The organism is Streptococcus sanguinis (assembly GCF_050223295.1).
Classification (GTDB): Bacteria; Bacillota; Bacilli; order Lactobacillales; family Streptococcaceae; genus Streptococcus; species Streptococcus sanguinis_X.
Window position 1 is genome coordinate 1844518 of record NZ_CP071424.1, and the last position, 57671, is coordinate 1902188.

The window sequence follows — 57671 nt, forward strand, 5'->3', positions numbered from 1 at the left end:
CATTCTTTAGGACAGAGCCAAACTCCGCCCTATTTTTCTAATTTCTTTTCTTTGAACAATTGGTCAATAGCCTGATTAGGCTCCTGGCCAAATTGAGCAGCTAGGCGCTGACTCCAGGTTTCCTTAGCTCGCTCGCCAGCATATTCAGTCTGTACGTGGTCATAGGCTTGGATAGTTGAACGATCCTGTTCACGATATTCTTCCTCAAAGACCACTGCTTCATAAGGCAAACGTGGCTTAACAGCATGGTTCTGGTTGGGAGTCCCCAGAGCAATCCCAAAGACTGGATAAGTGTAGTCCGGCAGCTTGAAAAGCTCTGCTATTTGACTAGCAGCATAACGAACCAATCCAATGATTACTCCGCCATAACCCAAACTTTCAGCCGCTAAGAGAGTATTTTGCCCCGCCAGAGCGGCATCTACTGAGCTAATCAGGAGATTCTCCGTTCCCTCAGGATAAAAGTCTTCCGTATGCATGTGAACGCCCTTTTGAGCTCGATTGAGGTCGCCAACAAAAAGCAGGAAGGCCGAAGACTGCCGAATGGCTTCTTGGGGGACCAGGTCAAAGAGAGCTTCTTTTTTCTCTTTGCTTCGCACCACAATGATAGAATAGGACTGGAAATTCTTCCAGCTGGATGCAGCTCGACCAGCATCAATGATGGCACGTAATTCCTTATCCGAAATCTGCTCCTCCGTAAAGCGGCGAACAGACGTATGAGATGTCATTAAGTTAATCGTTTCATTCATCGGCGGTTCTCTCCTTCTAGGCGTACCTCCTGAGCCAGAAACTTAATCCGCTCCATAACCCGCTTGGCCTGCCAAGTCTCATCGCCATTCTTAGAGCTGGCAAAGTGACGCTCTAAATCCGCAAAACTAAAGTTAGAAGTAAAGAAAGTTGGCAGATTTTCCTGCATACGGTGCTGGAGAATGACCTGCAAAATCTCATCGCGCATCCAGGGGCTAGACTGCTCTGCACCGATATCGTCCAAAACCAGCACTTGAGCTGTCTTGACTTGGTCAATCTTCTCCTTAACCAAGCCGGAACTGATCGCATTCTTAACATCCAAAACAAAGCTTGGATAGTGAAGGAGTGTCGTTGAAACACTGCGTTTTTCTGACAAATCATGCGCCAGAGCAGCCATCATGTAGCTCTTCCCGACTCCAAAATCCCCGTAGAGATAAACAGCCTTCTGATAATTCGGAAACTCAGCAACGAAGTTGGTCAACAGTTCAAAAGCTTTGTAGCGGCCAACATCGTCCAGATCCACCTGAGCCAGACTAGCCTCCTTGAGACTGGCTGGTAGGCTGATAAGATTGAGACGGCTTCTAATAGCCTCCTGTCTCTCCTGCTCAATCAACTCGGGCGTCTCTTCATAGGCAACATCCGCATAGCCTTCATTTTTCACCAAGATTGGCTTATAGCCCTTGGCAATATAGGTCTCGTCCCTCAGCAAAAAACGGTTGCGCTCCGTAATATACTGGTTAAACTTGGAGACACTGCGCTGAATCTCAGCTTGGGTCAGCTTTTCCTGCTGGATAAAGGCTGCCACATCTGGATCCGCCATGATTTGCTTGACCAGCTCCTGATAGTCAAACTGCCGCACCCTATTCATATGAGGCATATTCTGTCCTATTTTCTCCATTTATTCGCCTCCTCCTTCAAGTTTGGCTAAGAGCCGACGTTTCTGCTCTTCTAGCTCGGCCTGCTTCTCTGCACTCGTTTCGTTTTTATAATCCGGCTGACTCCAGTCAGGTACGTTGCTTTTATGAGTTTTATTATTTCCTTTAAACTCCCCCTGCTTTTGAGATTTTATTTCCTTAGACAAAAATTCCACGGCATCTTCAGCTTGATTTAGTCCTCTATATGAATAATCATTCACCAATGCTTTAAAAAGATTAGCTTTTAGATTACTAGTATCCGTATATCTATTAAAATAATCAAATAGAGCTACATTTATTACTTCATCCAGCAAGCCAAGATTTTTAGCGTATTTTAATACTTCCTTTTCAGACCCAGTTATACCCGAATACTTACTCTCTTTAAATTCAGCCAGCACATCAATTGGAGTTTTAGATTTTGCTACTGAAATTAGAGATTTCTCCGAATCAGAAAATATCACTTTACTCGAATTTTGTATTTTATTCTTGAAAAAGTTTTTAATCCTTTTTATCGAAATAACATCATCAACAGCTGTTGCCTTGGCAACTTGATACACGTCAAACCAAGATTTTTTATATTTTTCAGAAATGTTATAGAGAGCAATTATACTGTCATCCTTATTCTCGAACCTCAGTAAATCTCTAGCCATCATTCGTTCAAAATGTTCTATTTCAAAATCATTTTTTGGTCGATTCGTAATAAAGTTTTCTCCTGAATCATCAAAAACATCTGAAAAGTTTTTTGATATTTTTTTCTCGTGAATCAAATTTACTTTTTCAAAGTCGGAGACACAGGCCTCACCTATTTTTTTTTCAAGTAAATTTCTATATACATTGTGCTTTAAAAAATCTTGAGTAGATAGCGTAGGGTATAATACAATCCCAAAAATTTGTTGATTTTGAGAGTCTTTTTGTTCATAAATTTCAATAAGATTCATGGCCGACAACAAATCAAAACTATCTTGTAAAGTATTAAAACCAAAATTTAAATGATTAAGTATTTCAGTAAATTGATGTGGCTTACTGCCGTTATCCCAGATAGTAACAAGAAATTGGTACACAGAAGAAGATCTCATACCTATGATAGGTAAGTAACACCTAATCAAATCACCAATATTCAAATTTACAAAATAATTTTTAATAAAGTAAAATTTATCATTTGGTTTCATTTATTTGTCCTTTTTCTTCTTGGACCCCTTGGTAATCTGCTTGAGCAGGCTTTCTAGCTCGCCCACATCCTTGAAACTCCGGTAAACACTGGCGAAGCGAACATAGGTGATTTCATCAAGCTCGGCCAGTTCATCCATGACTAAGGATCCAATATACTCACTATTGATTTCATTGTCGCTCTGACTGCGGACTTTTTGCTCGATTCGGTTGACAATCTCCTCTATTTCATCACTAGATACCGGCCGCTTTTGCGCCGAGCGAATAATACCGTTAAAAATCTTATCCCGAGAAAATTGCTCGCGTGTCCCGTCCTTTTTGACAACTACTAGGGTTCTCTCTTCGACGCGCTCGTAGGTCGTGAAGCGGTGCTGACATTCCTCACACTCACGGCGGCGGCGGATCGTATTTCCATCTTCTGCCTGTCTGCTATCAACTACACTTGATTTATTCCCACCACATTTCGGACAACGCATACCATTTCCTCCTAAAATCCTAATACTTCATTATAACACGTTTTCAAGAATAACAAAAGACAGCCGTTTGGGGTGTAACATTTCACCATTTTACATTAAACATGTGTTTATCAAAAATAAAAAGCGAGGCAAATCTGTTGCGTTCCCAGTCTTGCCTCATCTTTTTATTTCTATAAAGTCACTTGCACTTCTATACCAAAATGGTCACTGACAACAGGGGTTTCTTTCCCGTCAAAAACAACAGCGGAGCGCTCAACATCCATCCCTTGACTAGTGAAAACATAGTCTATCTTCAGAGCATGCTTATTATCATCCCAGCCTGCAATAGTCCCTTCTACTGTCGCCTCTCCGATAGCTTCTCTCGCAACGGCATGACTATCCTGCAGCTTCAGCGGACTGGCTAAGATAGTCTGGTAGCCTTGCTGGCCGACTGGATTGTTGAAATCGCCCATGAGGACCAGAGGAGTTTTAACCTTGAGAAGCTCTGCTTCAAGCTTAGCCCATTCCCCCTGGAAGCCTTTGTCCCACCAAGACAGATGGCAGGAGGCAATTGTTAGCAATTGACCTTCCACCTCAGTCTCGGCTAGCAAGACCTTGCGGGTATGGTAATCCCTAGGATCATTAGCCTCTGATACCAGAACTTCTCTAGGAGTCAGCGGCTTTCTGGACAGAATTGCCACTCCTTCGTTATAAATATCAAACCCAATATGATTATAGGCCCAGGACCAATGATAGTCCAGTCCTGCCTCAGCCAATTTTTCTACCAAACAAAGGGCAAAATGGTCTTGATGGATCTCAATTGCGCCCTCAACCGCCTGATAGAAAGGAGCCTGAACAACCTGTTCAGACTCCGTTAATTGATTGACTTCCTGCAGGCAAATGACGTCATATTTTTCTTGAAGAATGCGTTCTGCAAGCTGATTAAGCTTGGTTTCTTGCTCTTCTTCCATCCAACTATGAGTATTTAATGTCAGGAATTTTGCCATGATTTCTCTTTTCTATATTACAATTCAACCTTAGCAACAACTGTCTTAGCAGATGATTGACCAAGTTTTTCTACTGTTACAGACTTGATGGCTGCTGCATTAGTGAAGACTACGATAGTTGAAGTTTCGCGTCCTGCTTCCTTGATTGCTCCCAAGTCAGCCGTTACAAGAAGATCTCCAGCTGCAACTTTCTGACCTTCTGAAACATGAACTTCGAAAGGTTTACCTTCAAGGCTAACAGTTTCCAAACCAATATGTACCAAGACTTCTAAGCCGCTATCTGTTACAAGACCGATAGCGTGCTTGCTAGGGAAGACGCTAGTTACTGTACCAGCAACTGGTGAATAAATCTTACCGTTTTCAGGCTCAACTGCAAATCCGTCACCCATCATTTTTTGTGAGAATACTGGATCTTTAACATCTGCCAAGTCAATGACTTGACCGTCCGCAACAGTTTCAACTTCCTCAGTCACACCTTTATAAGTAACTTCGGCAGCTGCTGATTCTGCTTTTTGGCTCGGAAGTGTTTCAGGAATCACTTCACCAGAATCCAACAAGTCTTGAATATCAGACTTAAGAACGTCAGCTTTTGGTCCGTAGATAGCCTGAACGCCTTGGCCTTTCATAACCAAGCCCATAGCGCCTTCAGCTTTCCACTGTTCTTCTGTTCCAACTTTTTCAGCATCTTTGACAGTCACACGCAGACGAGTCATACATGCATCTACATCTACGATATTAGCGCGACCACCCAGAAGGTTGATAACATTTACTGCTTGAGATGCTTCAGCAACTTTACCGCCAGTTGACTCTGATGAAGAAGCTTCATCTGAACCGTCTGCTGTTTCATAGTTACCATTACGTCCTGGAGTTGCGTAGTTGAACTTCTTGATCATGAAGTTAGAAATGAGGTACATCACAACACCAAAGAGGATAGTTACCCAGATGAAGTTGATGATATCCATTCCTAAGCCAGCATTGATGGCCATAGGAGTACGGGTCAAGAATTCGATAGAACCGAATGAGTGCACACGAAGGTTAACGATGTCAGCCATTGCAAACGCAGCACCTTGTACAAATGCATAAATGATATACAGTGGTGTTGCAACAAACATGAACATGTACTCGATTGGTTCAGTAACCCCTGTCAAGAAGGTTGCCAAAGCAGTCGCAATCATCATACCTTTGTATTTGTGCTTCTTGTCAGCATCCACGTTGTGATAGATAGCTGCCGCTACCCCCATAAGGATACCGAATGAACCAATCATCTGACCAACTTTAAAGCGAGCTGGATGAACTGTATCAAGCAAGTGTTGGTAAGTAGAAGGATCAGCTGATTTCGTACCAACCAAGTCAGTTACCCAAGCCAACCACAGTGGATCTTGACCAGCTACAGTTGTTCCCGCACCAGAACCAGTAATAACGTGATAAACACCACCTAGTTCTGTGTAGTTCATTGGGATGGTCAACATGTGGTGCAAACCAAATGGAAGCAAGAGACGTTCCAAAGTACCATAGATGAATGGTGCCAAAACTGGTGCAGTATCTTGTGAGTTAGCAATCCAAATACCAAAACTGTTGATACCTGATTGAACAACTGGCCATACGAATGACAAAACAATTGCTACGATTACTGAGCGCAAGATAACAACGAAAGGTACAAAACGCTTACCATTGAAGAATGACAAGGCATCTGGCAATTTACGGAAATTATAGTATTTGTTATAAGCTGTCGCTCCAACAAAACCAGCAATAATTCCGACAAAGACACCCATGTTCAGAGCTGGCGACTCTAGAACGCTGATGAAATAATCAGAAACCTTAATAGATGCGCCAAACATTGTTTTAACTACAGCTGCCTTATCTGAGAGCATATCGCTGGTAACGCCAAACATAACACCAGTAATACGGTTAATCAGGATAAAAGACAGACCTGCTGCGAAGGCACCGCCTGCGCGTTCTTTTGCCCAGCTTCCACCAATAGCCAAAGCAAAGAGGATATGCAGGTTACCGATAACCCCCCAACCAATCTGCTCTAAGACACCGCCGGTAGTGACTAAAACACCTAGATTTGGATTAATCATCGGAATCGATTTACCGATACTAATCATCAGTCCTGCTGCCGGCATAACAGCAACGACCACCATCAAAGCTTTACCGAATTTTTGCCAAAATTCAAAGCTAAAAATGTTCTTGAATGAATCTTTCATCATTCAGACCTCCTTATATTTTTTGCAAACCACTCCTTTTTGTGAAATCGTTTGCATATCGATACATCTATTATAGCACGATTTTTTATTTTGTAAAGGCTTTTATAAAAAAATTTTCTCTTTTTTTGCACCTAAAATACTGAATTTTCTCTTCAAGAGTTATATTTTTTCTATATTCAAACGAAAACGATTGCATAAAATAGTTAGAAAAATCCCATTAGTTCTCCTATCTATACTATAACAAGAGCAAAAAAACTCCGTCTCCTAAGGAGAACAGAGTCTTTAATTTTTTATTCTTGCATGGCATAACCAACACCGCGAACGGTTTTGATATAGCTTGGCTGCCCCTCCACATCAATTTTACTGCGCAGATAACGAATATAAACATCTACAACGTTGGTCTCCGTTGCACTCTCGTACTTCCAGACACGCTCCAGCAGCTGCTCACGTCTCATGACCTTATTGCTGCCCATCAGGGTTACCAGCAGATCGTACTCCCGCCGCGTCAGCGCAATAACTTCCTCGCCACGGTAAACTGTGTGATTTTTAATATCCACTCGCAGATTCCTGTAAGAGGTCGGAATTTTTAAGAGGCTGCAGTGCTGGTCGATAAAGTCACGACCGCGGAAAATGATGGAGACACGCTCCACTAAATCACTGATAATGAAAGGCTTGACTACGTAGGAAACAGCAAAATGCTGGATTGCTTCCCGCTGATCTGCAATCTCTTCGCGACTAGCCAGAACGATAATGACGGACGCTGGCTTAATCAAGCTCAGCTGCTGAGCAAAATCGCTGGCAGTCATATCTTGAAGATTATAGTTGAGCAAGAGCAAGTCATAATCCACATCTTTAGCCAAAGCCAGTCCCTCTTGACCAGTCTCAGCCAAATCTACAAGAAAGCTTTCCTTTTGCAGTTCCAAACTCACAAATCGGGCAAGATTTTTTTCATTTTCTACTAGTAAAATTCGCTTTGCCATAGGCCTATCCTATTTTTCGTCGTACCAAGAATAGTGGTAGGTACCTTCTTTGTCTTTACGGTTGTATGTATGAGCACCAAAGTAATCACGCTGCGCCTGAATCAGATTAGCTGGCAGATTTTCCGCGCGGTAGCTATCAAAGTAAGCAATGGCACTGGAGAATGTTGGCACTGGTACTCCCGCTTGCACAGCCAAGCTGACAACATCACGTACTGCCTGCTGATACTTAGCCGTAATATCAATAAAGTATTCATCTAAGAGCAGGTTTGCAAGATCAGCATCACGGCCGTACGCGTCTGTAATTTTCTGAAGGAAGCGGGCACGGATGATACAGCCAGCACGCCAGATAGAAGCAATCTCACCGAATGGCAGGTTCCAGTTGTTTTCCTTAGAAGCTACACGCAGCTGCGCAAAACCTTGAGCATATGACATGATTTTTGAGAAGTAAAGAGCCTGGCGGATCTTTTCAATCAACTCCGCCTTGTCTCCCTCAAAGGTGAAAGCAGCTGGTTTTGGCAATACTTTGCTGGCAGCCACACGCTCATCTTTGTAGGTAGAAATGTAACGCGCAAAGACTGACTCTGTAATTAATGGCAGCGGCACACCTAAATCCAGAGAAGATTGACTGGTCCACTTACCAGTTCCTTTATTGCCAGCTGCATCCAGAATATAGTCAACGATTGGGCCAGCTTGCCCTTCATCGTCCTTGCGTGTCAAGATATCCGCTGTAATCTCAATCAGATAACTGTCCAACTCGCCTTTGTTCCACTCTGTGAAGATATCAGCCATTTCACTAGCTGAAAGCCCCAGCAAGTGCTGCATAAGGTCATAACTTTCAGCGATTAGCTGCATATCTCCATATTCGATTCCGTTATGGACCATTTTTACATAGTGACCAGCACCATCAGGACCGATATAGGTCACACATGGTGCACCGTCTTCAGGAGCTTTAGCAGAGATTTCTTCCAAGACATCTGCTACCAACTCATAAGCTTCTTTTTGACCACCCGGCATGATAGACGGTCCTTCCAATGCGCCCTTTTCACCCCCAGAAACGCCTGTACCGATGAAGTTGATGCCAGAGTTAGCCAACTCTTCATTGCGGCGAATGGTATCTTTGTAGAAAGTATTCCCACCGTCAATCAGAATATCGCCCTTATCCAAGTGAGGAAGCAAGGCCTGAATAGTCGCATCTGTACCAGGACCAGCTTGCACCATCAGCATAATCCGACGTGGTTTTTCGATAGAGTTCACAAAAGACTCCACATCATAGCTTGGCACAAAGTTTTTCTCAGGATGAGAGGCAATGACGTCCTCTGTCTTATTTGCTGAGCGATTATAGATGGCAACTGTATAGCCACGAGATTCGATATTTAGGGCAAGGTTACGGCCCATAACAGCCATACCAACAACACCAAAATTTGCTTTAGTCATTATGTTCTCCTATAGTTTGTTTGTCTTATTTTATCATTTTTAAGGCTTAAAAGAAAGTATTAAGTCGGAGACTTATGAAAGGGGGGAGGGATAGAAAAACAGTATCTTCAACAACTATCATTATTATTCTATTTACTTACCCAGCCGATGGCATCACTAGGTGGGGTTTCGGTATCAATCCAGATGAATTCAATACCGATTTCACCATTTTTAAACTTAGTTAAGCGAATACCGTTGATTTCAAGTTCATTGAGTCGTTGACCTGTCAAGACTTCTCGTTCTTTCAACTGGAAAACACCACGCAAAATCCATTTCCCAAGAATTTCTTGCTTATCAGTTGATTGAATCGCCTTACCAGCTTCTTGGTTTATGTAGGCATTGATGATATCACCAGAAGATAAGAATCGTAGTTTAAAAGTTCTTTCTTCTTTGGGCAGAGCTAGTTTTTTAGTGCCAGGTTCAAAAGTCCCAAATCCAGGACCAAAGAAATTTGGTCTTTCATCATGGAAGTTCTTGGAGTCAGGTAGCGGAATGTAAACTTCGCTAACTGGACGATAAACTAACTGTTCAATTTCTTTAATGAGTTTTTCGTTGCCAGTCTCGTGGACAAAGTTAATCAAGCGCTCACGAATAGCCTTCATCTGAGCTTTTTCTTTCTTGCTGGTCCATTTCTTCAAGAGAATTTCTTCTAAAGAGTAGGTCACAAAATCTAGTTCTTCTAGAGATAGACTGTCCTTAAATTTATCTTGAATTTTTAAAATCCGTGGCTCACGGTCGTCTCTGGCTAATTTTGAACCACCGTTAAAGGCATTAAAACCAGAGTTTTCTTCCACATTTCCATGTTTGTCTGTGATAACCCAAGACACCGTTTCTAGGATATCAGATTGTCCCTTTTCAGCTGTCAGTAAATGAAGATTCTCAAACAAAGAAATAGGATCTTCGATATAATGGACGTCCCAAGTATCTACCACAATGTCTTTGTTGTTAAATGTCATGTGGAGCTGGCTGTCAGCTGCTGTGTACTTGTAGTGGTGTTGCCCATCCGTAAAACGGAAATTGGTTGGAGTATTTTTCGTGGTTGAGCCTTTAATGACCAGATTATCAATATCAACTGGTAAATAAGTCGTCTCACCGACAAAAATCTTAGGATTCTCTCCCTTTGATGTCGGCATCAGGACATGATAAACTGATTCGACATTGACTGAATCTGAGTTAAACCCCTTGATCTGTGCCTTGGAGGATTCGATTCTCTGATTTCTCAGAGTAGCAATCTTTCGTGCCAACTCTTCATAGCGTTGGTAGTTTTCCTTGTCCGCTGTTTCTTTATCAGCTGAAATATCTGCATGAAACTTGATATCACCCAACAAGTCCGTCCAGGTTTGAGAGTCTTTCTTAAACTGAGCGATTTTTTGGTCCCCGGACTTAATTCCAAAAGATTTGATACCCACTAGGTACTTATGATTTTCATCTACAACGACAGAGACATCAAAGGAAGTATTGGCGATATCTTCCCCTATGGCATTAAAGGACTTCTGGAAAACAGTCTCCTGAAATTTGGAATTAACAATTGGAGCTACATAATTCTCTGTTTGTCCCTCGTCTTCGGATTCTGCCTTTTGAGAGAAAGCTTCACTCAAGCTAGCGAAGTTGGTAATTAAGGTTTTGTATTTTTCTTTTTGTTCAGACTTTAGATGTTCCCACATAAGCACCCTCTTTTCTATTTTCAGTATATCAAAAGAAGATTAGATTTTCACTAATCTTCTAGTATATTCGTTAATTGATACTGTAAAACTCAAGATTCCCTTGTTTTTTAACCAATCTCAAATACTCTTCATCTGACAGAAGGGCTAGACCATCATCATAAGACTTGATTTTTTCAAGAGCCTGGTCATAGTTATCTACAAAATCCTTGACATAGGATTGCCCTTCAAATTGACCATTCATCTTGGTATAGATAATGGCGAATTTCCCTGAGCGTTCAAGCTGAGATTGTCGTTGACTTTCGTTTAAAGCCTTGGCAACATTCTCCGCAATGCGCTTAATCACGGGCACAACTACACTGTTTCCAGCTTGTTTGTATAGCTGACCATTAGAAACTCCTTCTGGAATTTTAAAGGATTTAGGATAGCCTTGAACATTAAAGGTTTCTTTCGGTGTCAGTTTACGAATCTCACCACTATCCGTCAAAATCAATGGAACGTTGTGTCCACCTGTTCCCATGTTTGCTGTCAGGGTAGGAACAACTCCGTTTTTATTTTCACGGACATACTGACGGCGCCACTGGTAGACCGTATCCTGGCTGGTAACTTCAAACTTCAACTGGTCATAGAAATTTTGCTTGCCTTCACGGTAGTAGTAGACCTCGTCTAACTGGTCACCAAAGTTAATCACATCCTGAAGAGTCGTAGTCAGCTTGATTTCCTCTGGGAATTCAAACAAATCATAAGCTTCCTTGGTATCAAAACCAACAATATAAATCCGTTCACGGTTTTGTGGAATATTTCCATAGTCTTTCCCGTTGAGGACCTTCCACTTGATGAAGTAGTTGTTCTCGGTCAAGGCTTCACGAATAACCTTGAAGGTATTGCCATGGTCATGACCGACCATATTTTTGACGTTTTCGATGAAAATAGCACGTGGTTTACGCCACTCAATCATGCGAAGCAATTCGAAGAAAAGATCGCCACGATCATCATCAAAGCCCTTGCGATAACCCGCAATACTAAAGGCCTGACATGGGAAACCTCCCATAATCACATCCACGCGCTCAGCTGGAATATCCTCTGGCTGAACGTCGTGAATGTCACGACCATCCAAATAGGTATCTGGATGGTTTAACTGATAAGTCTGACGCGCATACTTATCAAATTCATTGGCATACACCACTCTGAACTCATTGGTCTGTTCAAATCCCAACTCAATTCCCCCAACACCTGAGAAGAAAGCTGCAATGTTGTACTTCTCAGAGTGGTCCGAACTTACAGAATTTGTCATGTAGTTACCTGCTTTCATTTTTTTATATGTAATTTATTCCATAAATCAATTAACTCCGTCTCTTTATCTTCAATAAACCGTTTAATCATCTGTATATCACTTGTAGGAAAATGTATATCTTTAAGTTCTTTTGTATCAAACCAATATGTACCCAAAGAACTACCACAATATTCTATTTGAATATTATTTTGATCATCTTGGATTGAGAAAACCAAGGAATATTCAGAGTTAATAGGTATTTTGTTAATCAATCTATCTGGATGTACTGTGTTCCAACAGTCAATTAACTGTTGAAAATTTCCTTTTATCCAACCATCAATTTTCTTTTTATCTTTTTTTGGAAAAGAAATATCTCTTTCTTCTAACCCGGGGAGTTGGTATGCCCCCCGCTTTTCCCCCTGATATAAAATATGAAAATGCGGAGGATGATTTTGCTCATTTTTATAAACCACAGCATGATACTGTTTCGTATGATCAATTGTAATTTTCTTTTCACTTTCTTTTTTTGAAAAAACTTCGTAAGATGGTAAATCTATGAAATTATGTACTATAATTTCTTCTTGATGACTTTTTACAACAGTCATAGATAACTTTTTAAAAACATCAAAACTATCTGAGTAAAAAGAAATAAGTAATTTATCCCGTTCAGAGGCTTCGTATAATGCCTTTACATCAAATGCTTTATTTTCTTTCCATTGGTAGGAGATGGTATTATTAATTTTTGAATCAAGATCCCAGTAATGCGAATGATGAATCAAAGATAGTAATTTTTGTCTAGACGTTAACCCTTTACCTACTTTCCCAGTTAAAAAATCATGAAAAGTGTCTTGACTAGTAATCTTAGAGGAATATAAATCAGACTTTGAAAATAAAACATTTTTCTCTCGAGTTAATGTAGTATAGAGAGGAATAAAGATATTATCTAGATATTGTTTAAATTCATAAACATTTCTATATTGTTGATTCAACGAAGAGTCATTTATAATCAGCTCCATAACTATAACCCCAGCATCCTCAATAAATCATTATCGAATTGATCAAATAATCCATCTTGCGGATTGATAACATCTCCTTTTCCTTTTACTTCAATTTCATGATTTAGTGTTTTAAATTCTTCGTCCAGTTCAACAAAATTAATGCCGAATAATTCTTGTGAATTTTTCTTGTCATCAGATTGATCTCTTGATATTGCTACTCTAATTGCATTAAAAACATGATCACTATGCGTTTCAATAAAAAGTTGGCGATTGTGTTCCGCTATATGTATTAAAAAATCTGTTAATGCAGATTGTGCCTTAGGATGTAAATGTAACTCTGGATTTTCAATCAATAAAACATCTCCTTCTTGACTACCTAAACACAATATTAATATTGAAATTATAAAACTAGTTCCAGTCCCTAAATTTTTAGGACGATTGGATATTATATTCCCTCTTACATCATATGTAACTTTCACAAGATCAGTTTGTTCTATTTCTTCTATTTTCAATTTAGTATCAAGAATTTTATTTAACCAATAATTCAATTCTACTAACAAAGTATTCGAACCATCTTGATTCATAACAAAATCTTCATTCAAAGATAATTTTTTATTTTTCTGAAGAAACGAAAATAAATATTGACCATTTGATTGAAAATACTGTTCTTCTGAAAAGGATTCTGGGTAAACATCTTTTGCACCAATTCTATCTGCTGATATATACTTTACTTTGTTAAAAAAATGTTCATTTACATCATAATAAACAATATCACGTGAAATACTTAATTTAAAAACATTATTGTCATCCCTAAGTGAAATTTGTATATCATCTGTCGCCTTCTTACTTTTTATTTCATTGTAATTACCAAGCCTAATAAAATCACCATTCAGAACAGTATTTGTAGTCATTTCATCATTCTTATAATTCAATTTATCTGCCTGAGAAAGTACTAGAATAGATTGGAGAACGGAGGATTTTCCAGATGAATTCGTTCCTAAAAAAAGATTCAATTTTTTTAGTTTTATTTCAACATCTGTAACACTTTTAAACGATTTTACTTTTAGCTGTTTAAACATTAATTTCCCTCAATAATTTTTCCATAATTTCAAACCTAGTCTCTATCTTTGTTTTTCCATCACGAAAACTCCCTATGCTATCAATAAAGTTATCGTCTTGAAATAAAGAATCTAGTTTTACAAATACAACTTGTTTCAGTTCTTCTTTTTGAGGTATTCTAGACAAAAAATACATCTGAGTTTCAAAAATATTCATATTAATTGGTCTACTAGATTTATTATTTTTATTAATAAAAGCATCCTTACCTAAATAGAAAATTGCATTCTCAAGACCAACCTGAACTTTAGCACTATATAAATCAAAAGTTTTTTCATCTAATTGATTAAAATAGCTCATCGCATTCCCTAAAAGTGTATCTATATCCGAAAACTCATAACCATACTTTAAATACTCGAAATAAAACTCAAAAGCGAGATAGCGAAGTACAATATACCTATCTTTCATTCTAGTATCTTTAACGAAATAGTCTGATGTAGATTGTCTAAATATTGCTGATTTTACTATATCTTTAAGGAAGTTTGTAATCTGTCCATTATATAATGCGTTTCTTATTTCTTGTTTGTTCAATTGTGTTCCTGCACGATTAACTCGATCAAATATATGGAACTTAATTGAATCATCAGTTGGAGGAACTATAACATAAGACTGTATCTGATAATCCTCTATCCTCGATTGTAAGAGTGGGTCTAAATCTTTAAATAATTTATCATTATGCTGTGATAAAATAGATAGGCCAGTTAATGGAAAACGATTATCCATAAATTCAAAAAATGCAGTTAACCTCTGACGCCCATCTACAACAATCAACTCACCATTACTACCTTCGTTAAAATAGAAAATTGGAATTGGCAATCCCATCAATATACTTTCTATCAATTCTGATTTCTGACCAGGTCTCCAGACATCTAAACGCTGAAAATCACTATCTAGATTAATCAATCTTTTATTAAATTTTCTATTTAATTCAAAAACAGAATACGTATTTTTGTCAATACTTATACTTTTTGGAGTAAAAATTTGACTGCTGTCTTTTGAAAATCCATTTGTAATAGACAAATCTTCTTCAATTTGATCTTTGGGATTCCAATCTTTTAAGACAGGAACATCTAGTATATTAGAAAAATTCTCTTCCCCTAATATATCTTTTATATACTGCTCTTTTCCTATAAATGTATTATTGATTGCAGCAAATATTGAAAATAAAGCTTTTATTGATATTTTCCCAATAGCTTGATTAGGAGTTCCATTAATAGAAGGACCTATATTCTGAGCATTTTTTACATCTGGATAAATATAAAAATCATCAGGAGTCATTTCGACTGGTAGTTTCCATAATATTTCAACATCTAATTCATAATTTTTCGAAGATTTTTCCAAATAATCAATGGAATATACTTTTGCAAATGCAACTAAACCATTTTTCCAAGGTCTTCTATCCCCACCAAGGACTAGTAGGACTAAATCTCCAATTTTAATTTCATTTTTATACCAATTTAATTTCGTTATATGAACATTTTTAATTAAATCTCCATTTTGAAAAGATAAAATTTCTTCAGCAGTCTCTATTTGACTTGTCTTAATACTATATACAGAGATACTCTCCCCATTAATCATCAATTTATTCTTAATATCAGGCATATGTATCCTCACTTTCACTACCTAAAACTGATATGTTATCAATAACATGAATTAACATTCATCTTATTAAATGATAATATACCTATTTCACAAGTTTCCTCATCTCCTCAATACGCGGCACTGTCGCATCGTACTTGGCTTGGTAGTCGGCTTGTTTGTCGCGTTCTTTTTGGACGACTTCTGGTTTGGCGTTGGCTACGAAACGCTCGTTAGAGAGTTTCTTGCCGACCATATCCAGTTCTTTCTGCCACTTGGCTAGTTCTTTTTCGAGACGAGCCAGTTCTTCCTCGATATTGAGGAGGTCTGCCAGCGGCAGGTAGATTTCTGCGCCTGTGATGATGCTAGACATGACCAGCTCAGGCACAGCAAGATCTGCCGCAATTTCCAGATGCTCAGGATTGGTGAAACGCTTGATGTAGTTGACATTATCCTTGAAGAAGGTTTCCAGCGCGCTGTCAGTCGTCTTAATCAAGATGGTAATCGGCTTGCTTGGTGCCACATTAACCTCAGCTCTGCTATTGCGCACCGAACGGATCAAATCCTTGAGGGCTTCCACGCCAGCTGCTGCCTCGGCATTTTCAAACTCTGGACGAACCACTGGATAAGCTGCTGTCACAATGGTGCCTTCTGAGATTTGTCCAAAGATTTCCTCAGTCACAAAAGGCATGATTGGGTGAAGCAGGCGCAGGATTTGGTCCAGCGTGTAAAGGAGGACAGAGCGAGTGATGACTTTCTCGTCGTCATTGTCGCTGTAAAGCACTTCCTTGGTCAGCTCCACATACCAGTCAGCAAATTCATCCCAAATGAAGTTGTAGAGGATATGGCCAGCCACACCAAACTCAAACTTGTCGAAGTTCTCAGTCACCTTGCCAATGGTTTCGTTGAGATTGTGGAGAATCCATCGGTCTGTGACATTGCCTGTCTGACCAACCGCCACCTGAACGACATTTTCACGCGCCGCATCTAGCGTCAAGCCTTCATTGTTCATGAGGATATAGCGGGAAATGTTCCAGATTTTGTTAATGAAGTTCCAAGAAGCATCCATTTTCTCGTAAGAGAAGCGGACATCTTGTCCAGGGGCAGAGCCGTTTGACAGGAACCAACGCAGGCTATCTGTTCCGTACTTATCAATAACATCCATTGGATCAATCCCATTTCCCAGTGACTTGGACATCTTACGTCCTTCCTCATCCCGAATGAGACCATGAATCAAGGCATTTTTGAATGGCGACTTGCCAGTAAATTCCAAACCTTGGAAAATCATCCGAGATACCCAGAATGGGATAATATCATAACCAGTCACCAAGGTTGAGGTTGGGAAGTACCGTTTGAAGTCTTCTGAGTCAACATCAGGCCAGCCCATGGTTGAGAAGGGCCAAAGGGCAGAACTGAACCAAGTATCCAAGACATCTTCGTCCTGAGTCCAACCGTCACCTTGAGGAGCTTCCTCACCGACGTACATTTCACCCTCAGCATTGTACCAAGCAGGGATTTGGTGACCCCACCAGAGCTGACGGGAAATTACCCAGTCGTGGACATTTTCCATCCATTGGAGGAAGGTATCGTTGAAGCGTGGAGGATAAAATTCAACCTTGTCCTCTGTATCTTGGTTGGCAATGGCATTTTTAGCCAATTGGTCCATCTTGACGAACCACTGGGTAGACAAGCGTGGCTCAACCATAACGCCAGTCCGCTCTGAGTGACCAACGCTGTGGACACGTTTTTCGATTTTAACCAGGGCACCTATTTCTTCCAACTTGGCAACGACAGCCTTACGAGCTTCAAAACGGTCCATTCCTGCAAATTCAAAGGCAAGCTCATTCATAGTTCCATCATCGTTCATAACATTAACTTGTGGCAAGTTATGGCGTTGACCAACTAAGAAGTCATTTGGATCGTGTGCAGGCGTGATTTTCACGACACCCGTACCAAACTCAGGATCCGCATGTTCATCCGCCACGATTGGGATTAATTTATTAGCAATCGGTAGGATAACGTTTTGACCAATCAAGTCCTTGTAGCGTGGGTCTTCTGGATTGACCGCAACGGCAACATCCCCAAACATAGTCTCGGGACGAGTTGTCGCAACTTCAAGGACGCGGGAGCCGTCTTCCAGCATGTAGTTCATGTGGTAGAAAGCACCTTCCACATCCTTATGGATAACCTCGATATCAGACAGAGCTGTGCGAGCTGCTGGATCCCAGTTGATGATAAACTCACCTCGGTAGATCCAGCCTTTCTTGTAAAGCTCGACAAAAACCTTGCGTACGGCTTTGGACAAACCTTCGTCAAGGGTGAAACGCTCACGAGAGTAGTCTACAGAGAGCCCCATCTTGCCCCACTGTTCTTTGATGGTTGTCGCATATTCGTCTTTCCATTCCCAGACTTTATCTAGGAATTTTTCACGACCAAGGTCATAGCGGGAAATGCCTTGCTCCCGCAAGCGCTCCTCGACCTTAGCCTGAGTGGCAATCCCAGCGTGGTCCATCCCAGGCAGCCAAAGCGTGTCAAAACCTTGCATGCGCTTCTGACGGATGATAATATCCTGCAAAGTCGTATCCCAAGCGTGACCAAGATGAAGCTTACCAGTCACGTTTGGTGGTGGAATCACGATCGAATAAGGCTTAGCCTTTTGATCTCCTGAAGGCTTGAAAACATCGGCATCAAGCCATTTTTGGTAACGACCAGCCTCAACTTCGGCTGGATTGTATTTAGGTGAAAGTTGTTTAGACATGTGTGTTCTCCTTACATAATTCATTTTATTTCTTTTGTAAAATTAAATACATAGCAATTAATTTTTTCCATTTCGGGAGTTTTCTCATTTTAACAATCGTTGTTTTGTTCTTTCTTTTTCGATTTATAATAAATGAATTAACAGCAATTAAAATAGCTACCAAAAACGAAATAATCATTAATATTGGCATCCTAATATTTAATCTCTCAGAAGCGACCATGTTCTTTTTCTCGAAAAAACTTGATATAAGCAAAGAAGCATACAATAAAAAAGTCAAAAGATATCCACTCAGCTTATTGCGTTGCCATATATATTTCACTTTATCCGAAATGTATTTTGACTCTATATCTTTACCTTTTCTTAGAAAAATAACAAAATCTATTGAATTGATATAATGCCAGATAGCCAATCCGCCCGTTATAAGCGCCCACCATTTAATATCAAATACACTAATAGTATAAACACCGATTGTAATCATTAAGATTTGAAACAAAAATTTTAATAAACTACTACCAAATAAGATCATCATCAATGAAAAATAAAAACGTATGAAAACAATTGTAATAAATAAATCATGATAAACTTTATTGATCTTAAAATGATTAATCAAAATACCCACAAATAATAAAAGAGAAAATGACCATATTATTTCTCTAACTACAGTAATAATATTCTGGTATTCTTTATTATCAGAAAAATCTTTTATCCTTTTGGATCTAGGGTAATAGTTGATTAGATAGATAACCAGTAATATTAATATCAATATTTGATAAAGATTAAAACCTAGAATCAAAAAATCCCTTATTAGTCTTGTTTTATCTAAATTAATAATTAAAAAAAGAAAGGGTAACATAAATAGGTATTTAATACCAGTATAATCGAAAAATTTAAATGCCCTTTCTACAATATTACTTTGAGCTGTTATTTTAAACTTTTTTAACCTCTCAAAAATTTTTTTATTCATTCTTCCCCCCATCATATTCCTAATATGCTTACCAAAATCCGACACAATCTTCTGAGTTCTGTTAAACTTCTCATTTTCCTGTTCTACATTATTATAAATGTTCACTTATCGTTGACTCGGTAAAACCAAGTAGCTCAAAAATTCCTTTTATGTCAGCAAAAGTTTGTCATTTTGCAAAAGAATATCCAACTAAAAATCACCATTTAGAGTTGGATACAGGATGAAGTTAGAAATCTCATTCATCGTTTATCCTCCCACTCACTCCTCAGCAAGCCATATATCAGACCTTCGCAGCGATTGCCTTTGGCATCTTTGCGGTCTCGGATGCGAGCTTCGAGGGTGAAGCCAAGTTTCTCAGCGACTCGTTGACTTTGAAGATTATAGCCAAAGCAGGACAATTCAATCTTATGAAGATCCAATTCTTTAAAAGCTAGGTCAATCAAAGCACGTGCTGCTTCTGGGACATAACCTCGTCCCCAATAGTCTGGGTGCAAGGTGTAGCCAATCTCCAGTACATCGTCTTCGTGGCGACGGGGGAAATCAACAGAGCCGATGACTTTATCAGTCCCTTTGACGACAATCCCATAGCCAGCTGGGAGATTTTCCTTTTGATTGCGCTCAGGCAGAAGATGCTCCAGGTAGTAAATCTCATCTTCCAAGGCCTTGACGGGCGGAAAGCCTGCAGGGTAGGCAACCTCCGGCAAACTAGCGTAAGCATGGATATCCTCAGCATCAGCCACGGTGCGGATTCGTAAAACGAGACGCTCCGTTTCTAATCGATCTGGTAATCGTGCTTGCTCCATCTTCCTCCCTCACTTTCTACAAAAAAGCGCCCCTGCCATATCCATGACAGGGACGAATGTGTTTATCCGCGGTACCACCCAATTTCGGGCAGATGCCCGCAACTTTTCTCTTCTTCTTTCTCTTTTATGACATCGTTAGCTCGCTTTGGCATACGCTAGTATAGCCTGCAACTCCTTGCCTAGTCCTAAAAGGAAACAAAAAGACACTTTTATTTCAATTTATTATCTCATCAGCAACCAGTTTTGACACACTTGTGGACTTCTCAGCACCGCCACTTTCTGTAAAATGCTTGACTCAAAACACCTCTGATGAACCTATTCTATCACCTTTCCAGCGAAAAATCAATAATTTCTCTCACCCAAAAGTCCGTCTGGCAGGTCGTGAAATGCTTTGCCCGCCTGATAGTTGGCGAATTTCCCTAAAAGGAACTGGTAGGCATCTAGACGACTTTCATAGCGAATGGCCGCTTCCTTGGCCCGCTCATCCTGGTCCGCCTCGTAGACCGCCTGACTCTCCTTTAGGGCCATCTCGTTAATCATGACCTGGGTCTTGACCCAAGCTTCAAACTCCTGTAAAAATTCCTGTTCGTAACTCATTTTTCTCACTTTCTAACTGCAAATACCTAGTCCAAATCCCGGTAAAAATCACTGTCAATATCGCGGAAGGGCTGAATATCCTGAACGTACTCCAACACCCCTTGAAAATCACCAGCCTCATCCCGCACCGCTGCATAGGTCACATGAACAAACTTGCCACGTGATTCCGACTTGAACCACATCTCAAACTTGTCCCGCTCTCCCTCACGCAGAGCCTTGAAAATCCGCCGCACCTTGTCCAAAAACTTGGGCGGGTGACAGAGCTCGACATTGCGTCCTATCTGGGACGGCGTCCGCTTGAAAATCATCTCGTCCGCTGGCACGCTGTCATTATAATACTGGAAAATATCGTCCTTATTGACAAAGGTAATCTCCATGGGCAGATGGTCCAAAATCAGATTGGCCTCCGCCACAGACAAATAACCATGGCCAAAAGGCTGCTGGGACTCCCGATTAAAGGCTTGCTCCTTCTTTTCCTTGGGCTTAAAGGAAATAGTGACCTGACCATCCGGCGTATCAATGACCTGCTGAAATCTGCCATCACTAGACTGTTCTCTGCTGGCTGGCGCTTCGCTTCCTTCATCAGCAGCATCCCCAGCTTCCTCCTCCGAGAATGAGTGCCGCGCAGGAATCCATTTCTCTGTCGGCTTGATAATGGCATAGCCATAAGCATCACTCTCCTCAGCAATCTTGAGCCAGTCATCCTGATGGAAGGACTCGAGGAGAATCATCAGTAAAATAGACTCTTCCTTGAAAATCATAGCTTCAAACTCAGCCGCAAAAGTCTCAAACTTGTCCTTGACTTCCTCAATCGAAGTGTCTGGTAGCTGCTCTGCAGCAATCTTAGCCTCTTGGAAAAGGTCTCGAATCTGGTCGTCTACCCCCCACATGACCTTGGGCGGCGAATCGTGGCCGTAGCTCTCCATGATGGGAAACATGAGCTCTTCCTTGCGCTGATAGTGGATATCAAACTGCCCCACCAAACCCAGCTGGCGCTGGAGTCCCTTGCGGATTTCTGGAAGAAGGTCCTCATCTTCTGTGCTTTCATAGGTGGATAGGAGCCTGCGAACCCGCATAAGAGCAGCCCGCAAGGCTAGATTTTCCTGCTTAAAGACCTGAACAGGATGGCCTGGATGGTCGGTATCAGCCACCTCTACATCCTGAATGGCACCTTTAAAGAGGTTGGCATGGACATTGCAGAGGGACATGACATCTTCGAAGGTCACTCCCGTATCCGAGTTCATCAGCTCATGCTCCATCAAGCTGATCTCGATAGCAGACACACCTGCAAAATGCTCATTAAAAAGCTCCTGAACCGACTCAGCAGAAGCACCGTTATGTAGGTCCAGCAAGATAGACTTGAGGACCTCAATGCGTTCAGTAGCCATTCCTAAATCCCCACCACTTCATAGCCGTTTAATTCCAGAGTTTGCTTGATTTTATTCAGGTCAATGCCATTCATACCAGCACCTTTTTTGATAGAAACCACGCGCCCGACTGTATTGCGCATGACAGGATTGGTCAGAGGCGTAAAACCTAATTCTACCAGAACATCCAAAACCTCAGGCTGCTTCTCAATCACTTCTGCCACTGGGATAGACAAATCAATCACATTATCCATAGCTGCTCCCTCGTCGTCACTTTTCTACAATTATACCATAAAAAAGCGATCAGACTCAAAGCAAAAAAAGTGTAAGTGTCTGCTCCTCTTATACTTGTTCAAAAGAAATGGAATAGCGAATTAAGATAGACATAATGACAGATTGTTTCAATTTATTATTTCCTTAGACAACGATAAGAAAATATAAAGCACATTGCTTCGTCTTTTTTCCCTTTTGTGATAAGCTAAGATTAGTGAATTGAGAGGGTTTTCGTATGTATCTTGCAGACTTAATGGAAAAGAGTGAAGCGGGGCAGTTTATTGTCCTGTCTTATTTACAGCAGCATTCTACATCCAGTTTGAAGGACGTTATGTCTGAAACAGGCTTCTCGAAAGCAACCTTGACCAAGTACATTAGCCTGATTAACGACAAGGCAGCGGACCATCATGCAGCCCTATCCATCCAGCTTCAGGACGAAACACTCAGCCTGTCCATCGCATCTGATACCAAGGGACGGGATATTCGCAGGCTCTTTTTGGACAATGCAGTCAAATACCAGATTTTAAACTACTTGCTCTATCATCAGCAGTTTTTAGCCCATCAATTAGCCCAAGAGTTCATGATCAGTGAAGCAACCCTCGGCCGTCATATATCCGGTCTAAATCAGATTTTATCAGAGTTTGAGCTATCTATCCAAAATGGCCGCCTGAAAGGGCCTGAACACCAGATCCGCTATTTTTATTTCTGCCTCTTTCGCAAGGTCTGGTCTAGTCAAGATTGGGAAAAAGAACTTCAAAAATCAGAAAGAAGGCAGGAAGTTGCCGTCTTAGAAGAACTCTGCGGAGCCCAACTCTCTCAAGGTCAGCGATTGGACTTGGCCCTTTGGGCGCATATTACCCAACAGCGCCTAAGAGTCAATGCCTGTCAATTCCAAAACATTGAGCAGAAAATGCAGGGCTATTTTGAAAATATCTTCTACCAGCGCTTGCATCGCCGAACAAATGATTTCTTTGCTGGACAGCACATCACCCTGAGTCTCGAGGATGGCGAAATGATGATTTTCTTTTCATTTCTGCTTTCCCATCGGATTCTGCCTCTGCACACCATGGAGTATATTCTGGGCTTTGGCGGTGAAATTGCCAGTCTGATTACGCAACTGATTCAAGAGATGAAGGGTCAGAACTTGCTAGGGGATTATATTGAGGATCAGGTGACCTACGAACTCAGTCAGCTCTGCGCCAGTGTCTTTCTTTTCAAAGGCTATCTCTTGCAAGACAAATACAAGCACAACTTGGAATTGCGCCACCCATACTTGTGGAGCGAATACGATTATCGACAAGTTGCAGACACTATTTTTAGTAAACTCCCTATTTTTCAACAGGGAACATCTCTGGATAAAAAGGTTTTGTGGGAATGGCTCCAGCTGATGGAGTACATTGCTGAAAACGACGGTCAAGTCATCAAGATAGGCATGGACTTGACAGATAGCTTTATCGTTGTTTCCAGGATGACAGCCATTTTAAGACGGTATTTAGAGTACAATCGCTTTATTACGATTGAATCCTACGACCTTACCAGAAAATATGACCTCATCGTCACCAACAATCCCATCCATCAAACCCAGCAAGTTCCCATCTATTATTTAAAAAATGACTTAGATTTGGAAGATTTGGCACAAATCCGTCACATGATATTTCATTAAGAAACTTGGAGAAATCCAGGTTTCTTTGTGATTTTCGCACAATCTCCTCAATTTTTTTTAAAATTTTAAAAAAGTTGATAAAAAAGAAAGCGTTTTATTTTATATACTAGTTACTGTAGAGGAAACATCCTCAAGATTTTTACTAGGAGGACAGTTCATGTCACAAGAAAAATACATCATGGCCATCGACCAAGGAACTACTAGTTCCCGCGCCATCATCTTTAACAAAAAAGGAGAAAAAGTTAGCTCCAGTCAAAAAGAATTTACTCAGATTTTCCCTCAGGCTGGATGGGTTGAGCACAATGCCAATGAAATTTGGAACTCAGTGCAGTCCGTTATCGCCGGTGCCTTCATCGAAAGTGGAGTCAAACCTAACCAAATCGAAGCCATCGGAATCACCAACCAGCGTGAAACAACTGTCGTCTGGGATAAGAATACTGGTCTTCCTATCTATAATGCTATCGTTTGGCAGTCTCGTCAGACTGCTCCTCTGGCTGAACAGCTGAAAAGCCAAGGCTATGTGGAAAAATTCCATGAAAAGACTGGTTTAATCATTGATGCTTATTTCTCTGCTACCAAGGTTCGCTGGATTTTGGACCATGTAGAAGGTGCGCAAGAAAGAGCTGAAAAGGGCGAATTGCTCTTTGGTACTATTGATACCTGGCTGGTTTGGAAATTGACTGACGGTGCTTCTCACGTGACCGACTACTCAAATGCAGCCCGTACCATGCTCTATAATATCAAGGAACTCAAATGGGACGATGAGATTTTGGAAATCCTTAACATTCCAAAGGCTATGCTTCCAGAAGTTCGTTCTAACTCAGAAATCTATGGTAAGACTGCTCCATTCCATTTCTACGGCGGAGAAGTTCCAATCTCTGGTATGGCTGGGGACCAACAGGCGGCCCTCTTCGGTCAGTTGGCCTTTGAACCAGGTATGGTTAAAAATACTTACGGAACTGGTTCTTTCATCATCATGAACACTGGTGAAGAGATGCAGCTATCTGAAAACAACCTCTTGACAACCATTGGCTATGGAATTAATGGCAAAGTTTACTATGCCTTAGAAGGTTCTATCTTCATTGCCGGAAGTGCTATTCAATGGCTGCGCGACGGTCTTCGGATGGTTGAAAATTCACCAGAATCTGAAAAATATGCCCTAGATTCTCACAACAATGACGAAGTCTATGTCGTACCTGCCTTTACAGGTCTGGGCGCTCCGTATTGGGATCAAAATGCACGTGGATCTGTCTTTGGCTTGACCCGCGGAACCAGCAAGGAAGACTTTATTAAGGCTACTCTGCAATCCATCGCTTATCAAGTACGAGACATCATTGATACCATGCAGGTGGATGCCAAGACAGCTATTCAAGTCCTCAAAGTCGACGGCGGTGCTGCTATGAACAACTTCCTCATGCAGTTCCAGGCCGACATTTTGGGAATCGATATTGCCCGTGCTAAAAACTTAGAAACAACTGCTCTCGGTGCAGCCTTCTTGGCAGGACTGTCAGTAGGTTACTGGAAAGACTTAGACGAACTCCGCACTCTCAATGAAACTGGAGAACTCTTTGAACCATCTATGAATGAATCCCGCAAGGAACAACTCTACAAAGGATGGAAAAAAGCCGTTAAGGCAACCCAAGTCTTTGCAGAAATCGACGACTGATACTGATTCATATTTTTATAATCAAGTCAGTAGAAGCATGAAACGACTAAGTTAGAAAGTGTGTAATTATGGAATTTTCAAAGAAAACACGTGAATTATCGATAAAAAAAATGCAGGAACGCACCTTAGACCTCCTGATTATTGGTGGTGGGATTACCGGTGCTGGAGTAGCCTTGCAAGCAGCAGCTAGTGGCCTGGAGACTGGTCTGATTGAAATGCAGGACTTTGCAGAAGGGACTTCTAGCCGTTCTACTAAATTGGTCCATGGAGGCCTTCGTTACCTTAAGCAATTCGACGTAGAGGTGGTCTCAGATACAGTTTCTGAGCGTGCTGTGGTCCAGCAAATTGCCCCTCATATTCCAAAACCAGATCCTATGTTGCTTCCTGTTTATGAAGAAGAGGGCGCTACCTTCAGCCTCTTCCGTCTCAAAGTAGCTATGGACCTCTACGACCTCTTGGCTGGTGTCAACAACACTCCTGCTGCCAACAAAGTTTTAAGCAAGGAGGAAGTGCTAGAACGGGAACCTGAACTCAAGAAGGAAGGTCTGGTTGGTGGCGGTGTCTATCTTGACTTCCGCAACAACGACGCTCGACTCGTAATTGAAAATATCAAACGCGCCAACCAAGACGGTGCCCTGATTGCCAACCATGTCAAGGCAGAAGGCTTCCTCTTTGATGAAGCTGGAAAGATTACAGGCGTTGTTGCGCGTGACCTCTTGACGGATGAAGTCTTTGAAATCAAGGCTCGCCTAGTTATCAATACAACTGGACCTTGGAGCGACAAGGTACGCAATCTGTCAAATGACGGTGAGCAATACTCACAAATGCGTCCAACCAAGGGTGTTCACTTGGTAGTTGACTCTAGCAAGATCAAGGTTTCTCAGCCAGTCTACTTTGATACAGGCTTGGGAGACGGCCGGATGGTATTTGTTCTTCCACGTGAAAATAAAACCTACTTTGGTACGACTGACACTGACTACACTGGCGACCTAGAGCATCCAAAAGTAACACAAGAAGATGTGGATTACCTCTTGGGCATTGTCAATAATCGCTTCCCAGAAGCAAAGATCACGATTGACGACATCGAAAGCAGTTGGGCAGGTCTGCGTCCTCTGATTGCTGGAAACAGTGCTTCTGACTACAATGGCGGAAACAACGGTACCATTAGCGACGAAAGTTTCAATGCACTGATTGCGACTGTTGAGAGCTATCTGGCTAAAGAAAAATCCCGTGAGGATGTTGAAGCAGCTGTTACGCAACTCGAAAGCAGCACTTCTGAAAAACACTTGGATCCATCTGCCGTGTCCCGCGGTTCCAGCCTGGAACGTGATAACAATGGCCTCTTGACCCTTGCTGGCGGTAAGATTACGGACTATCGTAAGATGGCGGAAGGTGCTATGGAGCGTGTCGTTGAAATCCTTAAAGCAGAATTTGACCGCAGCTTCAAGCTCATCAACTCTAAGACCTACCCTGTTTCAGGCGGAGAGCTCAATCCAGCTAATGTGGATTCCGAAATCGAAGCTTTTGCTCAACTTGGTGTCTCACGCGGCTTAGACAGCAAAGAAGCCTTCTATCTTGCAAACCTTTACGGTTCAAATGCTCCTAAAGTCTTTGCCCTCGCACACAGCATCGACCAAGCACCAGGTCTCAGCCTAGCGGATACCTTGTCACTGCATTATGCTATGCGTAACGAATTAGCACTCAGCCCTGTTGACTTCCTGCTTCGCCGGACAAACCACATGCTCTTTATGCGGGATGGTTTAGACGCTATTGTTGAGCCTGTTCTGGATGAAATGGGACGATTCTACGACTGGACAGAAGCAGAAAAAGCAGCTTACCGAAAAGATATTCAAGCTGCCCTTGCAAATAACGATTTAGAAGAATTAAAAAAATAGAAAATACGAGAAGAGGCGGTAGACCAAGAACTGTCTGCCCCCCTTCTTTTAAATGGAGTAACATAAATGATGAAAGAAATATTTGGCGAATTTTTAGGAACACTGCTCTTGCTCCTTTTGGGAAATGGTGTAGTTGCAGGTGTGGTTCTTCCTAAAACAAAGAGTCACAATTCAGGTTGGATTGTGATTACCATGGGATGGGGGATTGCCGTTGCTATCGCTGCTTTTGTATCCGGCAACCTTGGACCAGCCCATCTGAATCCTGCCCTAACTCTCGGAGTAGCTCTGAAAGGTGATTTGCCTTGGGCATCTGTTCTTCCGTATATCCTCGCTCAATTTGCTGGTGCTATGGTCGGACAGTTCCTCGTTTTCCTACAGTTCAAACCTCACTATCTAGCTGAAGAAAATCCAGCTAACGTCCTAGGCACATTCAGCACAGGCCCAGCTATCAAAGATACCTTCTCTAACCTGATTAGTGAAATCCTTGGAACCTTTGTTCTTGTGCTGACTATTTTCGCTCTTGGACTTTATAAGCTGCAAGCAGGCATTGGCACTTTTGCAGTTGGAACACTGATTGTCGGAATTGGTCTCTCACTTGGGGGAACAACAGGCTATGCCCTCAACCCTGCTCGTGACTTAGGTCCTCGCATCATGCACAGTCTCCTTCCCATTCCAAACAAAGGAAATGGCGATTGGAGCTATGCTTGGATTCCAGTTGTCGGACCAATCATTGGTGCCGTCCTTGCAGTCCTAGTCTTCGGTTTATTCCAATATAACTGATTGCCATTGGAGAACACTTAACGAGTGTTCTCTTTTTGTGACTAATTGACTAGGTTAAGACTAGATCCCTATAAAACCATTGCAATTTTGACAAAAGAAAAGACTTAGCCCTGTATTAGAGAAAACTAAGTCCTTTTTAGAATGATTTATCAACTCTTGTAAGCCGTTTCTAATTAACTCGAACGAGAGCTATCTCTCTTGGATAATTTCACCACTGCCTCGGTCCGAGCAGTATGAGGAAACATATCAACCGACTGGATATAGCGGACATCGTAGACCTTACTGAGTTTGACCAGATCCCGAGCCAGAGTTGAGACATTGCAGGAAACGTAGACCATCTTTTCAGGTGCATAGTGGACAATTGTCTCCAGTAGCTTATCGTCCAGACCTGTTCGCGGCGGATCAACAATCAAGGCATTCGCCCGATATCCCTCAGCATACCAGCGAGGAATAATCTCCTCTGCCGTCCCAGCCTCATAGAGTGTATTATCAAATCCCATTCGTTTCGCATTACGCTTGGCATCTTCAATGGCCTCAGGGATGATATCCATACCCCGCAGAGACTTGACCCTTTTAGCAAAGGAAAAGCCGATGGTCCCCACTCCGCAATAGGCATCAATCAAATGGTCTTCTCTCGTCACATCCAGCGCCTTAACCGCCTCCCCGTAGAGCACCTCTGTCTGCTCAGGATTGAGCTGATAGAAAGCTCGAGGCGATAGGGAGAACTCATAGTCCAGCACTCCTTCTTGGATGGCCTTCTCGCCCCAGATAATCTCTGTCTTATCCCCGTAAATCTCACTGGACTTGCTCGTATGATAATTGACCGCCACTGTCTCCAACTCTGGAAATTCAGCCACCAGGTCTCGGACGACTGGAGAAAAGTCTAGCTTGCGCCCTGTCACAAAAATCATCTGCACCTGCCCCGTCTTTCTGGCCCTGCGAATCATGACCGTGCGTACCCCAGCGTTCTTGCGTTCATCATAGATAGGCAGCCTATACTTGCCTAAAAGCCGAGCCACCTTATTTATGATCTGTTGCGTCACCTTGTCCTGAACCAGACAGTTTTTCAGCGAGACCAGATAGTGCGAATTCTGGGCATAGAGCCCAGCCTTGACCTCATCCTTAAATTTCCGAGTCTGAAACTGCAGTTTAGCTCGATAATAAAGTGGCTCGTGCATACCAATAGTCGGACGAATCTCATAGTTTTCATAACCAGCTGGCGCAAATTTTTTCAAGGCCTGACGCAGCAAATCTTCCTTAAACTCCAACTGCTTGTCATAATGGAGGTGCATGATTTGACAGCCCCCACAGCTATTATAAATCTCACAAGGTGCTTCCACCCGAAATTTCGACCGCTTGTTGATGGTCAAGAGCTTGGCCTCGATGAAATTACGCTGAACTCTGGTCACCTGACAGTAGACTTCCTCACCCTTCAAAGCCCCTGGCACAAAGACCAGCGTTTTCTTATAAAATCCAATCCCTTCACCATTAATCCCCATTTTCTTAATTTTCAAAGGGATTCTTTGTTTCACTTTCACATTCATGCTTCTATTATACCACGCTGCCTCGCATTAGTTGAGAATATGGTACAATAAAAGTATGAAATCAGAAAAAATATCCCTTCCACTAGCCCAATTCCCTGAGCAAATACGAACTTATCTAGAGGGAGCCAACTTTTACGACAGCTCCTCACATTCTGCAGCCAATGTTTTCTATGCCGATACGGGCTATTATTTGAAAATCGACCAAAAAGGTCAGTTAACCCAAGAAGCCACACTTGCCAAATGGTTTGAGAAGCAAGGACTCGGTGTGCCTGTTATTCACTACTTGTCGGAGGATAAAGACTACCTACTGACTAAAGAAGCCGAGGGCAAGGACGCCCTATCCTTTTTCCAACAGCCAGAAGAACTTTGCCAAACGATGGCTGCCGCACTCAAAAGACTTCACAGCATCCAACCCCAGCATTTCCCAATCAAGCATCGCCTCGAGCACTATAAAGAACAAGCATCGGAAAATTATCGGAAAGGATGCTTTTATCAAAAAGCCTTGCTGCCTCAATTTCACATCTCAAGTCGTGAGGAAGCCTACCAGCTTATCCAAGAGCAGGGACAGCTACTGACGGCGGACGCCTTGATCCACGGAGATGCCTGCTTGCCTAATTTCATTCTGAAAGACGCAGCAACCTTCTCCTGCTTTATTGACGTTGGCCTCTCCGGCCTTAGCGATCGCCACATTGACCTTTACTGGGCGATCTGGTCTCTTACTTATAATTTATCTGACCCCCAATACGCAGAGCTCTTTCTTGACTACTATGGCAGGAAGGATGTTGATACAGACAAACTGCGCTTGATAGCTGCCTTTGAAGCATTTGGCTAAAAGAAAGGATTCTACCAAAATCTCTTATGAAAATCACAAAAATCGAAAAGAAAAAAAGACTCTACCTCTTGGAGTTGGACGGCAGTGAAAAGCTCTATATTACAGAAGACACGATCGTTCGCTTCATGTTGTCCAAAGGAATGGAAATCACAGAGCAGGAACAATCAGAAATTCAAGATTATGCGCAATTTTCCTATGGCAAAAACCTAGCTCTCTACCATCTCTCCTTCAAGCAAAGAACTACTAAGGAAGTTAAAGACTACTTAACACAGCACGACATCCAACCAGAAATCACCAGCCAGGTCTTGGACAATCTAAAAAAGGATAATTGGATTAATGATAGAAAATATGCTCATTCTTTTATCCAATCCAACCTTCTCACTGGTGACAAAGGCGCTTTTGTTCTCAAGCAAAAACTCAGTCAAAAAGGGATTTCTAGCACTATCATAGAAGAAGAATTGAGCCAGTTTGATTTTACTGAACTAACAAACAAGGTTGCCGAAAAGCTGCTCAAAAAATACCAAGAAAAACTGCCCAGCAAGGCTTTACAAGATAAAATACTTCAATCCTTGATAAACAAAGGTTTTTCATACAGCCAAGCCAAAACTGCCTATCAGCATTTGGAAATCGAAGAAGACCAAGAAAACCAGCAAGAGCTTCTCTATAAAGAGCTAGACAAGCAATACCGCAAGTACTCAAAAAAGTACGACGGCTATGACTTAAAACAGCGGCTGACCCAAGCTCTCGCTCGCAAAGGCTATGATTTCTCCGACATCGCTAGCGCTCTGAGAGAATATCTTTAAGATTTTCTATGAAAACTTATGCATTTCTATGAAAATATGTTACAATAAAGAAGATAAACTTATAAATTGTAGAAAGTTGGTAAGTTATGAAACTTCCAAAAGAAGGCGACTTTATTACAATTCAAAGTTATAAGCATGATGGGAATCTTCACCGCACCTGGCGAGATACCATGGTACTAAAGACAACAGAAAACGCCATTATTGGCGTTAATGACCACACACTGGTAACAGAAAGTGATGGCCGACGTTGGGTAACACGTGAACCAGCCATTGTCTATTTTCATAAAAAATACTGGTTTAATATCATTGCCATGATTCGAGACAATGGAACTTCATACTACTGCAACCTAGCCAGCCCTTACTATCTGGATAATGAAGCTCTAAAATACATTGACTATGATTTAGACGTCAAAGTCTTTGCTGATGGTGAAAAACGCCTGTTGGATGTAGAAGAATATGAACGCCACAAAAGACAGATGCACTATTCTGATGATTTGGATTTCATTCTCAAAGAAAATGTCAAAATCCTAGTTGATTGGATTAACAACGGAAGAGGTCCATTTTCAGATGCTTATGTCAATATTTGGTACAAACGTTATGTTGAACTAAAGAATCGATAAAGTTGTCAAAGAGCGTAAGCTCTTTTTCTTTTATCTAATTCGCCCTCACCAGAGGTCAAATTCTTGCAATCTCAAGCATTTTCAGGTATCATATAAGAAAATCCAGACTGTAAGAAAGGAGTCTCCCATGGCATTTACAAATACTCTCGGACGATATGCCAGCTTTGGCATCATGACGAGCCTCCCTGAAGAAATTATAGACTCATTCTGGTACGTTATTGATAACAATCTCAAAGGAGTCTTTGAACTTCGCCCAGTCCTCAAGTTCGAAATCATCAATAGCCAAGGAAGAGTATCTCTTCGCTTCTCACAAAAAAACTTCAACACCATTATTTCATTTGACTTAAACTATCAATTTGACCCTTTCTTTCCCAGAAAAGTCTACATCGTTGATAACAAGGGCAAAGAAACCATTATGCTATCTGACGAATACTCTTTGATGTAGTAAATCCAACTCAGCACATATAAAAACCTCTGAAGGCAACTATTCACAGCTATCAGAGGTTTTTGTCTTTAATATTACTCATCTCAAATGGAAAGTACATTTCAGCAGCTTGATAGATGCTAAACTCCCGGAACACTAGTCTTTAAAATTAAACTAAACCTAGTTAAGTAATCAAATCCCTCGCTTTCTAATAGGATTATACAAAGAGACAAGACCAGTAGTTCTAAAAGATTGTATTGCTTATTAAATCCGACTATAACTAAAAGAGCTTAACAACATATGTTAGCTAAGTTTCGGATAATGAACAAACAGTTTTCTTAAAAACAAAAAAGATAGATCAGTACATCTATCTTTGATGTTATCTAGTCGGGAAGACAGGATTCGAACCTGCGACACCTTGGTCCCAAACCAAGTACTCTACCAAGCTGAGCTACTTCCCGGTGCTTAAACAATCTAAAAACGGAGCCCTAAGACTTCGCTTGCAAATGCACCCTAGAGGAGTCGAACCTCTAACCGCCTGATTCGTAGTCAGGTACTCTATCCAGTTGAGCTAAGGGTGCTCACTATTCATATTAAAATCATTATAGCAAAAATTAAGAAAAAAACAAATAATTTAATGCACCCTAGAGGAGTCGAACCTCTAACCGCCTGATTCGTAGTCAGGTACTCTATCCAGTTGAGCTAAGGGTGCTCATCTTCTTCTACTGCCTCTTACAAGTCTATGCCGAGGACCGGAATCGAACCGGTACGATCGTTACCAATCGCAGGATTTTAAGTCCTGTGCGTCTGCCAGTTCCGCCACCCCGGCCGCCTCAAGCGAACGACGGGATTCGAACCCGCGACCCCCACCTTGGCAAGGTGATGTTCTACCACTGAACTACGTTCGCATCCTATTCAAAAATGCCGGCTACATGACTTGAACACGCGACCCTCTGATTACAAATCAGATGCTCTACCAACTGAGCTAAGCCGGCTCATTATTATCTTATATGCGGGTTAAGGGACTTGAACCCCCACGCCCTAAAGCGCCAGATCCTAAATCTGGTGCGTCTGCCAATTCCGCCAAACCCGCTCTTATGACCCGTACTGGGCTCGAACCAGTGACCCTTTGATTAAAAGTCAAATGCTCTACCAACTGAGCTAACGAGTCTCTTACTTTTATTGAAATCTTCTCGACTTCAACGGTCCCGACGGGAATCGAACCCGCGATCTTCGCCGTGACAGGGCGACGTGATAACCGCTACACTACGGGACCTATTCTTTTCAGAATATGGGAGTTAACGGGATCGAACCGCTGACCCTCTGCTTGTAAGGCAGATGCTCTCCCAGCTGAGCTAAACTCCCTTCGCTAAGCGACTACCATATCTCACAGGGGGCAACCCCCAACTACTTCCGGCGTTCTAGGGCTTAACTGCTGTGTTCGGCATGGGTACAGGTGTATCTCCTAGGCTATCGTCACTTAACTATTGAATTAACTTTCCTGTCCTCTCAGACAAGCCTTGTCAACTCAAAATTGAATACAATATCAAATCTCACATTTCTCTAAACCATTCGCTGCACTCTGATGAAGCTCTTATTCTAGGATAAGTCCTCGAGCGATTAGTATTAGTCCGCTCCATGTGTCACCACACTTCCACTTCTAACCTATCAACCTGATCTTCTCTCAGGGCTCTTACTAACTTGCGTTATGGGAAATCTCATCTTGAGGTGGGTTTCACACTTAGATGCTTTCAGCGTTTATCCCTTCCCTACATAGCTACCCAGCGATGCTCTTGGCAGAACAACTGGTACACCAGCGGTAAGTCCACTCTGGTCCTCTCGTACTAGGAGCAGATCCTCTCAAATTTCCTACGCCCGCGACGGATAGGGACCGAACTGTCTCACGACGTTCTGAACCCAGCTCGCGTGCCGCTTTAATGGGCGAACAGCCCAACCCTTGGGACCGACTACAGCCCCAGGATGCGACGAGCCGACATCGAGGTGCCAAACCTCCCCGTCGATGTGAACTCTTGGGGGAGATAAGCCTGTTATCCCCAGGGTAGCTTTTATCCGTTGAGCGATGGCCCTTCCATGCGGAACCACCGGATCACTAAGCCCGACTTTCGTCCCTGCTCGAGTTGTAGCTCTCGCAGTCAAGCTCCCTTATACCTTTACACTCTGCGACTGATTTCCAACCAGTCTGAGGGAACCTTTGGGCGCCTCCGTTACCTTTTAGGAGGCGACCGCCCCAGTCAAACTGCCCGTCAGACACTGTCTCCGTAGATGATAAACCTACCGGGTTAGAGTGGCCATAACACAAGGGTAGTATCCCAACAACGCCTCCATCGAAACTGGCGTCCCGATTTCATAGGCTCCTACCTATCCTGTACATGTGGCACAGACACTCAATATCAAACTGCAGTAAAGCTCCATGGGGTCTTTCCGTCCTGTCGCGGGTAACCTGCATCTTCACAGGTACTAAAATTTCACCGAGTCTCTCGTTGAGACAGTGCCCAAATCATTACGCCTTTCGTGCGGGTCGGAACTTACCCGACAAGGAATTTCGCTACCTTAGGACCGTTATAGTTACGGCCGCCGTTTACTGGGGCTTCAATTCATACCTTCGCGTTACCGCTAAGCACTCCTCTTAACCTTCCAGCACCGGGCAGGCGTCACCCCCTATACATCATCTTACGATTTAGCAGAGAGCTGTGTTTTTGATAAACAGTTGCTTGGGCCTATTCACTGCGGCTGACCAAAGTCAGCACCCCTTCTCCCGAAGTTACGGGGTCATTTTGCCGAGTTCCTTAACGAGAGTTCTCTCGCTCACCTGAGGCTACTCGCCTCGACTACCTGTGTCGGTTTGCGGTACGGGTAGAGTATGATACAACGCTAGAAGCTTTTCTTGGCAGTGTGACATCACTCACTCGCTACTAAACTTCGCTCCCCATCACAACTCAACGTTAGAGGTATAAGCATTTGACTCATACCACGCCTCACTGCTTAGACGTACATCCAATCGTACGCACGAGTTAGCCTACTGCGTCCCTCCATCACTTCATACTCTAGTACAGGAATCTCAACCTGTTGGCCATCGGATACACCTTTCGGTCTCTCCTTAGGTCCCGACTAACCCAGGGCGGACGAGCCTTCCCCTGGAAACCTTAGTCTTACGGTGGACAGGATTCTCACCTGTCTTGCGCTACTCATACCGGCATTCTCACTTCTATGCGTTCCAGCACTCCTCACGGTACACCTTCTCCACACATAGAACGCTCTCCTACCATACCTATAAAAGGTATCCACAGCTTCGGTAAATTGTTTTAGCCCCGGTACATTTTCGGCGCAGGGTCACTCGACTAGTGAGCTATTACGCACTCTTTGAATGAATAGCTGCTTCTAAGCTAACATCCTAGTTGTCTGTGCAACCCCACATCCTTTTCCACTTAACAATTATTTTGGGACCTTAGCTGGTGGTCTGGGCTGTTTCCCTTTCGACTACGGATCTTAGCACTCGCAGTCTGACTGCCGACCATAATTCATTGGCATTCGGAGTTTATCTGAGATTGGTAATCCGGGATGGACCCCTCACCCAAACAGTGCTCTACCTCCAAGAATCTTTATGTCGACGCTAGCCCTAAAGCTATTTCGGAGAGAACCAGCTATCTCCAAGTTCGTTTGGAATTTCTCCGCTACCCACAAGTCATCCAAGCACTTTTCAACGTGCCCTGGTTCGGTCCTCCAGTGCGTTTTACCGCACCTTCAACCTGCTCATGGGTAGGTCACATGGTTTCGGGTCTACATCATGATACTAAAGCGCCCTATTCAGACTCGGTTTCCCTACGGCTCCGTCTCTTCAACTTAACCTCGCATCATAACGTAACTCGCCGGTTCATTCTACAAAAGGCACGCTCTCACCCATTAACGGGCTCGAACTTGTTGTAGGCACACGGTTTCAGGTTCTATTTCACTCCCCTCCCGGGGTGCTTTTCACCTTTCCCTCACGGTACTGGTTCACTATCGGTCACTAGGGAGTATTTAGGGTTGGGAGATGGTCCTCCCAGATTCCGACGGGATTTCACGTGTCCCGCCGTACTCAGGATACTGCTAGGTACAGAATCTATTTAAAATACGAGGCTCTTACTCTCTTTGGCTGACTTTCCCAAGTCATTCTTCTATAAATTCTGAGTCCACATTGCAGTCCTACAACCCCGAAGAGTAAACTCTTCGGTTTGCCCTCCTGCCTCTTCGCTCGCCGCTACTAAGGCAATCGCTTTTGCTTTCTCTTCCTGCAGCTACTTAGATGTTTCAGTTCACTGCGTCTTCCTCCTCATTCCCTTAACAGAAATGGGTAACAGGCATCAACCTGTTGGGTTCCCCCATTCGGACATCCCCGGATCAAGTGCTTACTTACAGCTCCCCGAGGCATTTCGTCGTTTGTCACGTCCTTCTTCGGCTCCTAGTGCCAAGGCATCCACCGTGCGCCCTTACTAACTTAACCTTATTTTTGACCTTTCAGTCTTAAACTCATTAATTTTCACAGCGTTTTCGGTTTATTTTCTTGTTACTATTTGATATCGGTATTCAATTTTCAATGGACAAGTTCTTTATCTAGTCAAACTAGATAATGGAGCCTAGCGGGATCGAACCGCTGACCTCCTGCGTGCAAAGCAGGCGCTCTCCCAGCTGAGCTAAGGCCCCACATAGCCCTCTCAAAACTAAACAAGACTCAAGTGCATTCCGTGTGTCCTTACGGACTCCTTAGAAAGGAGGTGATCCAGCCGCACCTTCCGATACGGCTACCTTGTTACGACTTCACCCCAATCATCTATCCCACCTTAGGCGGCTGGCTCCTTACGGTTACCTCACCGACTTCGGGTGTTACAAACTCTCGTGGTGTGACGGGCGGTGTGTACAAGGCCCGGGAACGTATTCACCGCGGCGTGCTGATCCGCGATTACTAGCGATTCCGACTTCATGTAGGCGAGTTGCAGCCTACAATCCGAACTGAGACTGGCTTTCAGAGATTAGCTTGCCGTCACCGGCTTGCGACTCGTTGTACCAGCCATTGTAGCACGTGTGTAGCCCAGGTCATAAGGGGCATGATGATTTGACGTCATCCCCACCTTCCTCCGGTTTATTACCGGCAGTCTCGCTAGAGTGCCCAACTGAATGATGGCAACTAACAATAGGGGTTGCGCTCGTTGCGGGACTTAACCCAACATCTCACGACACGAGCTGACGACAACCATGCACCACCTGTCACCTCTGTCCCGAAGGAAAACTCTATCTCTAGAGCGGTCAGAGGGATGTCAAGACCTGGTAAGGTTCTTCGCGTTGCTTCGAATTAAACCACATGCTCCACCGCTTGTGCGGGCCCCCGTCAATTCCTTTGAGTTTCAACCTTGCGGTCGTACTCCCCAGGCGGAGTGCTTAATGCGTTAGCTGCGGCACTAAGCCCCGGAAAGGGCCTAACACCTAGCACTCATCGTTTACGGCGTGGACTACCAGGGTATCTAATCCTGTTTGCTCCCCACGCTTTCGAGCCTCAGCGTCAGTTACAGACCAGAGAGCCGCTTTCGCCACCGGTGTTCCTCCATATATCTACGCATTTCACCGCTACACATGGAATTCCACTCTCCCCTTCTGCACTCAAGTTAAACAGTTTCCAAAGCATACTATGGTTAAGCCACAGCCTTTAACTTCAGACTTATCTAACCGCCTGCGCTCGCTTTACGCCCAATAAATCCGGACAACGCTCGGGACCTACGTATTACCGCGGCTGCTGGCACGTAGTTAGCCGTCCCTTTCTGGTAAGATACCGTCACAGTGTGAACTTTCCACTCTCACACCCGTTCTTCTCTTACAACAGAGCTTTACGATCCGAAAACCTTCTTCACTCACGCGGCGTTGCTCGGTCAGGGTTCCCCCCATTGCCGAAGATTCCCTACTGCTGCCTCCCGTAGGAGTCTGGGCCGTGTCTCAGTCCCAGTGTGGCCGATCACCCTCTCAGGTCGGCTATGTATCGTCGCCTTGGTGAGCCGTTACCTCACCAACTAGCTAATACAACGCAGGTCCATCTGGTAGTGATGCAATTGCATCTTTCAATTAATTATCATGCAATAATCAATTTCATGCGGTATTAGCTATCGTTTCCAATAGTTATCCCCCGCTACCAGGCAGGTTACCTACGCGTTACTCACCCGTTCGCAACTCATCCAAGAAGAGCAAGCTCCTCTCTTCAGCGTTCTACTTGCATGTATTAGGCACGCCGCCAGCGTTCGTCCTGAGCCAGGATCAAACTCTCATTAAAAAGTTTGAGTTCGCACTCATTACTGTCCACTGACAGATTTATTTTCGTTTTTTTTGACAGGTTACATATCTCTATGTCACCCTGCACTTGGTTCGTCTTGTTCAGTTTTCAAAGGGCTTTGTCTTTCGCGACAACTATATTAGTATATCACCCAACCACACTCCCTGTCAATACCTTTTTCCAATTTTTTTAATTTTTTTTGAAGTTTATTTTTCAACTATATGTATAAAGTTAATTTCTTTGTGCCTAGGGTAATTGTTCTATGTCAGCTGACAGTATGACTTTCTATAATCTAAAAAGGTTGAGAAACATGCTCTCAACCCTATTTTCTTATTTATTTGACTTCTAACAGACCAATATCTCCATCCTCACGACGATATATGACATTCGTACTGCTGTCCTCAGCATCGGAATAGATAAAGAAATCATGTCCCAATAAATCCATCTGCAGAATCGCTTCTTCCAAGTCCATCGGCTTCAAATCTATGTGTTTTGAACGGACAACTTTTGATGGGACTTCTTCTGCTTCCTCAGCAAAGGAATCTGTGAAAAGCTGGCTTGTCGCAACCTTATTGCGATTCTTTCTTTCAATCTTGGTTTTATTTTTGCGGATTTGGCGCTCAATCTTATCTGTAACCAAATCAATTGACCCATACATATCCTGAGAGATATCTTCTGCACGAAGAGTGATGGAGCCTAGCGGAATTGTTACTTCCACTTTCGCAGTCTTTTCACGGTAAACCTTGAGGTTCACACGCGCATCAAGTTCTTGCTCTGCTTGGAAATACTTCTCAATCTTCTCAAGTTTAGAAACTACGTAGTCACGGAGAGCATCTGTTACTTCTAGGTTTTCACCACGGATACTATATTTAAGCATATAAGTACCTTCTTTCTAAACATAAATGTTTTATTTATAATATCATTATAACGCTTTCATTCCTTTTTTGCAAATTTTTTCTCATCTTGCGATTGAAAATGTCAAAATTTCTTTCACTCCTGCTTCCAGCAAGATTTGCTTAGCCAATTGCAAGGTTTTTCCAGTTGTATAGATATCATCAACCAGCAAAATTTTATCTGGCAAATCAACTCCATTCTTAATTTTAAAAGCCTGCTGCGTCTGCAGACGCTCCTCACGTGTCTTGCTCGACTGTGCTAGGGTGTCTTTTTTCTCTAAGACATCTCTGTATGACAAGTTTGCAGCATCTAAAATCCCCTGCACTTGATTAAAACCTCTCACTTGAAATTTTTCGATACTGACTGGAATCGGAACAATGGTATGCTCTCTAAACATTTTGACTGCTTTTTTAGCTGCTTTTGCAAATACAAAGCGCAATACATAGTCTCCCTGAAACTTGTATTGACTGAAATATTCCTTCATTGCTTCATTATAGGTAAATAGTGACTGATGCTGGACTTGTTCCCCCTCTTCCTCCCATTTTTGGCAATCTGTACATAAATCTGATTGCCCGTTGCGAAAACAGCATGGGCAATGCTCTTCAGATATGCATTCAAAATTTTGATAACAAGTGGAGCAGCAGCTTGGTTCTTCTCCTTTTAATAGAAAAAGCTGTAAAAAACTGCCTTTCTCCTTAATTTGCCCTTTACATAAAAGACACTCTGTCATAATCCCGCCTCCTTATTCATATCTCTCATTTCCCGAATCGCCTTTTCCATAGCAAGGGTAGTCCCATCATGAAAAAATAGCAACTGTCCAGTCGGTCTATCCATACTACGGCCAACTCGGCCTGAAATCTGAACCAGAGCACTACGACTGAACAGGCGATGATTGGCTTCCAAGACAAAAACATCCACACCAGGAAAAGTTACTCCACGCTCTAAGATAGTCGTTGTCACCAAAATAGTGATCTCCTTGCGACGAAACTGCTCGACAATCTCTAGACGATTTTCTGTTGTAGAGGCGACAAAAGCCAGCTTTTCATCAGGCAGAGCTATCTGCAAAGCATGAGCAACATCCTCTCCTCTTTGAATTTCTGCAGCAAATATTAAGAGAGGAAATTGAGTCTCCCTCTGTTTTTGTATATATTTTAAAAGTTTAGGTGCTATTTTCTTCTTCTGAAGATGTTTTTGAAAATCAGATAACCAAATTTTCTGAGGGATGGTCAAGGGATTACCATGAAATCTTCTGGGAAGACTCAGGCGTTTCAACTCACCTTTTTGAACTCTTTTATCCAATTCATCTGTGGAAGTGGCTGTCAGAAAAATAGTTGTAGCATCCTCTTTAACTGAACGCTCTACAGCGTGATACAGTATGGGATTATCCACATAAGGAAAGGCGTCTACCTCGTCCACAATCAACAAATCAAAAGCCCGATAAAATTTTAAGAGCTGGTGGGTGGTTGCAATTACCAAGGGGCTGCGAAAATAAGCTTCTGACTCCCCATGCAGAAGGGCTATTTCACAAGAAAGGTCTTCTTTTAGGCGCCGATAAAGTTCTAAACAAACATCAATCCGCGGACTGGCCAAGCAAACAGACCCTCCTCTATCAATAACTCTTGCAATCACTTGGTAAATCATTTCTGTTTTTCCAGCGCCAGTAACAGCATGCACTAACGTATTCTGTCTTTTCTCTAGCGCGTCCAGTAAGCCTTTGGAGACCTTCCCCTGAAACTCTGTCAGTTGCCCCTGCCATTTAAGCACCTGTTTTTTAGGAAAATCCTCTTGAGGAAAATAGTAAAGTTTTTGGTCACTCCGTACCCGGCCCAATATTAAGCATTCTCTACAATAATAAGCTCCAACAGGTAGCTGATTTTCTCGTTCAATCAAGCTGTTGCAGCGTCCACAGTGGAGCTTGCCTTTTTCTTCTCGGATACTGGGAATTTCTTTTGCTTGTGCTCGCAAGCTAGACTCTAACTGACTCTCTGTAAATATACGTCCTAAACAATCTTGCAACTCTAACATACTTATTTATTCGTAATTTTTTGGCAAAATTCGTCTTTTTTTTGTAAAATATAGTTATGGAATTTAAGACAATTAAAGAAGATGGTATGGTTCAAGAGGAAATTAAAAAATCCCGCTTTATCTGCCATGTAAAAAGAATTTACTCTGAGGAAGAGGCTCGCGCTTTTATAGCTGCTATAAAAAAAGAACATTACAAGGCCACTCATAACTGCTCTGCTTTTATCATTGGGGAAAAGAGTGATATAAAGCGAACTAGCGATGATGGTGAGCCCAGCGGAACAGCCGGAGTTCCTATGCTGGGAGTCCTAGAAAAGCACAATTTGACCAATCTTTGCGTTGTGGTTACTCGCTATTTTGGCGGTATTAAACTAGGAGCCGGCGGCCTGATTCGAGCTTATGCCGGCAGTGTTGCTCTGGCTATTAAGGAGATTGGACTGGTTGAGATAAAAGAACAAGCTGGCCTACGCCTACAACTGTCTTACAGCCAATATCAGGATTTTATGAATTTTCTTAAGGCGGAAAATCTTGCTGAATACGATACTGAATTTACAGATAGTGTCTCCACTCTTCTTTTCGTTGACAAAGGTGAAAGAGAACTGCTTAAAGACAAACTGACTGAGTTTTTTAAGGGCAAATTGAAGATGATGGATCAAGGACTGCGCCAAGTAGAAGTCCCCTTGATGTTTTGACATAAAGAAAAGCTATGGCTCTCATAGCTTTTTTATATTTTACAAAGCGCTTATTTCATTTTATACTAATTCTATTAAATTATATTGAGGTATGTATTCTATGTCACATATTTATCAAAACATTACAGAACTAATTGGGCAAACCCCCATTGTCAAATTGAACAACTTGGTCCCAGAAGGAGCTGCTGAGGTTTATGTGAAGTTAGAGGCTTTCAATCCTGGCTCTTCTGTCAAAGACCGGATTGCTCTCAGCATGATTGAGGCAGCTGAACGCGATGGCCTTATCAAGCCTGGCGATACCATCGTTGAAGCAACCAGCGGAAATACTGGCATTGGCCTTTCGTGGGTTGGAGCAGCTAAAGGCTACAAGGTTGTCATTGTTATGCCAGAAACCATGAGTGTAGAGCGCCGCAAGATTATCCAAGCTTATGGTGCTGAGTTAGTCTTGACTCTGGGCAGCGAAGGAATGAAAGGGGCTATTGCAAAAGCACAAGAAATCGCACAAGAACGCAATGGTTGGTTGCCACTGCAATTTAATAATCCGGCCAATCCAGAGGTTCACGAACGAACAACAGGAGCAGAAATTATCGCTGCTTTCGGTGAAACTGGACTGGATGCCTTTGTAGGCGGTGTCGGAACTGGCGGAACTATTTCCGGTGTATCTCACGCTCTCAAAAAAGTTAATCCAGACATCCAAATATACGCAGTCGAAGCAGACGAATCTGCTATCCTTTCTGGTGAGAAGCCAGGCCCTCACAAAATCCAAGGACTTTCAGCTGGATTCATTCCAGAGACCTTGGATACAGCAGCCTACAACGGTATTGTCCGCGTAACTTCTGATCAAGCACTGGAATTTGGACGCTATATTGGCGGTCAGGAAGGCTTCTTAGTAGGAATTTCATCTGCTGCTGCCATTTTCGCAGCTATTGAAGTAGCGAAAAAACTAGGGGCTGGCAAAAAAGTCCTTGCTCTGGCACCTGATAATGGCGAACGCTATCTGTCTACCGCTCTCTATGAATTTGATGCTTAGTATTTTTTGAAAACATGTCCATTTCAATTCAGCACTCGGCTAGGAATTGAATGGCAATTCTATCTAACAAAAATATCCTGTTCTCTTATGGAACAGGATATTTTTTAAACTTTTTCTTCTTTTAAGAATTTTTTTGCCTCTTTGATCCAGATAGGTAGCTGTCTGCCTAAAGGCTCAAAACCAATTTTACAGCGGTCATTTGAAAAGCGGTGGCGTCTAGGGAGGCGGTGCTTTTCTTCTTCTAGGGTCCGCATGGACAGACTGGACTTCCCAGAAAATTCATCATAGTCCACAACCTGTACCAAGACTTGCTGGCCGATCTTTACACTATCATGGATATTTTCAATATAACCCGGACGAATTTCTGAGATATGAATCAAGCCAATCGTTCCGTTTTCCAGTTCAACAAAAGCTCCATAAGGCTGTATCCCTGTGATTTTGCCTTTTAATTTATCACCGATTTTCATCAGTCTTCAACCTCAATCGTTTCAATCACAACATCTTCCACCGGCTTGTCCATAGCCCCCGTCTCAATAGCTGCAATCTTGTCCAAAACTTGGTAGGACGCTTCATCAGCCAGCTGACCAAAGACAGTGTGGCGCCGATCCAAATGCGGTGTTCCTCCCTGACTGGCATAGACTTCAGCGATAGCTTCAGGCCAGCCGCCGCGGCTCAATTCCTTAGCTGAATAAGGAAGATTTTTATTTTGAACAATGAAAAATTGACTGCCGTTAGTATTCGGTCCAGCGTTTGCCATGGAAAGAGCCCCACGAATATTGTAAAGCTCAGGTGAAAACTCATCTTCAAATTTCTCACCATAGATAGACTGACCGCCCATACCGGTACCAGTAGGATCGCCACCCTGAATCATAAAGTCCTGAATAATGCGGTGGAAAATCACACCGTCATAATATCCATCTTTAGCAAGGGCAATAAAGTTAGCGACTGTTTTTGGTGCCTGTTCCAGAAAAAGCTGAACTTTCATGTCACCATGATTAGTCCTGATAGTCGCTTTTGGACCTTCTGCTGCTGCAAGTTCTACTTGTGGAAAATGTAATTCTTTTTCTACCATACCTAACTCCTCTAAAGCGGCAAAAATACCGTCTTCTTCTACTGTTTTTGTAATATAATCTGCTCTTTTTCGCAGTTCTTCATGGGAAACGCCCATGGCAATGCCAATTCCTGCATAGTCAAACAATTCCAAATCATTGAGTCCGTCGCCAAAAACCATGACATTTTCAGGTTTGAAGCCCAGATGCTCGACAACCTTGGAAACTCCGGCTGCCTTGGAACCTTCTGTCGGCACGACATCTGACGAATGAGGATGCCAGCGAACCAAACGCAGATGCTCCGCTAACGCCTCTGGCAACTGCAGGCCATCTCCTCTATCTTCAAAGGTCCAAAGCTGATAAATATCCTTGTCTAAATGAAAGTCTGGATTTACAGGCAAATCTGGATAAACCACATCAATGGCCTCTGAAATCAGAGAATGTCGATTGGATAAGGCTGCTCCATGGCTGCCGACCAGACCATAGTCAATCCCTACTTCCTGAGCCCAAGCAATATAGGACATCACTCTATCAGACGGGATAACCGTCTGAGAAATCACCTTCCCTTTGCTGTCTTCGACATAGGCTCCGTTCAGGGTAACGAAAAAGTCTGGCTGCAAAGCTCTCAGCTCCGGCACGACACCAAACATCCCTCGTCCAGACGCAATACCCGTCAAAATCCCTTTGTCTTTCAACTGCTTGAAAACTGTCTGGATAGAGTCTGGGATAAAACCAGTATCCTTGACTCGCAGGGTATCATCTATATCGAAAAAGACAATTTTTATCTTTTTTGCCTTATACTTTATTTTTGCGTCCATATCTCCCCTTGTCCAATCTTAATCTTTTCTATTATACCATTAAAAGTCTTCTTGTGGGACAAGATGGTGCTGAAAAGCATAAACAACTGCCTGAGTGCGGTCGCTCACCTCCAATTTGGACAGGATATTGGAGACATGAGTCTTGACCGTTTTGAGGGAAATGAAGAGCTCATCTGCAATCCGTTGATTTTCATAACCCTTGGCCAAAAGCCCTAAAATATCACGCTCACGAGCTGTCAAATCCTCATGGAGCTCGATATGGTTACGATGGTACTCCACTTTCTTGCTGACCTCTGTTTCAATGGCAAATTCTCCCTTGGCCACTTTTTTGACAGCACGGAGAATTTCTTCAGCGCTGGAAGTCTTAAGCATATACCCGTGAGCCCCTGCATCCAGAACAGGATAAATTTTTTCATTATCCAGATAAGAAGTCAAAATCAGAATCTTTGCTTCCGGCCACTCTTTCAAAATGGCCAGTGTCGCTTCAATCCCATTCATCTCAGGCATGACGATATCCATGATAATCACATCCGGACGACTTGCCAATGCCAGCTCAACGCCTTCTTTGCCATTGACTGCTTCAGATACTTCTGCTATATCATCTTGCAGTTCCAGATAACTTTTCAATCCCAATCTGACCATCTGGTGGTCATCCACTAACAATATCTTCATGATCTTCTCCTTCTAGTAAAGGTATCGTGATTTCAATAGAAAGACCTTTTCTGGGGGCTGTCAAAAGCTTAAAGGTGCCCGCCATATCCCGCACACGGTCTTCCATATTTTTCAAGCCGTAACTGAGTTCATCCTGGGCCAGCGGATCAAAACCGACGCCATTATCAGATACCTTGATTTTAAGCTCATTAGGTGCCTGATAGAGGTAAATATCCAACCGACTGGCCTGGGCATGCCGCAGTGTGTTGTTGATAATTTCCTGCATGATTCTGAAGACATGCTCCTCCATCTGTTTGGGTAGATGCCCAACCTGATGATTGAAGTGAACATCAATGTCGCTTTTATCAGTCAACTCCTTGATAATCACATCCATACCTTCGACCAGAGTCTTATTTTCCAACTCTGTAGGTCGCAAATGAAGCAGGAGAATCCGCAAATCCTTCTGGGCTGTGTCAAGAATATCGGCAATCCCCTTGAGCTGCTTTTGCAGTTTTTCTCCATCAAGCCGTTCTACATTTCCAGCCACTCCCGAAAGAATCATATTGGCTGCAAATAATTCCTGACTGACAGTATCGTGCAAATCACGCGCAATTCGCCGCCGTTCTTTTTCGATAATTTTCTCTTCCGTCTGCAGGGTTTGGTTTTCAGACTTTTGGAGATTCTCTGTCAGACGGTGCAGCCTTCTCTCAAGCTGATGCAGAGAGCGATCCAGCTCGGGTTGGTCTGTTGGCTCCAGCCTCCGTCCATCCAGCAAACGCCGAAGATTTTTTTGCACATGGGCTACCGACAGATATTGTATCAAGCGAGCTGCTATCACAATCAGAATGGTCAGTGATAAACCGATAATCACAACAAAGAAAACAAAAGACTGCAACAGCTCCAAATCATTAAAGAGCTCCTGCCAAGTGAAATCGAAAATATTGAAAATATAATGGAAGATGATAAATAAGACAAAGAAAGTATAGAGGAGAATGAGAAAATAATTTGATTTCTTCACTTTCTGACAACCTCCACATTTCCTAAAAAGCTGACGAGGACTATCTTCACTGTCTTATTGGCCCGTTTATAGTCTGGTGTCGTCAGCGAAATGGTTTCATTGCGCAACTTGCGAGATGGATGATGCAGAAAATTCAGCTCCCCGTAAAGAGTATTGATTTGCAGCTGAATTTCCACATCCAACGGCACAATAATCTTGGTATCGCCAAAACCTTTTCGAATGACAATGACATTATCATGGTTGACCAAAATCACATCTTCCAAATGAATGGTGTCTTTCCCAACGATACGTAAAAGATTGATGTCGTGAAATTGGCAGCTGTCCTTAGAAAAATGCTGCAGGTCCCCCAGCCAGCGATTCTTCTCACTCTGAATTTCTACATCTTCTTCGTAAACGAGATGGGTTTCTTGATTTTCCTTATAGATATAAGGGTAGGCCACAATCATCCCATAAACCAGCGCAAATAAAAGGGCAGCAATGACGTAGGGATTGAGCATAATAATGAAAAACAGCATAATCATGGAAGCGACCAGCAGAAAATTCCCTTTTTGCTTGCCGAAGTAATAATAGAGCAGCAGCAAAAAAAGGACCAAGATAATGACAACTCGTGAAAAATCAGCTGCCAACATGGTCACCAATGCCATGGATAATAAGACTGTTTCAACAAAGACAAATAATTGAACCTTCCACATAGCCGTTTCCTTTCTCTACCTTCCTATTTTAACAAAATTAAACCAAAAAACCTCCGTCCAAGGCATGAAATGGGGAAATTTGTCCAGCAAAAAAGAAAAAACCATCCTTTCAAGCCAGAAAGCTTAAAAGGATGGCCTAGCTTCATCAATGGTCGGAAGAACTAGAGCTACTAGAATGACTTTCATCATCGGACGATGAACTGCTCTTTGAGCTGCTAGATGATGATGATGAGCTAGATGACGATGGTGTTGTTGCTTCTGTCACGTAAAGAGTGATTTTTTCATTAGATTTGAGGTCAATTGTCTGACCTGCCGCTGGTGATTGGGAAGTTACCAAGTCTGCCTGAGTTGAAGTGACTGAACGGTCAACAACTCGCTCAATTCGGGAAGAAGAAATTCCCATTTGAATCAAGTAAGAACGTGCATTCGCATAGGTGTACTGCATGCTGCCAAAGTCAGGCATGGCCACACTAGTCACTTCTTTCGCTACTGTCAGCTTGATCTTATGATTAGAAGTCAAATCATAGGTCGAACCGGCTGCCGGTGACTGACGAATCACCTGACCTGGCTCGTACTCGTCCGATTCCTCCTCAACAATCTCAATCAATTTCTCAGGAACCTTAAAGTTTTCTTTCAAATCTTTGACGGCCGCATCTTTCAGTCTCTCAGTATAATCTTCCATCACAAAGGTCTTGGGCCCCTTGGAGATAATCAGGTCAATCTTGCTGCCTTCGCGGCGCTGACTATTGGCCTGTGGATCAGTTTTAATGACTTTGCCAGATTCGACATTGTCGCTGTATTCTTCCTTTTCGTCTCCGACAACCAGCTTCTTAGCTTCGATAGCGGAACGAGCCTCTGCTACAGTCTGACCAGAAACATCTGGCACGCTGGTATTGGATGGGCTATTATAAAGAAGGACAACAAAAGCCGCCAAAACCAATAGGACTGCAAAGAAAAGTACTTTGTAACGCGTTCTCAAACGACGTTTCTTTGGAACTTTCTTAACCGCATCGGCTGTCTCTTCCTTAACTTCAGTCGCTTCCGCTTTAGGCGGAGTTGGCTTAACAGGTGGAACTGCTGGCTGCGGTACAGGTGAGATTTTTGGCAAGGTCTTGGTGTCTGCTTTCGCAACATCATCAAAGACTAATTTCTTTTCATTGCGGCGCTCATAAGATAAGCTGCTGGACAAGTCAACATACATCTCTGCAACTGACTGATAGCGATCCGTCAGTTTTTTGGCTGTTGCCTTAATAACCACATTTTCCAAGGCCTGAGGCACATTAGGATTTTCAGAAATGATGGATGGCAGCGGCTTTTGGAAATGCTGAAGAGCAATCGTAACGGCACTATCCCCATCATAAGGGATATGACCAGTCAGCATCTCATAAAAAATAATCCCCATCGCATAAATATCACTCTGAACAGTTGCTTTAGAGCCACGTGCCTGCTCAGGCGATAGATAATGAACTGAGCCTAGCATTGAGTTAGTCTGAGTCAGACTTGTCTCCGCAAAGGCCACCGCAATTCCAAAGTCTGTTACCTTGGCATTGCCATCTGGGGTCAAGAGGACATTTTGTGGTTTCAGGTCACGATGGACAATACCGCGTGTATGCGCCAAGCGCATCGCCAGCAAGATTTGTCCCATGATTCTGACTGCTTCTTCATTTGAAATCGGAGAATTCTCTTTGATATAGCGCTTGAGGTCAAGACCTGCCACGTATTCCATAGCCAGATACTGCTGGCCATCTTCTTCCCCAATATCAGTAATCCGAACGATGTGCGGATGGTCCAAGTCAGCCATCGCCTTAGCTTCCCGCTGGAAACGCGCGACAGCGATAGGATCTGTCTGGTAATTGGTCCTAAGAACCTTTACCGCAACTTCCTCACCATCCAAAATCAAGTCTTTGGCCAGATAGACATCTGCCATACCTCCGCGGCCAATCTGCTTGATAATTTTATATCGCCCGGCAAAGATTTTGCCGATTTGAATCATGCCTTATCCTCCTTGTCAAAGCGAACCAGAGCAACTGTGATATTATCCAGTCCTCCAGCATTGTTGGCAAAGCGAATTAAGGTTTCTGTTTTTTCAGACAGGCTGATGTCGCTGGTGACAATGTCACAAATTTCACTGTCTGAAATCATATTGGTCAGACCGTCACTATTAAGCAGAAGGTAGTCACCATCTTCCAAGGTAATCATGCCATAGTCAGGCTGCACTTCGTCTTTTTGACCAATAGACTGGGTAATGATATTCTTCTGCGGATGACGCTCTGCTTCTTCTGGAGTAATCTGTCCAGCTTTCAACAAAGCATTAACAAGCGAGTGATCATTAGTCAGCTGACGGTATTCATCACCACGAATCAAGCCGATACGAGAATCGCCGATATGGGCATAGATGGCTTGATTATCAATGATAGCCAAGGCTTCCAAAGTCGTTCCCATACCCTTGTATTCTTCATCTTGACCAAATTGATGAATGCGCTGATTTTCCTCTTCCAAGTGCTCCGCAAACCATTCACGCACCTGATTCACCGAATCAATCTGTGTATCAACCCATGCAGCTCCTAAGTCTGTCACAGCCATTTCGCTAGCAATGTTTCCAGCTCTGTGGCCGCCCATACCATCTGCCAAGATGATCATGGTTTTGCCAGCCCGATTCACAAAAAGATTGGCATAATCTTGGTTATTTGTACGCTTTTGACCAACATCTGTTAATAATGAAATTTCCATACTGTCAGTTTCCTCCTCTTATTCCGATATCTTCCTAAATTGACTGATAAAAAATCCGTCGCTTTCATATAATTCCGGCGTAATCAAGATACAGCCGTCTTTGACGATATCTTTTCTTTCATGGTCTAATAAGACTTGCTCAAAGTTTGGATGACTGGCCAGAAATTTCTCGACAACCTCAAAATTCTCTTTGGCCATAATCGTGCAAGTACTATAAGCTATTATACCACCTTTACGTAGACTTTGACAAACGCTGTCTAGTATATCCAGCTGAATTTTTTGTAAATTCTCAAAATCTGCATTTTCTTTATTATATTTTATATCCGGTTTGCGGCGAATTAAGCCAATACCAGAGCAAGGAGCGTCCACCAGGATTTTATCGAAAGCATCTGGGCCAAATGTCTCAAACACCTTGGTCGCGTCTAGCTTTTTCGTAGTGATTTTATCAGCCAAGCCCAGTCTTTCTGCATTTTCTTCTACGAGCTCTAACTTATGATCGTAGAGATCTAAGGCTGTAATGTGACCGTTCGTCAGATAGGAAGCCATGTGGACAGTCTTGCCGCCCGGTGCACTGCAGGCATCCAGAATCTGCTCCTCTCCTTCGATGTCCAGAGTAGGAGCCACCAGCTGACTAGACTCATCCTGAATCGTAATCGCTCCGCTTTCAAAGAGCTGATGCCCAGCAAAATGCCCCTGTCTTTTAACCAAGGCTGACGGAGATAAGAGCGAGTCCTCAGCCCCTAAAAGCTGGCGAAGCTCTGCCTTGCGCGACATATCCGTCACGCGAATGCTGGCCTTGCTGCGAACAAAGAGACTGGCAAAGATAGCTAGAGCTCTTTCTTCGCCAAACTCTTCTATCAGGTCTTTGACCAGCCAGACCGGCAAAGAATACTGGATCGAATAGCGCTTGTTTTTGCGCTTGATTGTTTCAAAATCAGCCACACCCTCACGCTCAATCCTACGTAACAAGGCATTGGCAAATTTTTCGCTGCCTCGTTTACGTATTTTCGCAATCTCAATAGCCTCATGAACAGCTGCATGCTGAGGGATTTTGTCCAGATAGAGCATCTGGTACAGACTGAGCATAAGCAGAATGTAGAGCCAGTTATCTAATTTATCCCTATCCTCAATCAGATGGGAAAGATACCATTCCAGAGTGATTTTCCGAGCAACTGTGCCGTAAACCAGCTCTGTTACCAGACCTTTATCTGCTTGACTCAGCGGACTTTGACTCAAAGCCCGGTTTAAGGCGATATTGGAATAGGCTCCTTCTTCAAAAACTTCTTCCAAAATTTCCAAGGCCTGCCAACGGGCCGTTTTTTGCTTACTTTCCAAAAGTATCTCCTAGGGACAGGCTGCGGCCCAGTCCATTCAAAAAATCAACGATAGCCATCTTGGGCTTACCAGCAGGCTGAACCGTCTTCAGCGAGAGGGCTCCCTTACCAGCTGCAACCACCAGTTCTTTTTTACTAATAGACAATATCTGTCCCGGCTGACCGCTACCAGCCATCATATCTGCTTCGTAAATCTTAAAGCGTTGCCCCTGCAGCAAGGTATGAGCTACTGGCCAAGGATACATGCCACGAATTTGATTGAAAATTTGGCGGTTTGTTTTGCTCCAGTCTATCCTCTCTTCTTCTGGGCTGATATTCGGAGAGAAAGTGACCTGACTAGGATCCTGCGGCTGAGGGATAATCTGCCCAGCCCTATAAGCTGGCAGAACATCCAATAACAGATCTCGACCGATAAGCGCCAATTTTTCAAAGAGAGTTCCGACATTGTCAGTCTCTTCAATCGGCGTCGCCTTACTGGCTATCATATCTCCAGCATCCATCTCCTTGACCATTTCCATAATCGTAACACCCGCTTGCTCATCGCCATTGATCAGAGCATAGTGAATGGGTGCACCACCTCGGTATTTAGGCAGCAAAGAGGCATGAACATTCACCGCAAAGTCAACACTGTCCAGCAAGCGGCTAGGCAAAAACTGCCCAAAAGCAACTGTGACAATACCATCTGCTTCTAAGTTCATCAACTCCTCTAAATCTGAGCTTTGAGCTAGCTTTTCCGGTTGATAAACCGGAAGCTTGTATTCCAAGGCTAACTCTTTTACTGGAGTCATGCGAATCTCTCTTTTTCGACCGACGGCACGATCCGGCTGCGTTACCACTGCTAACACTTCATATTGACCGCTGTCCAGCAGCCCTTTTAGGACAGTCGCTGAGAAGTCCGGTGTTCCCATAAATATTATTTTCATCATTTTCAACTATTGATTCCTTCTTTGTTCCTTCCCTTATTATATCAGAAGTCGTCTACAACAACCTTAATCTCGGCTAAAATGCTTCACATAAAATTTTGTGGCTCATTATCAATTGTCAGGCGTAAATCTTTATTGTCCCGATTCTGCGTCCAGTCCAAGACTTGATTTAGCGTCGCCTGCAGCTTGTCCTCAAAGCGATATTTGAGTAGAATCTGATAATGATAGAGATTGTGGGTGCGGGCAATCGGCTTCGGCGTTGGACCCAGGATTTGCACTTTTTCTGACAGACCGCTTCGCAGAATATCCATAACCTCATAGGCTTTTCGAACTGCTGTCTCTTCGTCCTTGTGCGACAGGGTTAGACCGACCGTAAAGTAATATGGCGGATAGCCTAGCTGTCGGCGGATTCCCATTTCATAAGCATAAAAGCCTTCATAATCCTGCTGCTTGGCAAACTCAATCGCATAATGATGAGGATTGTAGGACTGGATAAAGACCTGACCAGCCTTTTCAGCCCGACCAGCCCGGCCAGCCACTTGAGTCAGCAGCTGGAAGGTTCGCTCTGAAGAGCGAAAGTCCGGTAGATTAAGAGCAGTATCTGCATTGAGAACACCAACTAGCGTCACGTTTGGAAAATCCAGCCCCTTAGCAATCATCTGGGTGCCTAAGAGAATATCTGCCTGCCCCTGACCAAAGCTTTCTAAAATGGCTTCATGACTGCCTTTCTTACGGGTCGTATCTACATCCATCCGTAAAATGCGAGCCTGTGGAAAGAGCTGAACCAACTCATCATAAGCTTTCTGCGTCCCCGTCCCATAATAGCGAATGCTGCGGCTGGCACAGTTAGGACAACTCTGAGGAATATTTTTAGCAAAACCACAGTAGTGGCAGTTCATGGTCTTGGTGTCCATATGCAGGGTCAGAGAAATATCACAGTTGGGACAGCTGTCAACGGTCCCGCATTCCCGACACATAACAAAGCTGGAATACCCCCGCCTGTTGAGCATGAGAACCGTCTGCTCTCCCTTATCCAGACGATCTTGAATAGCCTTTAGCAGAACCGGGGTGAAATTACTGGCTTCATGCTGCCCGATATAATCCCGGAAATCCACCACTTCCACTTGAGGAATCTGGGCCAACGGATTTGCACGCTTGCTGAGCAGCTGAAAATCATAGACTCCACGGCTTGCTCGGGCACGGCTCTCCAAGCTCGGAGTTGCCGAACCCAGCACTAAGACAGCTTGATTGTACTGAGCTCGCAAGAGAGCCACCTCTCTGGCATGATAACGAGGATTGGAATCCTGCTTGTAGGAAGATTCATGCTCTTCATCAATGATAATGGCTCCAATATTTGTCAGCGGAGCAAAAATAGCTGAACGCGCACCAACAACAACCTGGGCAGCTCCTCGCTCCACCTTGCGCCACTCATCATATTTCTCACCGTCAGACAGGCCTGAATGCAAAATAGCAACTTGGTCGCCAAATCTAGAAATAAAGCGGTCAGTAACCTGCGGAGTCAGAGAGATCTCTGGAACCAGCATGATAGCGGTCTTGCCTTGGGCCAGTGCCTCTGCGATGACCTGTAGGTAAACTTCGGTCTTCCCACTGCCCGTGACCCCTTCTAAGAGGACTGGCTGAGAATGACTCTGACCAATTTTCTGAGTGATTGCCGCAACCGCTGCAGCTTGTTCATCATTTAAGGTCAGGCTTTGCTGCTGCCGCTCCTTTTGGAAATAAGCAGCAGAACGGCTGATTTCTCTATCCTCAATGTTAATTAGATTTTCTTTGATAAAGTAATTAATAATATCGCGCGAAAAGTTTTCTCGCAAATTAGCCAAGAGCCGGCTATCCTGCTGTTCTAGCAAGATTTCTTTTAATGCTTGTTTCTTCTTAGCTTGTCGGGGAAGGTCATGATTTTGCAAAGCGGTATGATTGACCTGATACCATTTCTCAGTCTTAATATGCTTCTTGTCCGTCGCCTGATACTCTAGTCGAATGCGGCCAGTCTGGGTCAGTCGCATCAGCTTGGCCTGACTTTTCTTGTCCAAATCAGAAAAGCGAAGACTGTCCTCCTGACCAAAGATAGCTGAACGTTCCTCATCATTCAGCAGCTCTGTCGGGTAGAGCAATTTATCATAGCTGGAGTTGAGAAGACTAGGCAGCATGGCCTTTAAAAGGGTAATCTTATAGGAAAAGACTGACTTGCGCAGCTCGTCCGCCAGCCAGAGCTGTTCCTGATTCAGCACGGGACTGAAATCAAGGACTTCTGCAATCTCCTTTAGCTCTTCTTGGTCTCCCATCTCATCAAAACCAACCACAATCCCTTGAATCAAGCGATTCCCCTGACCAAAAGGGACATGTCCCCGCATGCCAGCCTCCAGCATTCCTGCAAACTCTTCTGGAATAGCATAGCTATAGGGCTTGTCCGTCTGCATCAGAGGAACATCTACAATAATCTTTGCTACCTTCACATTCTCACCCCACTTTCCTAAACATCATTACAGAAAAAATAAGATTGAGCATCCCCAACCTTAAATCTTCTCACCTTCTTCTTTTTCTTTAGCGATTTGCTCTTTAATCTTGCGTTCTTCTTCTTCTTTACGCAGGCGCTCTTCTTCTGCTCGACGGCGAACTGCCTCGCGCTTGCCTTCTGGATCTGGATGGATAACGACATTGCCGGATTCAATTTCTTCCAAAGCACGAAGAGTGGATTTGACAGACTTGAATTCCTGCGTAGCGGGAGCTCCAGCTTCAAGCTCATGCGCACGCTTAGCTTCTAAAATAACCAAGGAATATTTTGACGGAACCTTGTCCAGCAAAGTGTCAATAGACGGTTTTAACATCATAATTTTCTACCTAATTTCTAACTTTCTATCGAATAATCGTTTCATTTTTGGGAAGCATGTCCTGATAACGGCCGATAACACGGTCTACTCGGAAATGCTCTGCTTCAATCACGCGCTTGACACGGTCGGCAGCCAGCGGCACCTGATCATTGACAATGGCATAATCATACTCGCGCATAAGGGCAATTTCTTCTTTGGCCTTTTCAATGCGCTGGGCGATAATCTCAGCACTGTCTGTCCCGCGGCCGACCAAGCGGTCTTTGAGTTCTTCTAAGTCTGGAGGAGTCAAAAAAATAAAGACGGCATCTGGAACTTTTTTCTTGACTTGCAAAGCTCCCTGAACTTCAATCTCCAGGAAGACATCAATACCTTTATCCAGCGTTTCATTGACATAAGTCAGAGGCGTCCCGTAGTAGTTTCCTACATACTCTGCGTACTCCAGCATCTGGCCCTGACGAATCAGCTCTTCAAACTCCTCGCGAGTGCGGAAGAAATAGTCAACTCCATCCACTTCGCCTGGACGCTGAGGACGAGTCGTCATGGATACCGAGTACTGAAATTGGTTATCAGTGCTTTCAAAAATTTCTCGTCTAACAGTCCCTTTTCCTACACCAGAGGGACCAGAAAAGACGATTAGTAAGCCTCGTTCCGTCATCATGTCTCCTTCACAGTCTTTCTATCTAGTGTAACAAAATTAGGCTGATATTTCAAGAGGATAGGAAGAAATGTATGTGTCTAGAGTTTTGAGAAAATAGAAAAATAATCAAGCAATCATACGGAAAACAAAATAGACCAGCAAATAATTCAAGAAAAAAGCAATCTGTTACTAGACTGCATTTCTTCTTTATTTTGCGTAGTCAACGGCCCGCATCTCACGGATGACCGTTACCTTGATATTGCCCGGATATTCCAAGTTGTTTTCGATTTTTTCACGAACATCGTGAGCCAAAATCGTAATCTTGTCATCCTTAATCTTGTCCGGCTGAACCATAATCCGGATTTCCCGGCCTGCTTGTAAAGCAAAGCTGTTCTTGACTCCCTTGAAGCTATTGGCGATTTCTTCCAAATCTTGGAGACGCTTGATATAGCTTTCCAGAGATTCACTGCGGGCACCTGGTCGAGCAGCACTGAGTGCGTCTGCTGCAGCTACGATAACAGCAATGACACTTTCTGCTTCCACATCTCCGTGGTGGCTGGCAATCGTATTAACAACAACTGGATGCTCCTTGTACTTACGAGCCAGTTCTGTTCCGATTTCCACGTGGCTGCCTTCAACCTCACGGTCAATAGACTTACCAATATCATGGAGGAATCCAGCACGGCGAGCTAAATTAGCATTTTCACCTAGCTCAGCAGCGATGATACCGGAAAGCTTGGCAACCTCAATAGAATGCCTCAGGACGTTCTGACCATAAGAAGTACGGAACTGCAAGCGACCCATGATTTTCATCAAATCAGGATGCAGGTTAGGAGCTCCGATTTCATAAGCTGCTGCTTCCCCGTACTCACGGATGCGATTGTCAATTTCCAGACGATTCTTCTCAACCAACTCCTCGATGCGGGCTGGATGAATGCGACCATCTTTCAAGAGTGCTTCCATGGTCATACGAGCAATCTCACGTCGAATCGGATCAAAACCTGAGAGAGTAACCACTTCAGGCGTATCATCAATGATGACATCAATACCAGTCAGACTTTCAAAAGTTCGGATATTGCGACCTTCACGGCCAATAATCCGACCCTTCATACTGTCATCTGGCAGATGCACCGTTGAGTTGGTTTGCTCAGCTACATAATCACCGGCAATACGCTGCATGGCTTGGACCAAGATATTCTTCGCAACCTTGTCAGACCGCTCTTTGATATCTTGCTCCGCATCCCGAATCCTAGTCGCAATCTCTTTAGAAAGCTTGTCCTCGGTCTGCGTCAAAATAATATCACGCGCTTCTGTCTGTGATAGCGAAGCAACTCGCTCCAGCTCTGCTGCCTTCTGCTTTTCAAGTTCCGCTACTTGTTCTTCACGCGCATCAATGTGTTTAGATTTATCTGAGAGACTTTGTTCTTTTTGCTCCAAAGCCTTTTCTTTGTTGCTTA

The 57671-nt window shown here is 43.2% G+C and carries 46 protein-coding genes, 11 tRNA genes and 3 rRNA genes (1 of these 60 running past the window's edge); 10 read left to right on the plus strand and 50 right to left on the minus strand.

All coding sequences use genetic code 11. From position 1 onward, the window contains the following. Nucleotides 1-29: 29 nt before the first annotated feature. The 19 genes from J1C77_RS09075 to J1C77_RS09165 form a co-directional block, all read right to left on the minus strand. Complete coding sequence (locus tag J1C77_RS09075; RefSeq protein WP_002920547.1) at nt 30-746, minus strand: NADPH-dependent oxidoreductase; 717 nt, start codon at nt 744-746, stop codon at nt 30-32. After that, nucleotides 743-1642, minus strand: coding sequence for a primosomal protein DnaI (gene dnaI, locus J1C77_RS09080; RefSeq protein ID WP_002920546.1), 900 nt, complete (start codon nt 1640-1642; stop codon nt 743-745). Before dnaI ends, J1C77_RS09075 begins: the two co-directional genes overlap by 4 nt. Next, nucleotides 1643-2827 carry a hypothetical protein gene (locus tag J1C77_RS09085; protein ID WP_002920544.1) on the minus strand — a complete coding sequence of 395 codons (1185 nt, stop codon included), beginning with the start codon at nt 2825-2827 and terminating at the stop codon, nt 1643-1645. Beyond that, a complete protein-coding gene (nrdR, locus tag J1C77_RS09090) occupies nt 2828-3301 on the minus strand; it encodes a transcriptional regulator NrdR (RefSeq protein ID WP_002894570.1) in 474 nt (157 codons plus the stop codon). A gap of 170 nt (nt 3302-3471) precedes the next feature. Continuing rightward, nucleotides 3472-4287: an endonuclease/exonuclease/phosphatase family protein gene (locus J1C77_RS09095; protein ID WP_002920541.1), complete on the minus strand. Its 816-nt coding sequence runs from the start codon at nt 4285-4287 to the stop codon at nt 3472-3474. A 17-nt stretch (nt 4288-4304) separates the two neighbouring features. Next, nucleotides 4305-6497, minus strand: a complete 2193-nt coding sequence (locus J1C77_RS09100; RefSeq protein ID WP_002920539.1) for a PTS transporter subunit IIBC — start codon at nt 6495-6497, stop codon at nt 4305-4307. 287 nt (nt 6498-6784) lie between these two features. Further along, nucleotides 6785-7474: a response regulator transcription factor gene (locus tag J1C77_RS09105; RefSeq protein ID WP_002920537.1), complete on the minus strand. Its 690-nt coding sequence runs from the start codon at nt 7472-7474 to the stop codon at nt 6785-6787. Between the two features lie 9 nt (nt 7475-7483). Next, nucleotides 7484-8908, minus strand: coding sequence for an NADP-dependent phosphogluconate dehydrogenase (gndA, locus tag J1C77_RS09110; RefSeq protein ID WP_002920536.1), 1425 nt, complete (start codon nt 8906-8908; stop codon nt 7484-7486). A gap of 128 nt (nt 8909-9036) precedes the next feature. Beyond that, a complete protein-coding gene (locus tag J1C77_RS09115; RefSeq protein ID WP_002920534.1) occupies nt 9037-10611 on the minus strand; it encodes a hypothetical protein in 1575 nt (524 codons plus the stop codon). Nucleotides 10612-10681: 70 nt separating this feature from the next. After that, nucleotides 10682-11902 (minus strand): DNA cytosine methyltransferase, encoded by a 1221-nt coding sequence (locus J1C77_RS09120; protein ID WP_042763165.1) that lies wholly within the window; start codon nt 11900-11902, stop codon nt 10682-10684. Between the two features lie 14 nt (nt 11903-11916). Continuing rightward, nucleotides 11917-12897, minus strand: coding sequence for a DUF4160 domain-containing protein (locus tag J1C77_RS09125; RefSeq protein WP_002920531.1), 981 nt, complete (start codon nt 12895-12897; stop codon nt 11917-11919). 2 nt (nt 12898-12899) lie between these two features. Further along, complete coding sequence (locus tag J1C77_RS09130) at nt 12900-13958, minus strand: AAA family ATPase (RefSeq protein WP_002920530.1); 1059 nt, start codon at nt 13956-13958, stop codon at nt 12900-12902. Then, nucleotides 13951-15597: a DUF262 domain-containing protein gene (locus J1C77_RS09135; RefSeq protein ID WP_002920529.1), complete on the minus strand. Its 1647-nt coding sequence runs from the start codon at nt 15595-15597 to the stop codon at nt 13951-13953. Before J1C77_RS09135 ends, J1C77_RS09130 begins: the two co-directional genes overlap by 8 nt. An 82-nt stretch (nt 15598-15679) precedes the next feature. After that, nucleotides 15680-18331, minus strand: coding sequence for a valine--tRNA ligase (locus J1C77_RS09140; RefSeq protein ID WP_002920528.1), 2652 nt, complete (start codon nt 18329-18331; stop codon nt 15680-15682). A gap of 25 nt (nt 18332-18356) precedes the next feature. After that, on the minus strand, nt 18357-19295 hold the full coding sequence (locus J1C77_RS09145; RefSeq protein WP_239682279.1) for a hypothetical protein: 939 nt from the start codon (nt 19293-19295) through the stop codon (nt 18357-18359). A gap of 239 nt (nt 19296-19534) precedes the next feature. Next, complete coding sequence (locus J1C77_RS09150; protein WP_002920526.1) at nt 19535-20098, minus strand: GNAT family N-acetyltransferase; 564 nt, start codon at nt 20096-20098, stop codon at nt 19535-19537. A 342-nt stretch (nt 20099-20440) separates the two neighbouring features. Continuing rightward, complete coding sequence (locus J1C77_RS09155) at nt 20441-20695, minus strand: DUF1912 family protein (RefSeq protein ID WP_002920525.1); 255 nt, start codon at nt 20693-20695, stop codon at nt 20441-20443. A gap of 26 nt (nt 20696-20721) precedes the next feature. Further along, nucleotides 20722-22083, minus strand: a complete 1362-nt coding sequence (locus J1C77_RS09160) for a DUF438 domain-containing protein (protein ID WP_002920524.1) — start codon at nt 22081-22083, stop codon at nt 20722-20724. A 2-nt stretch (nt 22084-22085) separates the two neighbouring features. Next, nucleotides 22086-22316, minus strand: a complete 231-nt coding sequence (locus J1C77_RS09165) for a DUF1858 domain-containing protein (RefSeq protein WP_002920523.1) — start codon at nt 22314-22316, stop codon at nt 22086-22088. Nucleotides 22317-22570: 254 nt separating this feature from the next. Here J1C77_RS09165 and J1C77_RS09170 point away from each other — a divergent pair, with 254 nt between their 5' ends. The 4 genes from J1C77_RS09170 to J1C77_RS09185 all read left to right on the plus strand — a co-directional run bounded on the left by J1C77_RS09170 (nt 22571) and on the right by J1C77_RS09185 (nt 28339). Then, nucleotides 22571-23998 carry a helix-turn-helix domain-containing protein gene (locus J1C77_RS09170; protein WP_002920522.1) on the plus strand — a complete coding sequence of 476 codons (1428 nt, stop codon included), beginning with the start codon at nt 22571-22573 and terminating at the stop codon, nt 23996-23998. Between the two features lie 157 nt (nt 23999-24155). Continuing rightward, nucleotides 24156-25664, plus strand: a complete 1509-nt coding sequence (gene glpK, locus J1C77_RS09175) for a glycerol kinase GlpK (protein ID WP_002920521.1) — start codon at nt 24156-24158, stop codon at nt 25662-25664. A 68-nt stretch (nt 25665-25732) separates the two neighbouring features. Further along, nucleotides 25733-27559, plus strand: coding sequence for a type 1 glycerol-3-phosphate oxidase (gene glpO / locus J1C77_RS09180; protein ID WP_427195062.1), 1827 nt, complete (start codon nt 25733-25735; stop codon nt 27557-27559). A 66-nt stretch (nt 27560-27625) separates the two neighbouring features. After that, nucleotides 27626-28339 (plus strand): MIP/aquaporin family protein, encoded by a 714-nt coding sequence (locus J1C77_RS09185; protein WP_002920519.1) that lies wholly within the window; start codon nt 27626-27628, stop codon nt 28337-28339. A gap of 173 nt (nt 28340-28512) precedes the next feature. Here the strand turns inward: J1C77_RS09185 and rlmD are convergent, their stop codons facing one another. Beyond that, nucleotides 28513-29883, minus strand: a complete 1371-nt coding sequence (rlmD, locus tag J1C77_RS09190) for a 23S rRNA (uracil(1939)-C(5))-methyltransferase RlmD (protein ID WP_002920518.1) — start codon at nt 29881-29883, stop codon at nt 28513-28515. Nucleotides 29884-29938: 55 nt separating this feature from the next. Here rlmD and J1C77_RS09195 point away from each other — a divergent pair, with 55 nt between their 5' ends. The 4 genes from J1C77_RS09195 (at nt 29939) to J1C77_RS09210 (ending at nt 32583) form a co-directional block, all read left to right on the plus strand. Beyond that, nucleotides 29939-30715 (plus strand): aminoglycoside 3'-phosphotransferase, encoded by a 777-nt coding sequence (locus J1C77_RS09195; protein WP_002920517.1) that lies wholly within the window; start codon nt 29939-29941, stop codon nt 30713-30715. Nucleotides 30716-30741: 26 nt separating this feature from the next. Continuing rightward, nucleotides 30742-31518 (plus strand): recombination regulator RecX, encoded by a 777-nt coding sequence (gene recX / locus J1C77_RS09200; protein ID WP_002920516.1) that lies wholly within the window; start codon nt 30742-30744, stop codon nt 31516-31518. Between the two features lie 86 nt (nt 31519-31604). Next, entirely contained in the window at nt 31605-32138 is a 534-nt protein-coding gene (ntdP, locus tag J1C77_RS09205; protein WP_002920515.1) for a nucleoside tri-diphosphate phosphatase, read from the plus strand. A gap of 127 nt (nt 32139-32265) precedes the next feature. Beyond that, nucleotides 32266-32583: a DUF960 domain-containing protein gene (locus J1C77_RS09210; RefSeq protein WP_002905830.1), complete on the plus strand. Its 318-nt coding sequence runs from the start codon at nt 32266-32268 to the stop codon at nt 32581-32583. 366 nt (nt 32584-32949) lie between these two features. Here J1C77_RS09210 and J1C77_RS09215 read toward each other — a convergent pair. From J1C77_RS09215 to J1C77_RS09295, 17 genes are all read right to left on the minus strand, one after another. Next, nucleotides 32950-33023: transfer RNA gene (locus J1C77_RS09215), tRNA-Pro, on the minus strand. A gap of 46 nt (nt 33024-33069) precedes the next feature. Then, nucleotides 33070-33143 (minus strand) — tRNA-Arg (locus tag J1C77_RS09220). 57 nt (nt 33144-33200) lie between these two features. After that, nucleotides 33201-33274: transfer RNA gene (locus J1C77_RS09225), tRNA-Arg, on the minus strand. Between the two features lie 31 nt (nt 33275-33305). After that, nucleotides 33306-33391, minus strand: a tRNA-Leu gene (locus J1C77_RS09230). 7 nt (nt 33392-33398) lie between these two features. Further along, a tRNA-Gly gene (locus tag J1C77_RS09235) sits at nt 33399-33470 on the minus strand. Nucleotides 33471-33484: 14 nt separating this feature from the next. Continuing rightward, a tRNA-Thr gene (locus J1C77_RS09240) sits at nt 33485-33557 on the minus strand. Nucleotides 33558-33573: 16 nt separating this feature from the next. Further along, nucleotides 33574-33655 (minus strand) — tRNA-Leu (locus tag J1C77_RS09245). Nucleotides 33656-33660: 5 nt separating this feature from the next. Continuing rightward, nucleotides 33661-33733 (minus strand) — tRNA-Lys (locus J1C77_RS09250). Nucleotides 33734-33765: 32 nt separating this feature from the next. After that, nucleotides 33766-33838: transfer RNA gene (locus J1C77_RS09255), tRNA-Asp, on the minus strand. Nucleotides 33839-33854: 16 nt separating this feature from the next. Beyond that, nucleotides 33855-33927: transfer RNA gene (locus J1C77_RS09260), tRNA-Val, on the minus strand. 3 nt (nt 33928-33930) lie between these two features. Further along, nucleotides 33931-34046 (minus strand): 5S ribosomal RNA (rrf, locus tag J1C77_RS09265). 116 nt (nt 34047-34162) lie between these two features. Then, a 23S ribosomal RNA gene (locus tag J1C77_RS09270) occupies nt 34163-37063 on the minus strand. Between the two features lie 127 nt (nt 37064-37190). Continuing rightward, a tRNA-Ala gene (locus J1C77_RS09275) sits at nt 37191-37263 on the minus strand. 64 nt (nt 37264-37327) lie between these two features. Then, nucleotides 37328-38875 (minus strand): 16S ribosomal RNA (locus J1C77_RS09280). The 16S, 23S and 5S rRNA genes sit together here with 11 tRNA genes alongside, the layout of an rRNA operon. Before the next feature lie 334 nt (nt 38876-39209). Then, nucleotides 39210-39752 carry a ribosome hibernation-promoting factor, HPF/YfiA family gene (gene hpf / locus J1C77_RS09285; protein WP_002903257.1) on the minus strand — a complete coding sequence of 181 codons (543 nt, stop codon included), beginning with the start codon at nt 39750-39752 and terminating at the stop codon, nt 39210-39212. 81 nt (nt 39753-39833) lie between these two features. Next, complete coding sequence (locus J1C77_RS09290) at nt 39834-40499, minus strand: ComF family protein (RefSeq protein ID WP_002923398.1); 666 nt, start codon at nt 40497-40499, stop codon at nt 39834-39836. Beyond that, the gene (locus J1C77_RS09295) at nt 40496-41794 is read right to left on the minus strand and encodes a DEAD/DEAH box helicase (protein WP_002923397.1); all 1299 of its coding nucleotides are present in this window, start codon (nt 41792-41794) and stop codon (nt 40496-40498) included. Before J1C77_RS09295 ends, J1C77_RS09290 begins: the two co-directional genes overlap by 4 nt. A gap of 56 nt (nt 41795-41850) precedes the next feature. Between J1C77_RS09295 and J1C77_RS09300 the strand changes: the two genes are divergently transcribed. Continuing rightward, nucleotides 41851-42483: a YigZ family protein gene (locus tag J1C77_RS09300; protein WP_002923396.1), complete on the plus strand. Its 633-nt coding sequence runs from the start codon at nt 41851-41853 to the stop codon at nt 42481-42483. Between the two features lie 100 nt (nt 42484-42583). Next, complete coding sequence (gene cysK, locus J1C77_RS09305) at nt 42584-43513, plus strand: cysteine synthase A (protein ID WP_002923395.1); 930 nt, start codon at nt 42584-42586, stop codon at nt 43511-43513. A 104-nt stretch (nt 43514-43617) separates the two neighbouring features. On the opposite strand, the gene J1C77_RS09310 is transcribed toward cysK, so the two are convergent. The 13 genes from J1C77_RS09310 to J1C77_RS09370 form a co-directional block, all read right to left on the minus strand. After that, nucleotides 43618-43980 (minus strand): S1 RNA-binding domain-containing protein, encoded by a 363-nt coding sequence (locus J1C77_RS09310; RefSeq protein WP_002901252.1) that lies wholly within the window; start codon nt 43978-43980, stop codon nt 43618-43620. Further along, nucleotides 43980-45380: a bifunctional Cof-type HAD-IIB family hydrolase/peptidylprolyl isomerase gene (locus J1C77_RS09315; RefSeq protein WP_002923394.1), complete on the minus strand. Its 1401-nt coding sequence runs from the start codon at nt 45378-45380 to the stop codon at nt 43980-43982. Before J1C77_RS09315 ends, J1C77_RS09310 begins: the two co-directional genes overlap by 1 nt. A gap of 39 nt (nt 45381-45419) precedes the next feature. Continuing rightward, nucleotides 45420-46052, minus strand: a complete 633-nt coding sequence (locus J1C77_RS09320) for a response regulator transcription factor (RefSeq protein ID WP_002923393.1) — start codon at nt 46050-46052, stop codon at nt 45420-45422. Continuing rightward, a complete protein-coding gene (locus J1C77_RS09325) occupies nt 46030-47049 on the minus strand; it encodes a sensor histidine kinase (RefSeq protein ID WP_002923392.1) in 1020 nt (339 codons plus the stop codon). Before J1C77_RS09325 ends, J1C77_RS09320 begins: the two co-directional genes overlap by 23 nt. Then, nucleotides 47046-47741 carry a cell wall-active antibiotics response protein LiaF gene (liaF, locus tag J1C77_RS09330; protein ID WP_002893496.1) on the minus strand — a complete coding sequence of 232 codons (696 nt, stop codon included), beginning with the start codon at nt 47739-47741 and terminating at the stop codon, nt 47046-47048. The genes J1C77_RS09325 and liaF overlap by 4 nt, the downstream gene beginning before the upstream one ends. A 145-nt stretch (nt 47742-47886) precedes the next feature. Beyond that, the gene (gene pknB / locus J1C77_RS09335) at nt 47887-49734 is read right to left on the minus strand and encodes a Stk1 family PASTA domain-containing Ser/Thr kinase (protein ID WP_002923389.1); all 1848 of its coding nucleotides are present in this window, start codon (nt 49732-49734) and stop codon (nt 47887-47889) included. Next, nucleotides 49731-50471, minus strand: coding sequence for a Stp1/IreP family PP2C-type Ser/Thr phosphatase (locus J1C77_RS09340; protein WP_002923386.1), 741 nt, complete (start codon nt 50469-50471; stop codon nt 49731-49733). Before J1C77_RS09340 ends, pknB begins: the two co-directional genes overlap by 4 nt. Before the next feature lie 18 nt (nt 50472-50489). Then, nucleotides 50490-51806, minus strand: coding sequence for a 16S rRNA (cytosine(967)-C(5))-methyltransferase RsmB (rsmB, locus tag J1C77_RS09345; RefSeq protein ID WP_002923385.1), 1317 nt, complete (start codon nt 51804-51806; stop codon nt 50490-50492). After that, on the minus strand, nt 51796-52731 hold the full coding sequence (fmt, locus tag J1C77_RS09350) for a methionyl-tRNA formyltransferase (RefSeq protein ID WP_042763163.1): 936 nt from the start codon (nt 52729-52731) through the stop codon (nt 51796-51798). The genes rsmB and fmt overlap by 11 nt, the downstream gene beginning before the upstream one ends. Before the next feature lie 83 nt (nt 52732-52814). Beyond that, nucleotides 52815-55202, minus strand: coding sequence for a primosomal protein N' (locus tag J1C77_RS09355; protein ID WP_002923381.1), 2388 nt, complete (start codon nt 55200-55202; stop codon nt 52815-52817). 60 nt (nt 55203-55262) lie between these two features. Next, nucleotides 55263-55577, minus strand: a complete 315-nt coding sequence (gene rpoZ / locus J1C77_RS09360) for a DNA-directed RNA polymerase subunit omega (RefSeq protein WP_002893503.1) — start codon at nt 55575-55577, stop codon at nt 55263-55265. 25 nt (nt 55578-55602) lie between these two features. Beyond that, nucleotides 55603-56235 (minus strand): guanylate kinase, encoded by a 633-nt coding sequence (gene gmk / locus J1C77_RS09365; protein WP_002893505.1) that lies wholly within the window; start codon nt 56233-56235, stop codon nt 55603-55605. A 186-nt stretch (nt 56236-56421) separates the two neighbouring features. Beyond that, nucleotides 56422-57671, minus strand: partial view of a ribonuclease Y gene (locus J1C77_RS09370; protein WP_002893506.1) — the 3' portion only. 364 nt of this gene lie beyond the right edge of the window; the window shows 1250 of its 1614 coding nt (coding positions 365-1614); the start codon falls outside the window, past its right edge — the gene reads right to left on this strand; its stop codon occupies nt 56422-56424.

What these genes read in the sequence shown, in the direction of transcription:
- cysK (WP_002923395.1), top strand. Translation starts at nt 42,584, where the DNA reads ATGTCACATATTTATCAAAACATTACAGAACTAATTGGGCAAACCCCC.
- glpO (WP_427195062.1), top strand. Translation starts at nt 25,733, where the DNA reads ATGGAATTTTCAAAGAAAACACGTGAATTATCGATAAAAAAAATGCAG.
- J1C77_RS09075 (WP_002920547.1), bottom strand. Translation starts at nt 746, where the DNA reads ATGAATGAAACGATTAACTTAATGACATCTCATACGTCTGTTCGCCGC.
- J1C77_RS09310 (WP_002901252.1), bottom strand. Translation starts at nt 43,980, where the DNA reads ATGAAAATCGGTGATAAATTAAAAGGCAAAATCACAGGGATACAGCCT.
- dnaI (WP_002920546.1), bottom strand. Translation starts at nt 1,642, where the DNA reads ATGGAGAAAATAGGACAGAATATGCCTCATATGAATAGGGTGCGGCAG.
- J1C77_RS09315 (WP_002923394.1), bottom strand. Translation starts at nt 45,380, where the DNA reads ATGGACGCAAAAATAAAGTATAAGGCAAAAAAGATAAAAATTGTCTTT.
- J1C77_RS09195 (WP_002920517.1), top strand. Translation starts at nt 29,939, where the DNA reads ATGAAATCAGAAAAAATATCCCTTCCACTAGCCCAATTCCCTGAGCAA.
- J1C77_RS09120 (WP_042763165.1), bottom strand. Translation starts at nt 11,902, where the DNA reads ATGACAAATTCTGTAAGTTCGGACCACTCTGAGAAGTACAACATTGCA.
- glpK (WP_002920521.1), top strand. Translation starts at nt 24,156, where the DNA reads ATGTCACAAGAAAAATACATCATGGCCATCGACCAAGGAACTACTAGT.
- J1C77_RS09115 (WP_002920534.1), bottom strand. Translation starts at nt 10,611, where the DNA reads ATGTGGGAACATCTAAAGTCTGAACAAAAAGAAAAATACAAAACCTTA.
- J1C77_RS09320 (WP_002923393.1), bottom strand. Translation starts at nt 46,052, where the DNA reads ATGAAGATATTGTTAGTGGATGACCACCAGATGGTCAGATTGGGATTG.
- ntdP (WP_002920515.1), top strand. Translation starts at nt 31,605, where the DNA reads ATGAAACTTCCAAAAGAAGGCGACTTTATTACAATTCAAAGTTATAAG.
- J1C77_RS09290 (WP_002923398.1), bottom strand. Translation starts at nt 40,499, where the DNA reads ATGACAGAGTGTCTTTTATGTAAAGGGCAAATTAAGGAGAAAGGCAGT.
- pknB (WP_002923389.1), bottom strand. Translation starts at nt 49,734, where the DNA reads ATGATTCAAATCGGCAAAATCTTTGCCGGGCGATATAAAATTATCAAG.
- J1C77_RS09100 (WP_002920539.1), bottom strand. Translation starts at nt 6,497, where the DNA reads ATGATGAAAGATTCATTCAAGAACATTTTTAGCTTTGAATTTTGGCAA.
- J1C77_RS09125 (WP_002920531.1), bottom strand. Translation starts at nt 12,897, where the DNA reads ATGGAGCTGATTATAAATGACTCTTCGTTGAATCAACAATATAGAAAT.
- J1C77_RS09085 (WP_002920544.1), bottom strand. Translation starts at nt 2,827, where the DNA reads ATGAAACCAAATGATAAATTTTACTTTATTAAAAATTATTTTGTAAAT.
- J1C77_RS09210 (WP_002905830.1), top strand. Translation starts at nt 32,266, where the DNA reads ATGGCATTTACAAATACTCTCGGACGATATGCCAGCTTTGGCATCATG.
- J1C77_RS09095 (WP_002920541.1), bottom strand. Translation starts at nt 4,287, where the DNA reads ATGGCAAAATTCCTGACATTAAATACTCATAGTTGGATGGAAGAAGAG.
- J1C77_RS09165 (WP_002920523.1), bottom strand. Translation starts at nt 22,316, where the DNA reads ATGGATAATGTGATTGATTTGTCTATCCCAGTGGCAGAAGTGATTGAG.
- J1C77_RS09300 (WP_002923396.1), top strand. Translation starts at nt 41,851, where the DNA reads ATGGAATTTAAGACAATTAAAGAAGATGGTATGGTTCAAGAGGAAATT.
- J1C77_RS09185 (WP_002920519.1), top strand. Translation starts at nt 27,626, where the DNA reads ATGATGAAAGAAATATTTGGCGAATTTTTAGGAACACTGCTCTTGCTC.
- J1C77_RS09150 (WP_002920526.1), bottom strand. Translation starts at nt 20,098, where the DNA reads ATGGAGCAAGCACGATTACCAGATCGATTAGAAACGGAGCGTCTCGTT.
- J1C77_RS09295 (WP_002923397.1), bottom strand. Translation starts at nt 41,794, where the DNA reads ATGTTAGAGTTGCAAGATTGTTTAGGACGTATATTTACAGAGAGTCAG.
- gndA (WP_002920536.1), bottom strand. Translation starts at nt 8,908, where the DNA reads ATGACTAAAGCAAATTTTGGTGTTGTTGGTATGGCTGTTATGGGCCGT.
- J1C77_RS09145 (WP_239682279.1), bottom strand. Translation starts at nt 19,295, where the DNA reads ATGAATAAAAAAATTTTTGAGAGGTTAAAAAAGTTTAAAATAACAGCT.
- fmt (WP_042763163.1), bottom strand. Translation starts at nt 52,731, where the DNA reads ATGATGAAAATAATATTTATGGGAACACCGGACTTCTCAGCGACTGTC.
- rpoZ (WP_002893503.1), bottom strand. Translation starts at nt 55,577, where the DNA reads ATGATGTTAAAACCGTCTATTGACACTTTGCTGGACAAGGTTCCGTCA.
- J1C77_RS09140 (WP_002920528.1), bottom strand. Translation starts at nt 18,331, where the DNA reads ATGTCTAAACAACTTTCACCTAAATACAATCCAGCCGAAGTTGAGGCT.
- recX (WP_002920516.1), top strand. Translation starts at nt 30,742, where the DNA reads ATGAAAATCACAAAAATCGAAAAGAAAAAAAGACTCTACCTCTTGGAG.
- gmk (WP_002893505.1), bottom strand. Translation starts at nt 56,235, where the DNA reads ATGATGACGGAACGAGGCTTACTAATCGTCTTTTCTGGTCCCTCTGGT.
- J1C77_RS09105 (WP_002920537.1), bottom strand. Translation starts at nt 7,474, where the DNA reads ATGGCAAAGCGAATTTTACTAGTAGAAAATGAAAAAAATCTTGCCCGA.
- J1C77_RS09130 (WP_002920530.1), bottom strand. Translation starts at nt 13,958, where the DNA reads ATGTTTAAACAGCTAAAAGTAAAATCGTTTAAAAGTGTTACAGATGTT.
- J1C77_RS09340 (WP_002923386.1), bottom strand. Translation starts at nt 50,471, where the DNA reads ATGGAAATTTCATTATTAACAGATGTTGGTCAAAAGCGTACAAATAAC.
- nrdR (WP_002894570.1), bottom strand. Translation starts at nt 3,301, where the DNA reads ATGCGTTGTCCGAAATGTGGTGGGAATAAATCAAGTGTAGTTGATAGC.
- hpf (WP_002903257.1), bottom strand. Translation starts at nt 39,752, where the DNA reads ATGCTTAAATATAGTATCCGTGGTGAAAACCTAGAAGTAACAGATGCT.
- J1C77_RS09155 (WP_002920525.1), bottom strand. Translation starts at nt 20,695, where the DNA reads ATGAGTTACGAACAGGAATTTTTACAGGAGTTTGAAGCTTGGGTCAAG.
- liaF (WP_002893496.1), bottom strand. Translation starts at nt 47,741, where the DNA reads ATGTGGAAGGTTCAATTATTTGTCTTTGTTGAAACAGTCTTATTATCC.
- J1C77_RS09135 (WP_002920529.1), bottom strand. Translation starts at nt 15,597, where the DNA reads ATGCCTGATATTAAGAATAAATTGATGATTAATGGGGAGAGTATCTCT.
- rlmD (WP_002920518.1), bottom strand. Translation starts at nt 29,883, where the DNA reads ATGAATGTGAAAGTGAAACAAAGAATCCCTTTGAAAATTAAGAAAATG.
- J1C77_RS09160 (WP_002920524.1), bottom strand. Translation starts at nt 22,083, where the DNA reads ATGGCTACTGAACGCATTGAGGTCCTCAAGTCTATCTTGCTGGACCTA.
- J1C77_RS09170 (WP_002920522.1), top strand. Translation starts at nt 22,571, where the DNA reads ATGTATCTTGCAGACTTAATGGAAAAGAGTGAAGCGGGGCAGTTTATT.